This is a genomic window from Kosakonia sp. SMBL-WEM22 (assembly GCF_014490785.1).
GTDB lineage: Bacteria > Pseudomonadota > Gammaproteobacteria > Enterobacterales > Enterobacteriaceae > Kosakonia.
Genome location: NZ_CP051488.1, coordinates 2,124,914 through 2,182,584, shown reverse-complemented (window position 1 = coordinate 2,182,584; position 57,671 = coordinate 2,124,914). Strand labels below are relative to the sequence as shown.

Here is a 57,671-nt window from a genome sequence, read left to right as displayed (position 1 = left end):
TACCGTTTGGCGAAAAGGGCAGCACCACCGGGCGGAAGCCTAACCGTTCGACCAGGCGGACAAAATCCGCCACCACCTGCGCGTCGTAGTAGCTGGTGAAGGGATCCTGCACCACCAGCACCGTTTTCGCCCGCTGCTCTTCATCAAGTGCTTCGAGCTGCTCCAGCGTCATATTGGCGGAGTGATGACCAACCATCTGCCGCTGTAACGACGGCACAGAGAGTAACGGCAGATCGACCATGCCGATATGCTTCGCCGACAGGTTTCGCACCCACGACTGGCTCATAAAGAAGTTGAAGGTTTTCGGCGCGCGCGCCATCAGCGGCGCATAGCTTTCGACGGTCGCCACCAGATGATCGCGCAATGGGCGCAGATAGCGACCGTGATAGATTTGCAGGAAACGGGAGCGGAACTCCGGGACATCAATCTTGATCGGGCACTGGGTTGAACAGGCTTTACAGGCCAGGCAGCCGGACATCGCCTCCTTCACCTCGTGGGAGAAGTCATACTCGCCGCGGCTGGCGTGCCAGCTATTGCGGGTGCGCTCAATCAGGGTGCGCAGCGAGGCACGTTTTTCCGGCAGCTCTCTTTCAAGCTTCAGCGGATCGATACCCCGGTCAGCCAGCAGGCGCAGCCATTCGCGCACCAGCGTGGCGCGCCCTTTCGGCGAGTGTATGCGGTTGCCGGTGATTTTCATCGACGGGCACATCGGGCTTTTGACATCAAAGTTAAAGCACAACCCGTTACCGTTACACTCCATCGCCCCGCGCCAGGCGGTGCGCGAGGTGGTTGGGATTTGGCGGTCAAAGGTCCCGCGCTTAACCGCATCAACCTGCTTCATCGGCGCATCCAGCCCCTCCGGCGGACAGATTTTCCCCGGATTGAGGCGGTTCTCAGGATCAAACGCCGCTTTGATCTTCCGCAGCTCGCCATACAACGCTTCGCCAAAGAAGGCCGGGCTGTACTCGGCACGGAAACCTTTCCCGTGCTCGCCCCACAGCAAGCCGCCATACTTCGCCGTCAGCGCCACTACCTCATCCGAAATGGTCTTCATCAGCACTTCCTGCTGCGGATCGCACATATCCAGCGCCGGGCGCACGTGCAGCACACCGGCATCGACATGACCAAACATGCCGTAGCTCAGCCCGTGCCCGTCGAGCAGTGCGCGAAACTCGACAATGTAATCGGCCAGGTGCTCCGGTGGCACGCAGGTGTCCTCCGCAAAGGGGATGGGCTTAGCTGCGCCTTTGGCATTGCCCAGCAGGCCGACCGCTTTTTTGCGCATCGCATAGATACGCTCAATCGCCGCCAGCTCATCGCAGCGCTGCCAGCCAATGACGCCGCCTTCACCGCGCGCCATCAGCTCATCCAGCCGCTGACAGAGCGAGGCCACCTGCGCATCGATCAACGCTTCATCATCCCCGGCAAACTCGACGATATTGAGGCCGAGCAGGGTTTTATCCGGCACATCGGTGATCAGCTCTTTAACCGAATGCCAGACGATATCTTCCCGCGCCAGGTTGAGCACTTTCGAGTCGACGGTCTCTACCGACAGGGCGCGCGCCTCGACCATAAAGGGGGCGTTACGCAGCGCAGAATCGAAGGAGTCATATTTGATGTTCACCAGCCGCCGCACTTTCGGCAGGCGGGTGATATCAAGCCGTGCTTCGGTAATAAAGGCCAGCGTGCCTTCCGAGCCGGTCAACACGCGCGTCAGATCGAACTCGGTCATCTCATCATTAAAGACGTGGCGCAAGTCGTAGCCGGTGAGAAAGCGATTGAGCTTTGGAAAGTTATCGACAATCAGCTGGCGGTTATCGCGACAGCGCTCGAACACCGTTTTATAGATACGCCCGATGGCGGTGCTGGCCTTGCCGAGAGTTTCGGCCAGCGCAACCGGCATCGACTGGGTATCGAGGATATCGCCGCCCAGCAGCACCGCGCGCAGACCGAGTACGTGATCGGAAGTTTTACCGTAGACCAGCGAACCCTGACCGGAGGCATCGGTGTTGATCATGCCGCCAAGGGTCGCGCGGTTGCTGGTAGAGAGCTCTGGCGCGAAGAAGAACCCGTAGGGTTTCAGAAACTGGTTAAGCTGATCTTTGATAACGCCTGCTTCAACTCGCACCCACCCCTCTTCAGGGTTGATCTCAATGATGCGGTTCATATAGCGGGACATATCAACGATGATGCCCTGGTTCAGCGCCTGGCCGTTGGTACCGGTACCGCCACCGCGCGGGGTAAAGACCAGCGCTTTAAAACGCGCTTCGGCGGCGAGGCGTGTGATCAGGGCAACGTCTGACGTTGAACGGGGGAAGAGAACGGCGTCGGGAAGTAGCTGGTAAATACTGTTGTCTGTCGCCATCGTTAGCCGGTCGGCATAGCTGGTGGCGGTATCACCTGTAAAACCTTGCTGCTCCAGTGCTTGCAAAAAATTGAGCACCAGTTGAACGACACCTGGCGCCTGGGAAATCTGTGGGATCATTATGCTTGACCCTGCCTGACAGTTAATGTTGTTAAAAGTTAATCGTTTGCTTTAAGCCTTCATCGTTGTATCACATTTTTTTCTTAGGCGCTCAGCAGAATTGCAGGCAGAATCAGGCAGTGCAAATTAGCGGATAGCGCTGTGCATGATAATAGGTGCCCACCTGCCGCACCGCCCCTTCAGCACTGGAAAGGTGAATAATGGATAAAGTTGAAAATCGTCACTCCAGGGATGTGCCGCAATTAATGCTGTCGGTACTGTTTTTAGCCCTTATGATCATCGCCTGTTTATGGGTTGTTCAGCCGTTTATTCTCGGTTTTGCCTGGGCAGGAACCGTGGTGATCGCCACCTGGCCGCTGCTGCTGCGTCTGCAGCGGTTACTCTTCGGCCGCCGCTCGCTGGCGGTGCTGGCGATGATGCTGCTGCTGATCCTGCTGTTTATTATCCCGGTCGCGCTGTTGGTCAATAGTCTTGTCGACTCCAGCGGCACGGTGATTCATGCCGTCACCAGCGGCGTCTCCTCGCCACCGGATCTGGCATGGCTCAACAGCATTCCGCTGGTAGGTGCCAAGCTCTATGCGGGCTGGCACAGCCTGCTCGATATGGGCGGCAGCGCAATTATGGCAAAACTGCGACCCTACGTCGGCACAACGACCACCTGGTTTGTTGGCCAGGCCGCGCACATTGGTCGCCTGATGCTGCACTGCGGGCTGATGCTGTTATTCAGCGCCCTGCTTTACTGGCGTGGTGAGCAGGTGGCGCAGGGGATTCGCCACTTTGCCTATCGGCTGGCAGCTGAGCGCGGCGACGCCGCGGTCCTACTGGCAGGCCAGGCGATTCGCGCCGTTGCGCTCGGCGTGGTGGTGACGGCGCTGGTACAGGCGGTGCTGGGTGGCATCGGGCTGGCTCTCTCTGGCGTGCCTTACGCTACCCTCTTTACCGTGCTGATGTTAATGACCTGCCTGATTCAGATTGGCCCGCTGCTGGTGCTGGTCCCGGCGATTATTTGGCTCTACTGGAGCGGCGACTCGACGTGGGGAACGGTACTGCTGGTGTGGAGTGCGGTGGTGGCAACGCTGGATAACTTTATCCGCCCGGTGCTCATTCGCCTCGGTGCCGATCTGCCGCTGATCCTCATCCTCTCCGGGGTTATCGGCGGCCTGGTCGCCTTTGGTATGATTGGGCTCTTTATCGGCCCGGTACTGCTGGCGGTCTCCTGGCGCCTCTTCTCCGCCTGGGTGAATGAAGTGCCCGCGCCGCAGACGCCCGCAGAGGATGCGCTGGCAACAGTCGACGATTTAGATCCCCCCGCCTGATCGATAAAGGCGGGGTAGCCCGCCTTAACAATCATTAAGCGTTACTTATCATTTTGCCACAACTTAACCGCTTGCCCTGTATAATGTCCGGTATATCACCTCTTTTGCAGCATATATTCTTTACCTGCGTTTAACTAATGAGACGAATCTGATCGACGCAAAAATTCTGCATGCCTACTATAAGAGCACGGTTATAAATCAACACCTTGATTTATAAGCATGGAAATCCCCTGAGTGAAACAACGAATTGCTGTGTGTAGTCTTTGCCCATCTCCCACGATGGGCTTTTTTTTATCCTTTTTTTGGTGGTATCGCTGACAAAAAAGAAACCCGCTTTGCATAGCGGGTTTCATCTGAAATTAGCGACTTACTTCACAATTACTCATCATTCGCCATCGTTGCGGCAATACTTTTGTCTGCCCTGTTACCGTCACGGTTGCGCGCCCGCGAATATCCGCAGATGAGGCACCGATCTGCAGTTCAAACTCTCCTGGCTCGACAATACGTTGCCCATCCCGACGAGTGAAGTTGAGCATATCGACCGGCAGCGTAAAGGTGAGCGTCGCCGTCTCGCCAGGGCTTAACGCCACGCGTTGAAACGCTTTCAGCTCCTGTACCGGCCGCACCATCGAAGCCACCCTATCGCGGACATAGAGCTGTACGACATCGCTGCCGCTGCGCGCTCCGGTGTTGCTTACCTTCACGCGCAGCGTAATCTCACCCTCAATGGGAACCTGTGTCGTTGCCAGCTCTGGCTCGCCGTAGGTAAACTGCGTCCAGCTCTGACCATAGCCAAAGGGATAACGTGAGCCAAAGTGGAAGGCAAAAGGCGTCCCGCCGCTCTTCAGCTTGTGGTTGTAGTAATAGGGCATTGCGCCCGCGCTTTTCGGCACGCTCACCACCAGCCTGCCCTGCGGCTCCGCGCGCCCGGTGAGCACATCGGCAATTGCCCAACCGCCCTCCTGTCCCGGAGCCCACGCCATCAGCAGGGCAGCGACGCGCGTTTCCAGCCCCTGGAGGTTATATGGACGCCCGCCGGTCATTACCACCACCACCGGTTTGCCGGTTTCAACCAGCGCTTCCAGCAGTTGCTGTTGGACACCCGGTAGCGTCAGGCTGTCGGTATCGGAACCCTCGCCGACCGTGCCACTCTGGAACAGCCCGGCAAGATCGCCCACGCAGGCAATCACCACCTCACTCTCTTGCGCTGCGCGTACCGCGTCAGGGATCAGGCTCGTATCGTGTGATACCGGCGACGCCTGCATCGGTTTTCCCGAGGCATCACCCGGAAAGACTGGCGCACCCGCCATCCGTTTTTCAATGATATGGCACCCTTTAGCGTAACGGATCTGCCCCTCGCCGAGCGTCTGGCGCAGCGCGGCAAGGGGTGTGGTGACCTGCGACGTCTCCTCCAGCATATCGCTGATAATCAGATGTACCGGGAAGCTGTAGCCGCTTAATAAGGCCAGCGGATCGTCGGCGGTCGGGCCGACTACCGCCACCGACGGCGAGCCGCTCAGCGGAAGCACGCCGTTATTTTCCAGCAGCGTTAGCGAACGGGTCGCAACTTCACGCGTCACCTGCCGCGTCTCCTCAGACTGCAGCACAATCTTCTGCTCGTCGCTGTAGGGGTGTTCAAACAGGCCGAGGCGGAACTTCACCGCCAGCAGCCGTGCGACTATCTCATCCACTTTATCCATGGTGATCAAACCGCGTTCTACTGCCTGCGCCAGATGGCGCGCGCAGTCATCTTTTGGCAGCTCAACATCCAGCCCGGCGTTAAAGGCCAGCGCCGCCGACTCGGCAGCATCATGAGTGACACCGTGATGCTGATGCAGCAGGCTGACGCCGCCGTAATCAGCAACAATAATCCCCTCAAAGCCCCACTGCTCGCGCAGCACGGTGGTCAGCAGGAAGCTATCGCTATGGCCTGGCTGGTTATCGATATCGTGATAGGCGGGCATCACCGATCCGGCATTGGCACACTTGACCGCCATCTCAAAGGGCAGCAGGAAGGTGTCATTAAGCTCGCAAAAGCCGAGGTGTACCGGCGCATGGTTGCGCGCCCCTTCGCTGAACGAGTGGCCGACATAGTGCTTGAGCGTTGCCAGCATATCGCCCTTCTCGCCCTGCAACCCTTCGACATAGGCGCAGGCCATTACGCCGACCAGCCATGGATCTTCGCCAAACGTCTCCTCCGTGCGCCCCCAACGGACGTCGCGCGAGACATCCAGCACGGGCGCCAGGCCCTGTTTACAGCCGGTTGAGCGCGCTTCATCACCAATATGCTGCGCAGCGCGCTTTATCAGCGCCGGATCCCACGTCGAACCGTAGTTGAGTGAGGAGGGAAAGAGTGTGGCATCTTTACACAGCAGCCCCACCAGACACTCCTCATGAAACAGCGCAGGGATGCCGAGGCGCGTCTCCTCCATCAGCGTTTTTTGCAGCCGGTTAGCGGCGCGCACGCCCTGCTTCGCTTCAACAATATGCGTACCCAGCGGACGAGTGATTTGCCCAACGCCCAGCTTCAATCGTTCCGCCAGCGCCTCCTGCGCACTAACACCGGCAAATTCATCGCTTAAATCGGTCCGCTCGCGGTGGTCGCCCTCCTCAGAGAGCACCAGCCAAAGCCCGTGCATTTGGGCGAACTTCTCCTCTGGCGTCATGCGGGCAAGGAGATCGGCCACGCGCTCGGCGACGGGGCGGTTTGCATCTTTATAAATTGCGGTCATCGGGTCACTCCTGTGTTGCTGAGATCCGGGGTGGTTTGCGCATCGGCGGCTTCGCTGCTGCCACCGCGCTTGCGCAGAAGATCTTGTGCGATGCTGTCGGCGACGCTGCTGTTGAGTTTGTAACGGGTGAGCAGCAGCACCATGCAGATAAATAACAGGCAGGGAATCAGGGTAAACAGCGCGTTAATGGTGGTCAGCACGGTCGCGCTCTGCTGGGCCTGGTTCGGAATGTAGTCGACCGCACCGAGCACCCAGCCGACCACGGCGCCACCGAGGGCGAGACCAAATTTAATGGCAAACAGCGCGGTGGAGAAGACCAGCCCGTCGAGGCGGCGTCCGCTGCGGTGCTCTTCATAATCCACCACGTCGGAGAACATCGTCCACTGCAGCGGCGTGGTCAGGTTCTGAATAAAGCTGAAGACAATATTGAGGGTAAAAATAAGCCACACCTGCGATGGCGGAATGATAAAGATCAGCGCGGCAAAGATAACGAAAGTAATAATCGTCCACTGGTAAGCGCGCACGCGATCAAATTTACCGAGTAGACGCGCCGATAATAGCGCCCCGGTGAGTGAAGCGATCATGCCGGAGACAATAAAGGTGAAGACCATCTCCGGGCGCATTAAGACATATTTGACGTAATACATGGTGGCTGAACCGCGGGTGACGACAGCGGTCAACAGCAAAATATTAAACAGGAAAACAATACGCCACTGGCTATTTGCCGCCAGCAGTTTGAGATCGCCTATCATCGAGCCGGAGGTGTCATTGCGCGGCGTAAAGCGTTCGCGGGTCATAAAGAAACAGCTAAAGAAGAGCACAATCCCCAATGCGCCCATCATGCTCATGGCGTAGAAGTAGCCCTTCTGCACGTTGCCGTCGCCGAGGTGCGCCACCAGCGGCAGGGCGATTACGGTGACAATCAGGCCGCCGATAAACGACAGGCCAAAGCGCCAGGATTGCAGCGAGTGCCGCTCGTGCGGATCCATGGTCAGCGCGCCGGGCATAGCGCAGTAAGGCACGTTAATCGCAGAGTAGATAAAACTCAGAATGGCATAAGTGACGCAGGCATAGATGATTTTCGCCGTGGCACCCGCTTCCGGCACGTAGAAGGTGATGACGCAGCTGACGCCGAAGGGAATGGCAAACCAGAGCAGCCAGGGGCGAAAACGGCCATGCCGGGTTTGCGTGCGATCCACCAGCGCGCCGATACAGGGATCGACAAACGCATCAATTACGCGAACGACTAAAAACATGGTGCCCATAATGGCGGCGGGTAAACCAAAAACATCGGTATAGAAATAGGCGAGAAATAGCGTGGCTGTTTGCCACACCAGGGCGCTTGCCATATCGCCGAGGCCATAGCCTATTTTATCTTTCGTGCGCAGGACAGAGGAAATTGTCATTTTTATTAGCCTTGTGAGGTGAAAAATTATTTCATCCTGGTGCGTTATTTCTTATCGCACCGCTCACTACAGGCTCAAGTATTAGAAGAAGGCAGCATCGGAACAATTGCAATAATTGCCAGGCTTTTTACGTTTTTTAGTTATTGTGATCGGCAACATATTCGCGTCTGGAATAAAAAAATCCCCGACATTATGTCGGGGATTTTGTTTTCGCCGTTATTTTTTCAATTCGGCGAGGCTGAGCCAGGTTTGCACCACCGTATCCGGGTTGAGTGAGAGGCTGTCAATTCCTTCATCCATTAACCATGCGGCAAAGTCCTCATGGTCGGATGGCCCCTGACCGCAGATGCCGACATATTTACCCTGCTTTTTCGCCGCGCGGATCGCCATCGACAGCAGCGCTTTCACAGCCTCGTTACGCTCATCAAACAGCTCCGACACCACGCCGGAGTCGCGATCGAGACCGAGCGCCAGCTGGGTCATGTCGTTCGAGCCGATGGAGAAGCCGTCGAAGTGTTCGAGGAACTGCTCCGCCAGCAGGGCGTTCGACGGGATTTCGCACATCATAATAATTTTCAGCCCGTTCTCGCCGCGCTTCAGCCCCTGACGCGCCAGCTCGTCCACCACCGCTTTTGCCTGCTCAACGGTACGCACAAACGGAATCATGATCTCAACGTTGGTCAGCCCCATCTCGTTGCGCACGCGTTTTACCGCTTCACACTCCAGCGCAAAGCAGTCGCGGAAACTCTCTGCCACATAGCGGCCCGCGCCACGGAAGCCGAGCATCGGGTTCTCCTCTTCCGGCTCATAGCGCTCGCCGCCCACCAGATTGGCGTATTCGTTGGATTTAAAATCGGAGAGGCGCACGATAACGCGCTTCGGCCAGAAGGCCGCACCGAGCGTTGCGATCCCTTCCGTCAGGCGACCGATATAGAACTCAACCGGCGAATCGAAGCCCTTCATCATTTCGCGGATTTCGCTCTGCAGTTTAGGCTCCTGATCGTCGAACTCCAGCAGCGCGCGCGGATGCACGCCAATCATGCGGTTAATAATAAATTCGAGACGCGCCAGCCCTACCCCCTCGTTAGGCAAGCAGGCAAAGTCAAAGGCGCGATCGGGGTTGCCGACGTTCATCATGATCTTCAGCGGCAGATCCGGCATGGTATCTACACTCGAGCTTTTAACGCTGAAATCGAGCAGTTCGGCATAGACATAGCCGGTGTCGCCTTCGGCGCAGGAGACCGTCACTTTTTCGCCGGTTTTGATGCGATCGGTCGCATCACCGCAGCCGACGACCGCCGGAATGCCCAACTCGCGGGCGATAATCGCCGCATGGCAGGTGCGCCCGCCGCGGTTCGTGACAATCGCTGCCGCTTTTTTCATGATCGGCTCCCAGTCCGGGTCGGTCATGTCGGTAACCAGTACGTCGCCAGGCTCAATCAGGTTCATCTCGCTGATATCGTGGATCACTTTCACCGTGCCCGCGCCGATGCGGTGACCGATGGCGCGCCCTTCGGCGATGATTTTGCCCTGCGCATGCAGGGTGTAGCGTTCCATAACCTGGCCGCGCGAACGTACGGTCTCCGGACGCGCCTGCACGATAAAGAGCTTACCGGTATGACCATCTTTCGCCCATTCGATATCCATCGGGCGGCCATAATGTTTCTCAATTTGCACCGCCTGTTTTGCCAGCGCCTGCACCTCCTCATCGGTCAGGGAGAAGCGATCGCGCTCGGCCTGCGGCACATCCTCGATTTGCACCTGCTTGCCATGCTCCTGGTTCGGTGCGTAAACCATGCGGATTTTTTTCGAGCCCATTGTACGGCGCACAATCGCCGGGCGATCGTTGGCCAGTGTTGGCTTATGCACATAGAACTCATCCGGGTTGACCGCGCCCTGCACCACCATTTCGCCCAGCCCAAACGCAGAGGTGATAAATACCACCTGGTCAAAACCGGATTCGGTATCAATGGAGAACATCACGCCCGAGGAGGCGAGATCGGAACGCACCATGCGCTGAACGCCCGCAGAGAGTGCCACCCCGCGGTGATCGTAGCCCTGATGCACGCGATAGGAGATGGCGCGGTCATTAAAGAGCGAGGCGAAGACATGCTTGATCGCCACCAGCACGGCGTCGTAGCCCTGCACGTTAAGAAAGGTCTCTTGCTGACCGGCAAACGAGGCGTCCGGCATATCTTCTGCGGTGGCTGAGGAGCGCACGGCAAAGGAGGCCTCGGCGTCATCCGCGGAGAGTTGGGCGTAAGCTTCATGTACCGCCTGCTCCAGCGCCGGCGGGAACGGGGTCTCCACAATCCACTGGCGAATCTGCGTCCCGGCTTTCGCCAGTTCGGAGACGTCGTCGATGTCGGTTTTATCAAGCAGTTCATAAATACGCTGATTTAAACCGCTCTGTTCGAGGAACTGATTAAACGCGTCGGCGGTGGTCGCAAATCCGTTCGGTACGGAGACGCCCATACCGGAAAGATTAGTAATCATTTCACCCAGGGAGGCATTTTTGCCTCCAACTCTGTCTACATCATTCATGCCGAGTTGGTCATACCAAAGCACCAGCGGTGACGAGCCATTGTTGGACATCGAGACAATCCTTTTGTGATATATGAAGGGGTACATAACGTCTTACAGCGTTTTTTTATCCTGGCATAATAAATTGCGTTGAAAAAACGGTGAATCGTGTAAGCAATTAGCCTTTCTGGTTTTTCGGACAGATACCCATCAATAAATGGTGGCCAGGTTAATTCTCATTACCCTGCCTCTTCCGGGTGCTTAAAATGAACCATACAGTTCATTAAAAATAAAAACCGTATTTCATTTTAAAATGAGATAAAGGTTATACGCAGTGGCAGGCTTTTTAATTTAAGCTTTCAGATAATTGCGCATCACATTCAGGATGGGATTAATGGACAACGCAGTCGATCGTCACGTGTTTTATATTTCTGATGGAACCGCTATCACCGCTGAAGTATTAGGCCATGCGGTGATGTCGCAATTTCCGGTTGCCGTCAGCAGCATCACACTCCCCTTTGTTGAAAACGAGAGCCGCGCCCGCGCAGTCAAGGAGCAGATAGATGCGCTCTATCAGCAAACCGGCAATCGCCCGCTGGTCTTCTACTCGATTGTGTTACCGGAAATACGCGCCATTATTTTGCAAAGCGAGGGGTTTTGTCAGGATATCGTGCAGGCACTGGTGGCCCCGTTGCAGCAAGAATTAAAACTCGACCCAACACCGATTGCCCATCGTACTCATGGCCTGACGCCGGGAAATTTGACCAAGTATGACGCGCGTATTGCCGCCATTGATTACACGCTGGCGCATGATGATGGTATTTCGTTGCGCAATCTTGATCAGGCGCAGGTGATTCTGCTCGGCGTCTCCCGCTGCGGTAAAACACCCACCAGCCTCTACCTGGCGATGCAGTTTGGTATTCGCGCCGCCAACTACCCCTTTATTGCGGATGATATGGATAATCTTGGTTTGCCTGCGGCGCTTAAGCCGTTGCAGCACAAACTCTTTGGTCTGACCATTAATCCTGAACGCCTTGCTGCCATCCGCGAAGAGCGCCGTGAAAACAGCCGCTATGCGTCATTACGTCAGTGCCGTATGGAAGTAGCAGAAGTGGAAGCGCTTTACCGCCGCCACCAGATCCCTTGCCTTAACAGCACCAACTACTCTGTTGAGGAGATTGCCACCAAAATGCTCGATATTATGGGATTAAGCCGCCGCATGTACTAACATACTAGTACATGAATGCATTATGGGTTATCATGCGTTTTACTGATGTGTTGCGCCCTGTGCCAGGCTTGTTTTCAGCCGCGATTGGTTTATGGTGAGCGCATCACTTCCGGCACCTTTGCCGCTGAAGCCCCTAATTTTGAGACGCTTAATGAACAAAACAGATGAACTTCGCACCGCGCGTATTGATAGCCTGGTGACGCCGGCCGAGCTGGCGCAGCGCTACCCTGTCAGCCCGGAGGTCGCCGCCCATGTGACCGCTTCGCGGCGACGTATTGAAAAAATCCTTAACGGCGAAGATCGCCGCCTGCTGGTGGTTATCGGCCCCTGCTCGATTCACGACCTGGATGCGGCAATGGAGTATGCCCGCCGCCTGCAAGCTCTGCGCACGCAGCATCAGGCGCAGTTAGAGATTGTGATGCGCACCTATTTTGAAAAACCGCGCACGGTGGTCGGCTGGAAGGGGCTGATCTCCGATCCCGATCTCAACGGCAGCTATCGCGTCAATCACGGTATTGAACTGGCGCGCGGGCTGCTGTTGCAGGTTAACGAGCTGGGTGTACCGACCGCCACCGAGTTTCTTGATATGGTGACCGGACAATTTATTGCCGACCTGATTAGCTGGGGTGCTATCGGCGCACGCACCACCGAAAGCCAGATCCACCGTGAGATGGCCTCTGCGCTCTCCTGCCCGGTGGGCTTTAAAAACGGCACCGATGGCAACATCCGTATCGCTGTAGATGCGATCCGCGCTGCGCGTGCCAGCCACATGTTCCTGTCACCGGATAAAAACGGTTTGATGACCGTCTACCAGACCAGCGGAAATCCGTGGGGCCATATCATTATGCGCGGCGGCAAGCAGCCCAATTTTTACGCGCAGGATATCGCCAACGCTGGCGACACGCTGCGGGAGTTTGATCTGCCTGAGCAGTTAGTGGTCGACTTCAGCCACGGTAACTGTCAGAAGCAGCATCGTCGCCAGCTTGAGGTGTGTGATGACGTCTGCGCGCAAATTCGCAATGGTTCAACCGCCATTGCCGGTGTGATGGCGGAGAGTTTTCTTAAGGAGGGGACGCAAAAGATCGTTGCCGGGCAACCGCTGACCTACGGTCAATCGATCACCGACCCGTGCCTCGGCTGGGATGACAGCCTGCTGCTGCTGGAGAAACTGGCCGCCGCCGTCGCCACGCGCGGTTAAGCCAGATCACCTGCGATCAGGCAGGTGTTACCTACAGATTTTGGGGGGATCGGCACGTTCCCCCTGAAACACGCTTGCTTCATGGTGCAGTTTATTGATAATGATTCTCATTGTTGATTTACCGTTAAGCGCGATTTTGCCTATGGATAGCCCCGCCACACCTGCCAGCCCGCCCGAAAAACCTGATCACATTCGCGCCAGCGATCGGCACATCACCAGCCAGGCGCTGCTCGGTGAACAGCGCCGTGTTGTGATTGAGCATAACGGGCAGCGCTATTTGCTGCGCGAAACCCATGCCGGCAAGCTGATCCTTACCAAATAAGCTAGCTGGAGCAGCTTACTTCCAGCCGTTTACCCCAATCCGGCGGGCGGCGGGCATAGTCGTCGCTACGATCGTTAAAGGGCTGACGCAGGATCTCATGCAGCCTTTCCAGCTCTGCCATGTCGCCCTGCTCTGCGGCTTCGATGGCGCGCTGCGCCAGCCAGTTGCGCAAGACTACCGCCGGGTTAACGCTCTGCATCTGCTGCTGTCTTTGCGCATCGTCAATCCCTTCTTGCTGGAGACGCTGACGATAAGTGGCGAACCAGCTATCAAACGCGCCGCGATCGATAAACTCATCGCGCAGCGGCGAGTCTGCACTCTGCTGCTCGGTATGGCTTAACATGCGGAAGGTGCGCGTATAGTCACTCCCTTCCCGCGCCATCAGCGCAAACAGCGTGTTAAGGATCTCGTTATCCCCCTCCTGCGGCACAAACAGGCCGAGTTTGCTGCGCATCAGGCTGCCATACTCGGTTAACAACTGTGACTGATACCCATCCAGCGCCGCATTTAAGGCATCGACGGCAATAAACGGGGACAGTGACTGCGCCAGGCGCTGCAGGTTCCACTGCGCGACCACTGGCTGATTCTCAAAACTGTAGCGCCCCTGGTAATCAGAGTGGTTACAGATAAAGGCCGGATTGTAGTCGTCGAGAAAACCATACGGCCCATAATCCATCGTCAAACCGAGGATCGACATATTGTCGGTGTTCATCACACCGTGGGCAAAACCAACCGCCTGCCAGCGGGCAATCATCACGGCGGTACGCCGTACTACATCGCGGAACCAGGCGACGTAGCGGTCAGGCTCCTCCTGCAAATGCGGCCAGTGATGGCGAATGACGAAATCGGCCAGCTCGCGCACTTTCTCAGGCTGACGACGATAGTAGAAGTGTTCGAAATGGCCGAAACGGACATGGCTTTCCGCAATGCGCATCAGCATCGCACCCTGTTCGCGCGTTTCGCGCATCACCGGCGTATCGCTGGTAACAATGCTTAACGCCCGGGTGGTGGAGATGCCGAGATAGTGCATCGCCTCTGAAGCAAGGCTTTCGCGAATGGTCGAGCGCAGCACCGCGCGCCCGTCGCCCATACGGGAGTATGGCGTCAACCCCGCCCCTTTCAGGTGCCAGTCGCGAGTCGAGCCATCCGCCAGTTGCTGTTCACCGAGCAGAATGCCGCGTCCGTCGCCCAGTTGCCCGGCCCAGACACCGAATTGATGGCCGCTATAGACTTGCGCCAGCGGCGACATGCCGGGCAGCAACGTTTCGCCCCCCCAGACGCCAGCGCCAGTTTCCGGGTGAAATAGCGCCTCGGGCACGCCGAGGGTTTCTGCCAGCGGGCCATTGTGCCAGATAAGTCGCGCATTGCTTAACGGGGTAGGTTTTAACGCAGTGTAATAATCTGGCAGTTCATCACGCCAGCGAGTGGTAAAAGTCAGGGTCATAGATCCTCCAGCCTTTTAGTGTAGTACCTAACGCGGTGTTTAAACACCGGGCAACACAGGGGCTATGGGTGGATCAGTGACGTCAACTCGGCGGCGGTAACCGCTGGCCAGAGTGCGCCTTGCATGGCGCTAAATTGAAACGCGCTCGCGCGTTTTAGCGTCGGCTCGTCATCAATGCCGGCAATCATCACCGTCTCGCAGTAAGGTTCGACCTGGGAAATGATGGCGCGCATAAAGGGTTCGAAAGCAAGCGTAGAAATACTTTGGTGAATGAAGTTTTTATCCAGCATGACGCGTTTAAACAACCCATCAAATACTGCTTTGGTTGATGCTGCGCCAACGCCAAAATTCCACAGCACCAGCGGATATTGTTTCGCCAATAGAGACAAAAGTTTGTTCTCTTTTCCACTATTGAGATCTGGGTAATTCTCATTGATGGCCAGTTCGAGGCATGGGAATTTTCTGACCTGCGCCGCCAAAGTCTCATCCGTCAGTAATTGCTCGGTTATTTCTGATGAAATATTAATCCAGGCGGTAAGGTGATGCTGAATTAAAAAGAGCTGGCAGGCTTCAATAAGGGCGAGTTGTTCAGTAAAAAGCGTTACTTTTTCAGCTGCCGTCAGGCGTGGCAAAACCAGCTCTGTCGGGGCGCGGACTGTGCTGTCCTTTCCAACAAAGTTAACGATAATTTCGATACCCTGAAGCATTCCGTTACCATCTCTTGCCGGTAGCAATAAAAGCTCAGAGTGATAGCTGTAATCGAGTGAAACTATCATTTTGCCAGCCCCGCATTATGGGATAAATCCGGCGTTAACAAACCTGTCTGACGATATTCCATGTTTACTGATTTTAATGAGATTGGCTTCATTTTTTTCCCGTTCTATTTTTATACCCTCCCCTCCGTTGTTATTCGTTTGCTCACGCATTCTCCTGCCCCTGGCGGTGAGTCGCGAACAATCATAATTAATTTAAAAATTGCGATTTAGTAGAAACGTCCTGGTTTATATGAAAATGTTCAGCGTCCGGAAACAAAAAAGGGAGGCCTGCATGACGCGCGCTCCCTTTTTTGCTCTATCTGTCGACACCGCGTCAGATACGTCGCGCCTGCCAAAAATTTTTACGCCAGTAGACATTGTCGAGCGAAGAGCGCATCACCCCCCGGCTGGTTGAGGCGTGAATAAAGGCGTTATCGGTGTCGTAGATGCCGACATGCAGCCCGCTATCACCGGAGCCGGTTTTGAAAAACACCAGATCGCCTGGCAACAGATCCTCTTTATCGATCTCGGTGCCGAGCTTCGCCTGCTGACGCGTCTCACGCGGTAGTTGCAGCGCAAATTTATCGCGGAAGGTCATCATCACAAAGCCCGAGCAATCGACGCCTGAACGCGCCATGCCACCATAGCGATAGGGCGTGCCGCGCCATTCGCTGAGCTGATCGTTCAGATTGGCGATGACCGTAATAGAGTCCGACAATCTTGGGTTCGGCGGAGGGGCGCGATGGGAGCTACATCCTGCAAGGAAAAGCGCCGCCGCCAGTAAAAACCAGATACGCATTCTGCAATACGCCTCGTTGTCTCTTTTTATCGGATTAATCTACAGTGGGAGCGCGAGCTATGGCAAGTCACCATTGCGTCACACCGTCGGGATCAGCATTCGGTGGCCCTCCACCTCAACCTGCTGAAAAACCATGCCGTAGGCATCAGCCAGATGCGCAGGTGTCATCACCTGCGCATTTTCACCGCTCGCCACTAACCTTCCAGCCTGCAATAGCCAGACGTGATGCGCCTGGCGCAGCGTATGGTTCAGATCGTGGCTACTCATCACCACCGTGATGCCTGCGCTGACCAGTTCGCTAATCACCCTATCCAGCGCCGCCTGCTGCGCTACATCAAGGCTGCTCATTGGCTCATCCAGTAACAGCAGCTGCCCGTGAGCGTTGCCCCGCGGATGGATCTGCAAAATTACTGCCGCCAGGCGTACCCGTTGCCACTCGCCGCCGGAGAGCTGGTTGGTTGCCCGTGCCAGTTTATCCTCAAGGCCGAGCTGACCGGCAATGTCTGCCAACAGGGCGTGCTGGCTTTTATCAGGCTGATGCAACGACAGGTAGTGCCAGACTGGCATAGCAAACGGCGCACTCTGCTGTTGTGCCAGGTAGGCGCGATGCCGGGCCAGCGCCGTTGCCGGCCACTGCTCAAGCGGTTGTCCGTTAAACGTAATCTTACCCGGCCCGCCGGAAAGCCCGGCGATACGCGCGAGCAGCGTGCTCTTGCCTGCCCCGTTCGGCCCGACAAGATGCACGATCTGCCCGCAAGGCAGCGATACGCTTATCGGCGCCAGCCTGCCCCGCTCAGCGACGTCCTGCAGCTGCATCAGCGTCGACATTACTTCGAGACGGCCTGCTTAATGGCGTTGACCAGTAACGGGTCGTCCGGCGTCATATCGGGTGAAAAACGCTGAATCACCTGGCCGTCGCGGCCAATCAGGAATTTTTCGAAGTTCCACAAAATATCGCCCGGTGCCTGTGGCGCACGCCCTTTACTCACCATACGCTCGTAGAATTCACTGTCCGCTGGTGCGAGCGCTGTTGGCGCGGCGGCGATCAGTTTCTCATAGAGAGGATGGCGGGCGTCGCCATTGACATCAATTTTGCTGAACAGCGGAAAAGTCACGCCATAGGTGGTGCTGCAGAAGGTTTTGATCTCCTCTTCCGAGCCCGGCTCCTGGCCGAGGAACTGGTTGCACGGGAAGCCCAGCACGCTAAAACCCTCCCCCTCCCACGCTTTCTGCAGGTTTTCCAGCTGTTCGTACTGCGGCGTCAGGCCACATTTTGACGCAACGTTAACCACTAACAGCACTTTGCCGCGCCAGGCGCTGAGTGAGCTCTTTTCGCCATCAATGGTGGTAACTTCGGTATCCAGAATATTCTGTTGCATAACATCCCCTTAATGAATGTGATGATTGACGGACTTAGCGCCCGGCCCTCAATAATAGCCAGATAAATACCGGCGCACCTAGTGTTGAGGTCACGACGCCTATCGGCAGTTCTGCCGCGCTGAGCGCAAGGCGCGCAACAATATCGGCAGTCAGTAGTGCGACCGCACCCGCCAGCGCGCAGCCAGGCAGCAATACACGATGATCGCTTAAGCCACATAAGCGCAAAATATGCGGGATAACCAGCCCGATAAAGCCGATGGCTCCGGCTATCGCCACGCTGACACCCACCATCCAGCCAGTGGCAGCCACCAGCAGGTTACGCCATAACCAGAGCGGCAGCCCCAGCTGTCGGGCGGGGATTTCACCCAGCGCTAATACATTCAGCGCAGTGGATTGCAGGCAGATCCACACCATCACCGGCAGAAGCGCTGCCATCAGCCAGCCCTGCTGCCAGTCGATGCCGCTAAAGCCCCCCATCATCCAGTACATCAACTGACGTAAATCAAGCGAGGTGGAGAAGTAGACCGCCCAGGTCATCAATGCGGTACATATGATACCAAGCGCCACGCCAGCCAACAGTAACTGGCTGGTGGAGAGATGACGGCGTGCAAAGCGCAGCAGAATAAGGGTTACCGTCAGCGCGCCGGCAATCGCACACAGCCCGAGTGCCCAGCCGGGCATCATCTCACCGCCGAGAAAGATCGCCGCAATAAGCCCGACACCTGCCCCGCTCGACACACCTAGCAGACCAGGCTCTGCCAGCGGATTTTCAAACAAGGCCTGCATCGTGGCACCACAAAGTGCCAGCGCGGCACCGACCAGTAGCACAGCAAGGGTGCGCGGGAAGCGTATCTGCCAGACAAAAAGCTCAGCCTCAGGAGTGAACCAGCGATTAGGAGCAATCCACTCCTCTCCTGCGCAAAGGCTTAAGGTGAGCGCAAGCAGTAGAAGCAGCGCCAGCGCGCCGAGCCAGCGGCGGTTGCGTTGCTGTTGAAGATGGGCATATGCCAGCATGGTTTCACGTTTACTCATCAGCCAGGTGACTGATTCTAAGAGGGATAGCGAATGCTGAAAAGAAAAAAGGCCGCGAGGCGGCCTTTTTGGTTAGTGCAAAATCATTCAGCTTTGGGCGAAGCGTTTTCAACTCGGCTCTTTAACTTCTGACCGGGTCTGAAGGTCACCACGCGCCGTGCTGTAATGGGAATATCTTCGCCGGTTTTTGGGTTACGGCCCGGACGTTGATTCTTGTCACGCAAATCAAAGTTGCCGAAGCCGGAGAGTTTAACCTGCTCACCATTTTCCAGAGCACGACGGATCTCTTCGAAAAACAGCTCTACCAGCTCTTTTGCATCCCGTTTGCTAAGCCCAAGCTTATCAAACAGATATTCTGACATTTCAGCTTTTGTAAGCGCCATAGGTTCAATCCCTCAATGATGCCTGGAATCGCTCTTTTAATGCCTCTACACATCTGGCAACGGTAGCGGCAATCTCCTCTTCTTCGAGTGTACGGCCGGTATCCTGAAGGATCAGACTGATGGCAAGGCTTTTCGACCCTTCCACGACGCCCTTACCGCGGTACACGTCAAACAAGTTTACGCCAACTACCTGATTTGCGCCAACTTTCTTACATTCTGCCAAAACATCTGCTGCAGGGACATTTTCATTGACCACAACAGCGATATCACGGCGGTTCGCCGGGAAGCGAGAAATATCCTGAGCCTGAGGTACGGCGCGGTCTGCGAGGGCATTCCACTCCAGCTCAAACACCAACGTGCGACCGTTCAGATCAAGCTTACGCTCCAGCTCCGGATGCACCACACCGATAAAGCCAATGCGCTTATCTTTCAGATAAATCGCGGCAGATTGACCCGGGTGCAGCGCCGGATTGGTCTCAGCGCGGAACTCAATCGCTTCTAACTTACCTGTCAGATCCAGCACAGATTCCAGATCGCCTTTCAGATCGAAGAAATCAACGCCGTTTTTTGCCAGGTCCCAGTGCTCCTCATAACGGTTACCGCAGATAGCACCCGCCAGCATCACATCCTGACGGATGCCGAGGTTCGCCTGAGTATCCGGTACGAAACGCAGACCGGTCTCAAAGATGCGTACGCGGCTCTGCTGACGGTTCTGGTTATAGACAATCGTGCCAAGCAGACCCGTCCACAGAGAGAGACGCATCACCGACATTTCGCTGGAGATCGGGCTTGGCAGCACCAGCGCCTCTTCGCCCGGGTGGATCAACTGCTGCAGTTTCGGGTCAACGAAGCTGTAGGTGATCACTTCCTGGTAGCCTTTGTCGTTAAGCATAGTTTTCACTCGCTTAAGGGACAAGTTGGCTTCGCGATGTTCACCCATCACCAACCCGGCCTGCACCGGCTCATCAGGAATATTGTTGTAACCGTAAACACGGGCAACTTCTTCTACCAGGTCCTCTTCAATCTCCATATCGAATCGCCAGCTCGGCGCGACGGCCAGCCACTCATCCTGGCCTGCGGTCACTTCGCAGCCAAGGCGGGTCAGAATATCGCTCACCTGCTCATCGGCAATGTGATGGCCAATCAGGCGGTCCAGCTTACTGCGACGTAAACGAATGGTAGCGCGTTTCGGCAGCGATGCTTCATCAGTCACGTCAATGACCGGGCCCGCTTCACCGCCGCAGATATCGAGCAGCAGGCGCGTAGCACGCTCCATCGCTTTGTATTGCAGCTGCGGATCGACGCCGCGCTCGTAGCGGTGGGAAGCATCGGTATGCAGACCGTGACGACGTGCGCGACCGGTAATAGAGAGCGGGTTGAAGAAGGCGCACTCCAGCAGGACGTTTTGCGTTTCGCTGTTCACACCGGAGTGCTCACCGCCAAAGATACCGCCCATCGCCAGCGCATTATTTTGATCAGCAATCACCAGCGTGTCGGCACTCAGTTTCGCTTCGTTGCCGTCGAGCAGCACCAGCGTTTCACCCTCTTTCGCCATACGCACCACGATGCCGCCTTCAAGGCGATCGCTGTCGAAAGCGTGCATCGGCTGGCCGAGCTCAAGCAGAACATAGTTGGTGACATCGACTACCGCATCGATTGAGCGAATGCCGCAGCGACGCAGCTTCTCTTTCATCCACAGCGGCGTTGGGGCGCTGACGTTGATGCCTTTGACCAGGCGGCCCAGGTAGCGCGGACAGGCCTCTTTCGCTTCCACAACGATCGGCAGCGTATCGTTAATGGTCGCAGCCACCGGCGCGATTTCCGGCTCGTTCAGCGGGGATTTATTCAGCACCGCCACGTCGCGGGCAACGCCGACAATACCCAGGCAATCGGCACGGTTTGGCGTAACGCTGATTTCGATGGTGTTGTCATCAAGCTTCAGGTATTCACGAATATCGGTGCCAATCGGCGCATCCGCCGGCAGCTCAATGATGCCGTTATGATCGTCGGAAATACCAAGTTCGGAGAAGGAGCAGAGCATTCCTTCAGAAGGTTCACCGCGCAGTTTCGCCGCTTTAATTTTGAAATCGCCCGGCAGTACCGCGCCGACGGTCGCGACGGCCACTTTCAGCCCCAGACGGCAGTTTGGCGCGCCGCAGACGATATCAAGCAGGCGATCGCCGCCCACGTTTACTTTTGTTACGCGCAGTTTGTCGGCATTCGGGTGCTGAGCACACGCCATCACTTCGCCAACTACCACGCCATGAAACGCACCGGCGACCGGTTCAACGCCGTCCACTTCCAGGCCGGCCATGGTGATCTGCCCGGAGAGCGCTTCGCTACCAACCGCCGGGTTCACCCATTCGCGTAACCACAGTTCACTGAATTTCATTGTTTCGCCTGCCCTTATTTAAACTGTTTGAGGAAACGCAAATCGTTTTCGAAGAATGCGCGCAGATCTGTCACACCGTAGCGCAGCATGGTGAGACGCTCCATCCCCATGCCAAACGCGAAGCCAGAGTAAATTTCCGGGTCGATGCCAACGTTACGCAGCACATTCGGGTGGACCATGCCGCAGCCCAGCACTTCCAGCCATTTACCGTTTTTACCCATCACATCCACTTCGGCAGAGGGTTCGGTGAACGGGAAGTAGGAGGGACGGAAGCGGATTTGCAGATCCTCCTCAAAGAAGTTACGCAGGAAATCATGCAACGTTCCTTTCAGATTGGTAAAGCTGATGTTTTTATCGACGATCAACCCTTCCATCTGATGGAACATCGGGGTGTGGGTCTGATCGTAGTCGTTACGGTAGACGCGGCCCGGGGCAATAATGCGGATCGGCGGCTGCTGGTGCTCCATGGTGCGGATCTGCACGCCAGAGGTCTGGGTGCGCAACAGACGCGTGGCGTCGAACCAGAAGGTGTCGTGATCGGCACGCGCCGGGTGGTGACCCGGAATGTTCAGCGCGTCGAAGTTGTGATAATCGTCTTCAATTTCCGGCCCGGTGGCGACGGTAAAGCCCAACTCGCCAAAGAAGCTCTCGATACGATCGATGGTACGGGTCACCGGATGGAGACCGCCATTTTCGATACGACGACCTGGTAGAGAGACATCGATGGTCTCTGCGGCGAGGCGGGCATTCAGCGCGGCGCTTTCGAGATCGTTTTTGCGCGCGTTCAGCGCTTGCTGAACCTGCTCTTTCGCTTCATTGATTACCGCTCCGGCGGCCGGGCGCTCTTCTGCCGGCAGCTCACGCAGGGTGGTCATCTGAAGGGTCAGATGACCTTTCTTACCCAAATATTCGACGCGTACGTTGTCCAGCGCGGCGACATCTGAGGCATCGTTAATGGCTGCCTTCGCACTGGCAACCAGCTCTGCGAGATGTGACATGGTTTTCCTCGTTATATGACGATATTTACACGCGGCAGATACAAAAAAAGCCTCCACAAGGGAGGCTTTCTGGCGCTGTTTTCCGTTTCTTCTTTCACGCGCAAGCCCCCTGAGTTCAGGTGCTAAAGTAAAAAAAGAAGCGGAAAATAGCAGCATTCATGCTTGCATTACCTTAGTCGGCTACGTGGCGACGATGGGCTATTGAAAACGCATCATGGCAAAAAGTCAATGTATTGATATGGTTAAAGCAAAAGAGGGAGCCAGGCTCCCTCTCTTAAACCGGCTTACGCCAGAGCTGCTTTCGCTTTTTCAACCAGGGCAGAGAATGCCACTTTGTCGAACACGGCGATATCAGCCAGGATCTTACGGTCAATTTCAACAGAGGCTTTTTTCAGGCCGTTGATGAATTTGCTGTAAGAAATACCGTTCTGACGTGCTGCTGCGTTGATACGTGCAATCCACAGTTGACGGAACTGACGCTTTTTCTGACGACGGTCACGATAAGCGTACTGACCAGCTTTGATAACAGCCTGGAAGGCAACACGGTAAACGCGTGAACGCGCGCCGTAGTAGCCTTTAGCTTGTTTCAAAATTTTCTTATGACGTGCACGTGCAATCACACCACGTTTTACGCGAGCCATATGCTCTCCTGTATATTCTAATTAAAAAGTTAAAAGGTTAACGACTTATGCGTACGGCAGGCACGCGATGACCAGGCCCAGATCGCCTTTAGAAACCATGGCTTTCGGACGCAGGTGACGTTTACGCTTGGTAGCTTTTTTGGTCAGAATATGACGCAGGTTAGCGTGCTTGTGCTTAAAACCACCTTTACCGGTTTTTTTGAAGCGCTTAGCAGCACCGCGTACGGTCTTGATCTTTGGCATTTTTCAATTTCCACTTCGCATTGTTAATAAACGAAACAAAGGCGAACCAAACCCGCGAGCACGAGGCCCACAGGTTTAATTACTTGATGGCCTTACTGTTTCTTCTTAGGAGCAAGCACCATAATCATCTGGCGGCCTTCGATCTTCGTAGGGAAGGATTCGACAACTGCCAGTTCATTCAGATCTTCTTTCACGCGGTTAAGCACTTCCATACCGATCTGTTGGTGGGCCATCTCACGACCGCGGAAACGCAGCGTGATCTTGGCCTTATCGCCCTCTTCAAGAAAGCGAATCAGGCTGCGGAGTTTTACCTGATAGTCGCCTTCATCTGTACCAGGTCGGAACTTGATTTCCTTGACCTGAATAACTTTTTGCTTCTTCTTCTGTTCCTTAGAAGATTTACTCTTTTCATAGAGGAACTTGCCGTAATCCATTATACGGCAAACGGGCGGCTCGGCGTTAGGGCTAATTTCGACTAAATCAACCCCGGCTTCTTCAGCTTTTTCCAGAGCTTCTCGCAGACTCACAATACCAAGCTGCTCGCCTTCCAGACCAGTTAAGCGAACTTCCAGGGCGCGGATCTCGCCATTAATACGATTGGGACGCGCCGTTTGAACTCGTTTTCCGCCTTTAATACCTTATTCCTCCAGTTGTTTAAGACTGCGGCTGCGAATCTCTTGTTGCAGCTTCTCGATAACTTCATTTACGTCAAGGCTACCCAGGTCTTTACCGCGACGGGTACGCACAGCAACTTTGCCGGCTTCAACCTCTTTGTCACCACAAACAAGCATATAAGGGACACGACGTAAAGTGTGCTCGCGGATTTTAAAGCCTATCTTCTCGTTTCTCAAGTCTGCTTTTACACGAATGCCTGCATTTTGCAGTTTCTCGGTCAATTCGTTGACATATTCAGACTGTGAATCAGTAATGTTCATGACTACAACCTGCACCGGCGCAAGCCAGGTTGGGAAGAAGCCAGCGAACTCTTCAGTCAGGATGCCGATAAAGCGCTCCAGTGACCCAAGAATTGCGCGGTGAATCATAACTGGAACCTGACGCTCGTTGCTTTCGCCCACATAAGAGGCGTTCAGACGAGCCGGCAGGGAGAAGTCCAGCTGTACCGTTCCGCACTGCCATGCACGATCGAGGCAGTCATAAAGGGTAAATTCAATTTTCGGACCGTAGAATGCGCCTTCACCCAGCTGATATTCAAATGGGATATTGTTCTCTTCCAGCGCAACTGCCAGATCCGCCTCAGCACGATCCCACATCTCGTCGCTACCGATACGTTTCTCAGGACGGGTGGAGAGTTTGACGACGATCTTTTCGAAGCCAAACGTGCTGTACATATCGTAGACCATACGGATGCAGGCGTTCACTTCATCGCGAACCTGCTCTTCCGTACAGAAAATGTGCGCGTCGTCTTGCGTAAAGCCGCGCACGCGCATCAGACCGTGTAACGCGCCCGATGGTTCATTACGGTGGCAGCTACCGAACTCCGCCATACGCAGCGGCAGGTCGCGGTAGGATTTCAACCCCTGGTTGAAAATCTGCACATGTCCCGGGCAGTTCATCGGCTTGATGCAGTACTCACGATTCTCCGAAGAGGTCGTAAACATAGCATCTTTGTAGTTGTCCCAGTGGCCGGTTTTTTCCCACAGCACACGGTCCATCATGAACGGGCCTTTCACTTCCTGGTACTGATACGCTTTTAGCTTAGAGCGTACAAACGTTTCCAGTTCGCGGAAAATGGTCCAGCCGTCGTTATGCCAGAAGACCATGCCCGGCGCTTCTTCCTGCATATGGTAGAGGTCAAGCTGCTTGCCAATTTTACGGTGATCGCGTTTCGCCGCCTCTTCCAGACGCAGCAGATAAGCGTTAAGCGCTTTTTTATCGGCCCATGCGGTGCCGTAAATACGCTGCAACATCTTATTGTTGCTGTCGCCGCGCCAGTACGCGCCCGCCGTTTTCATCAATTTGAAATGATGGCAGAAACGCATATTCGGTACGTGCGGCCCACGGCACATATCGATGTATTCTTCATGATGATATAAGCCAGGCTTGTCATCATGGGCAATGTTCTCATCAAGAATGGAGACTTTATAATTTTCGCCGCGTGCGACAAACGTTTCACGCGCTTCCTGCCAGCTCACTTTCTTCTTGATTACGTCGTAGTTGGACTCGGCGAGCTCGTGCATACGTTTTTCGAGCGCGTCGATATCTTCCTGAGTCAGGGTATGGTCAAGATCAACGTCATAATAGAAGCCGTTGTCGATAACCGGGCCAATCGCCATTTTGGTGTGCGGCCACAGCTGCTTAATCGCATGGCCTAACAGGTGCGCACAAGAGTGACGGATAATCTCCAGGCCCTCTTCATCTTTTGCAGTGATGATAGCAAGGTTTGCATCACTTTCGATGATGTCCAAAGCATCAACCAGTTCACCATTAACGCGCCCGGCGATGCAGGCTTTTGCCAGGCCAGGGCCAATATCAAGTGCGACATCCAGGGGGCTTACGGCGTGGTCATAATGGCGTTGGCTGCCATCAGGAAGCGTAATTACAGGCATTTCATTTCCTTAATTTGCAGTGGTGCGCCACACGAAAGAGCACATGCAAAATGAGATTTCAAAAAATATAACAGCCGCTTAGGTAAGTTTTCTCGCTTCACTCTGCGGAATATGTATCGGGCGATGATCGCCGCGCTTTACTCTTACTCGCTGCCGTTAAGTACCCGACAATAGTACACATTTGCACTGAGTGTTAAAAGGGCTAGTGTGACGGGGATCATTTTTGCGCCCTTTTCCGTCTCTGTAAGTGGTGGTCAACTCACTACGGTAAGGAAGGTATTGTCTGATTTTGCTTTGCCATCTTGACACAACAGGGGTGGAAGCATTCTAGTTGGCTCCCCATTAACTCCCTAAGCCACTGATAAATCATGGTAATAGTACACTTCTTAGTCATTATTTTGTTGATTGCTATTGTTATTTTTGCCTTCTATAAACACAGCAAAGTGAAAAACTCACAAACTCTTCCACTTTCCCCAAGAAAACGACGCTAAGTCTTTTGCTTCTCCCGGGGCGCAGCCAGGCGTACCGGGAGCCGCCAGGCTCAGGCATTAAATCCAAGCGCTCGAATCACCTCTTCCATCGCCGTTTCTGTCAGCGCAGTACGTTTAATTCTCTGATTAGCCAGCATAGTTCTTACCACGCCCGCAATAACAATATGCTTTGGTTCCTGGCCAAGGTCGCGCATCTCAAGCACAACTTTTCCTACTACCCGGCACATTTCATCGTATAACGCCTGATCATTAAGCTTACCCATATCGCTCTTTTACCCCCTTTTTTCATTAGCAAGCCTTGAGTGAAACGCAACCATCATGCCTGCCCGTTGTCGCTAAGTGTGCCACAACTCTGCCAATGGGAAGTGAAATTGTAAAAGAACTTGTTTTTTATACAGTTGCGTAAAGTTAAATTTCCTTATCGATTTACCTTAAAGAAACTGAGTAGGGTTGCCGATAAATAGAGCATTCGTGGTTTGAATGATATAGCGACGGTAATGCAAGCAATCAATTACAATCAGCTGACGGGACTGAACCTGACGGTTCGAAAAGCAACCTCCTCGACTCTGCAGGAGTCGATCGAGCGTTTATCGTCAGGCTTGCGCATTAATGGTGCCAAAGATGACGCGGCAGGCCAGGCTATCTCCAATCGTATGCGTTCAAACAGTAATGCTGACACCGTGGTTTCCCGCGGGCTTGATGACGCCATCAGCATGGCGCAGACCGCTGAAGGCGGCCTGAATACCATTAGTGAACGGCTAATTCGAGCCAAAAGCCTGGCCATCCAGGCCGGCAACAGCACGCTTTCCGAAAGTGACAGACAAAGCATACAGAATGAGTATCAAAGCATTCTGGATACCATCCAGTCGGTTTCCGAAGGCACAGAGATTTTTGGCTCTTACCCGCTGGCAACGGACTCGCCTGAACTTCCGCCCGTGCTTATTGGCGATGTTCCGCCGCTGAATACGAAATTTCCCGTAAGCGGTACGGACTATTCGTTTAGCTCAGGAATCGTCTCGCTGGCTTATATCCCGGCAGGCGCGAAGAATATCGCCATCACCATTGATTCACTAGGTCTGGATGATGACATCCAGCTCTTTACGCGTGACGGTAAACATCTCTCTGGCACGCCAATTAACGGTAGTGACCCGGATTATACCTGGAAAAGCCGCGGTATCACGGATTCTGCTAAGGCAACCAGCCGCGTATTGACCACAGCGAACGGCTTCGAGAGTGGTGCAACCTACGATGACTCTAAGCTGATAGAGGGAGGATCATCGTGGGCATTAAACGGAAGCGCGACGCTCTCCTATAACGGTATGACCATCAAATATAGCGGTGATGGCGATCGCTACGAGTCCGCCGCGGCCTACAATGACGGCAGTAATGGCTCGAACCGTCTTGAGCGATTAACGATCGATAATGTCACCGAAGATCTCGTCGTCATGGTCGTAGGTAGCGGCTCCTTTACCAGCAACCTGACGTGGGGCGAGCTGCCCAAACCGACCATTACGCCGCAGGTACCGCCCAAGCAGAGCAGGCCATGGGAAGTGGTCACCAGCGCCACTGTCGGGGGTGAGATAGAATCAACGACCATTCCGACTACGCCTGCGGATATTAAATCCCTTGGATTAACCGGTACTGACCTGCTGTCAGAGAGAACCGCAGGCCTGGCGATGGGCAAACTCGATCAAGCGCTGGAGAAAGTGAGCGGTTATCGTGCGCAATATGGCGCATATATTAATCGTTTTGAATCGAACAAGTCTGTCCTTGCCCAGCAGAATATCGCCACACAGGCGGCGAGAAGCCGAATAGAAGATGCGGATTACGCGCAGGAGGCCAGCAAAATGGCTAAAGCGCAGCTCTTACAGCAGGGCCAGGATGCCGTACTGAAAGTGGCTAACCAGACGGCGGAGAATATTCTTTCGCTTCTGCGCAGTTGAGGTAGTGGAATTTAACGCAAGAAGGTAAGCGTTATTAGCGCACCTTTTGCAAATAACCTGACAGAATTAACTTATTATCACTATTTCTCTTACCAAATTTAAAAACCGGTACCACGTTATCCGGTTTTTAAATTAAGCAGATGAAACAACAGGGAAAGTCTTTATTCCCATTCACCGGCCACCAGCGTATGCGCATTAAATGCAGCATCGTTAGACCCTTTTACACCATGCGTCCCGGGAATCATGTTTGAGCCCGCTTCGATGGTCGTAATACGATTGGTGGATTGTACAGACTGAGCCGCGAAAGCGCTGAAAGAGAGCGCAGAAATAACCAGCGCGGCGGCGGTTGTTGTGATTGTTTTCATGATCGAATTCTCTTGCTTAACTAGATTTAACTGGCCGGGCAGCAGCCTGCCCACAGCAAGAATTGTAGATCTGGATCACATTTTTTCCCAGTCAATTTATTTAGCCGTTCGTGTCAAATAAACTGAATATGTTTCCTGGCGGAGAATTGTGGAGAGAAAGTGCAGGAGATAATGTAAATAGAAATGGCCAGCGAAGAGTGCACTTAAGGTAAATAAAAACGGGCCGGATAATCCGGCCCGTCCAATTAAATTGAATACCCTAAGGTAATCGACGTTCTGCGATCGGTGTGCTCCGGTGCCGATGATGGCGGCTCAGAGTTCCAGGTCACGTTATAGGCAACCTTCAACGCGAAGTGGGAGTTGATCGCCACATTCAGCGCGGTTTCGGAGTTGACGGTGGTATCATCCGCACCAAACACCGAAACGCCCTGAGTGAACTTCGCATTGTCTGAGAACTGCCATGCGTAAGTGCCAGAGGCATAGCCCAGCGCCGTCGTTTTAGTGTCGCCGTTAGTGTACTTGTCATAACGTACACCCGGACCGAATTCCAGACGGAAGCTGTGAACCGGACCATTCAGGAATTGACGACCGTAACCAGCAGTAACAATGTCACGGTCACGATAACCGTTGTAGCGATCGGTCAACCAGCTCGCCTGACCGAACAGATAGTCGTAGTCAGTCATGTTATAACGGCTACGACCGCCAACAGCATACTTCTCGGAAGAACGTTCGTCGTTAGACGAGGTATTACTGGCGTTGCCCCACAGGGACCAGGCCGTAGAATCGCCATACCATGTCAGGGTTGAGTCAGCCGTCAAAGAGGAACTCTTTGTGTTACCAGACTGACCGAGATAGCCACCGTTAATATTACCTTCAAACGGTTTTTTCGCGGAGGCGGGGTCATCCATGACAGTAAAAACGGTATCATCTGCGACAGCATTCATCGACGCAAGCACGCCCGCGGCCATAACCAGCGCGGGTACTGTCTTAAAAAGCTTCATTTTTTTTAAATCCGTACAGTAAATGAGACCAACACGGTCCCGGAAACTTTCTTATGGATCAATGACCAACGGTCCGCAGAAAGGTAACAAATTATAAAAAGACCGCTTAAACATATCAATGAAATCTTATTTGATTTTTTGAATAAGAGAGATCTCAGAATAATTGTTATGGATTCCGAAATATCACCATAAAAATAATATCGTATTTAAAATCATACTGTTATTTACTTTCCCTTCCCCGTAAATGGTGCCAGGCTTACTGCACGCTACGTAACAGGAGGTCAATATGGTATCGATTTATACGCTGACGCTCGCACCATCTCTCGACAGTGCGACAATAACGCCGCAAATGTATCCGGAAGGAAAACTCCGTTGCACCTCACCGGTATTTGAACCGGGCGGCGGCGGCATTAATGTTGCCCGCGCCATTGCCCACCTCGGCGGAAAAGCCACCGCGATTTTTCCTGCGGGCGGTGCGACCGGCGAACACCTCACTGCTCTGCTCGCTGATGAGCATGTCCCGACCCTCAGCGTGCAGACTGCCGACTGGACGCGACAGAACCTGCATGTCCACGTTGAAGCGAGCGGCGAGCAGTATCGCTTTGTAATGCCCGGTGCAACATTGAGTGAAGATGAGTTCCGCCAGATTGAAGAGCGAGTGCTGACAATCGAGAGTGGCGCGATTCTGGTCATCAGCGGCAGCCTGCCACCGGGTGTTCAGCTCGAGAAACTGACGCAATTGATTACTGTCGCACAAAAACAGGGGATCCGCTGCATCATCGACAGTTCAGGCGACGCGCTGGCCGCTGCGCTGGAGATTGGCAATATCGAACTGGTCAAACCCAACCAGAAAGAGCTGAGCGCGCTGGTGGGCCGACCGCTCAACCAACCTCATGATGTGCTGCGCGCGGCGCAGGAGATCATTACCAGTGGCAAAGCGCGTCGCGTGGTGGTCTCGCTTGGGCCGCAAGGGGCTTTGGGGGTAGACCAGCAGGGCCATGTACAGGTTGTGCCGCCGCCGATGAAAAGCCAGAGCACCGTTGGCGCGGGCGACAGCATGGTCGGCGCCATGACCCTTAAGCTTGCCGAGGATGCTCCGCTCGATGATATGGTGCGCTTCGGTGTCGCAGCAGGTAGCGCGGCCACCATCAATCAGGGCACCCGTCTGTGCGCCCGCGAGGATACGCAGAAGATCTACGACTATCTACGCGGTGCTTAAGCGCTTTAATGCAGCAAGAGCCTCCGGCAATGGTCGACAAATGTTCGTCGCCGACTATGCTAAAAAAATTTGCAATTACAATGAGGTGAGATATGAGCAACGATGGCATTACCCGCTACGTCGTCACGGTGAAATTTCACGATGAGACGCTAACAGATATCAACGAGTTGAATAACCACTTTACACGCGCGGGCTTTCTTATCACCATGGCGGACGAAGATGGCAAGGTCCACGATCTCGGCACTAACACTTTCGGCCTGGTTAGCGCTTTAAACGAGCAGGAAGTTCATGAGCTTGCCAGCGGCCTGGCAGAGAGTGCCGTTGGTCAAAAAACCGATGTTAAGATTTCCACCTGGGAAAACTGGCAGCACCAAGAGCAATAAGTGCCATCCTGCGCCGCGCGTGCGTCTGGTGTGCGTTAAGTCGAATTTTTTCATAGCTTTAGTGCGCTAACCTAATGATCTGGCTGATTACATGGGAGAAATATCATGTGGCAAGCGATAAGTGGTCTGTTAAGCGAGCAACTGGGTGAAGGCGAAATTGAACAACGCGATGAGCTACCGGGCGGCGAAATTCACGCTGCATGGCGCATACGTTACGCAGGACGCGACTGTTTCGTTAAGTGCGATGAACGCGCCCTGCTTCCCATTTTCACAGCCGAAGCCGATCAGCTGGCCCTGCTGGCGCGCAGCAATACGGTAAAAGTTCCTGAGGTGTGGGCGGTTGGTAGCGACCGCGACTACAGCTTTCTGGTGATGGAATATCTTCCCGCACGCCCGCTCGATGTGCATAGCGCTTTTTTATTGGGCCAGCAGCTTGCGCATCTGCACCAGTGGAGCGATCAGCCGCAGTTTGGTCTCGACTTCGATAACGATCTCTCCACGACTCCCCAACCCAACGCCTGGCAGCGCCGTTGGTCCACCTTTTTTGCCGAGCAGCGTATTGGCTGGCAGCTTGAACTGGCGGCGGAAAAAGGGCTGCAGTTTGGCAATATCGATGCGATTGTTGAGCATGTTCAGCAGCGGTTAGCGGGCCACCAGCCGCAGGCCTCTTTACTGCATGGCGATCTCTGGTCCGCCAACTGCGCGCTCGGCCCGGATGGCCCCTATATTTACGATCCCGCCTGCTACTGGGGCGACAGAGAGTGCGATCTGGCGATGCTGCCGCTGCATCCGGATCAGCCGCCGCAGATCTACGACGGTTATCAGTCCATCTCCCCGCTCCCGCCCGATTTCCTCGACCGCCAACCGATTTACCAGCTTTATACGCTCTTCAACCGCGCCATTCTCTTCGGCGGTGAACATCTGATGAATGCACAGAAAGCGCTGGATCGGGTATTGGCTGCGTAAAAGCGAAAGGCTAAGAAGCCCGATCGCGAATGCTATCGGGCGCTGTTGTCTTAAAGGAAACCGAGCAGCTTAAAGAAGAAGTACCCTGCCACAATGATAATAGTTGGCAGCACATAGAGCGGGAAAATTTGCAGGAAAATGGTGTGGTTTGGCACGTTGATGCGCGCTTCGATCTGCTCGCGGGTAAGCCCCTCTTCGCCTTTGGCTTTTTCGAGGATTAGCTGATTTTCCACCCCTTCGCGCACAAAGCGTGCTTGGCGGCTCATGCGCGCACCGGAGGCCTGTAAGGCCAGGCCAACAAAGATTAACGCGAAGATAATCCAGAAAAGAACGTTTAGGCCCTGCTGAAAATGGGGCGTCGGCGAGTTGTACCAGAAGAGATTGAGGAATGGTGTATTAAACCGCATCATCTCAATCATCACATGGGCGAAATCGAGCATCACGGCGTTAATACCGGGCTGTTTATCACTATGCTCATACATAAACTTCAGGATCGAAATAACGGTCGAAATAACGGCCGGAATAAAAATCACCCAACCCAGAACGCGTTTTAGTACGGCGATGCGTCCAGCTTGTTGATACGTCATGGATTCCCCTTGTTGTTGACGCACTGTTTGTGCCTTAGTCTACCTGCTGATAACTATTTTCGCCTGATTTTTAAAGACGCCAGGGTGAACGCATTGCCATACTCACTACCTTCACCCTGTTTATTTCACTAACCGGAGAGGTGTTATGTCTGCCCCGCGCCAAACAGTTGCAGCAATTTTTGATATGGATGGTTTATTAATTGACTCAGAACCGCTGTGGGATCGCGCCGAACTTGACGTGATCTCAAGCCTTGGCGTCGATACTTCACGCCGGGGTGAACTGCCTGACACGCTGGGCCTGCGCATCGATATGGTGGTTGATTTATGGTATGCGCAACAGCCGTGGAGCGGCCCTTCCCGCCAGCAGGTCACCGCTCACATCATTGAGCGCGCTATTGCGCTGGTGGAAGCAGAGCGTCCGCTGCTGCCGGGCGTTCGCGAAGCGCTGGCGCTTTGCAAAGCGAACGGCCTGCGTGTCGGGCTGGCCTCTGCATCGCCGCTGCATATGCTAGAGAAAGTGCTGGCGATGTTCGATCTGCGCGACAGCTTTGATGCACTGGCCTCCGCCGAGAGCCTGCCTTACAGCAAACCGCATCCGCAGGTTTATCTTGATTGCGCGGCGAAACTCGGTGTCGATCCTTTAGCCTGCGTGGCGCTGGAGGATTCCGTTAACGGCATGATTGCCAGTAAAGCAGCGCGCATGCGTTCTATTGTGGTACCCGATGATGAGCATCGCAGCGATCCACGTTATGTGCTGGCGAATGTCAAACTCGACAGCTTGCAGCAGCTCACTGCCGCTCACCTGCTGGGTTAATTACACGCAGGAGCAGCGCAAAGCTGCTCCTGTGTCACAGAAATATTGAAACAACATTTCATTTGTTTGTATTTTGCGCTCCCGCCTTCTATTCTAATCCGCAGGCATTGACGCCCGTCACGACATGACATTACGCCGGAGTAGATATGATACTGGATGCTTTTAAGCTAACGGGTAAGGTGGCTCTTGTAACCGGATGCGATACCGGGCTGGGCCAGGGAATGACAGTGGGTCTGGCGGAAGCAGGCTGCGATATTGTCGGCGTTAACCGCAAAATCCCCCATGAAACGGCGGAACGCGTTGAGGCGCTCGGTCGCCGTTTTCATGCGATTCAGGCCGACCTGCGCGACCAGCAGCAGTTAACGTCGATTGTCGACGAAGCGGTGGAAAAGATGGGGCACCTTGATATTCTCATCAATAACGCCGGAACGATCCGCCGTTGTGACGCCATCAATTTCAGTGAAAAGGATTGGGATGAGGTAATGGATCTCAACCTGAAGTCACTCTTCTTCCTCTCGCAGGCCGTCGCCCGACAATTTATCGCTCAGGGCAGCGGCGGCAAAATTATCAATATCGCCTCGATGCTCTCATGGCAGGGCGGTATCCGCGTTCCTTCCTACACAGCCTCGAAAAGTGGCGTGATGGGGCTGACCCGCCTGCTGGCAAATGAGTGGGCGAAGCACAATATCAACGTCAACGCGATTGCCCCCGGCTATATGGCAACTAACAATACCCGGCAGCTGCGAGAAGATGCTGAACGCAACAAGGAGATCCTCGATCGTATTCCCGCTGGCCGCTGGGGCACGCCGGAGGATTTACAGGGCGCGGCGGTTTTTCTCGCCTCACCGGCTGCCGACTACGTGAATGGTTACACCCTGGCGGTCGATGGCGGCTGGCTGGCGCGTTAAATAACGAGTTTGTGACAAAGAGTTACACCGTCACCTCTTCCGCCTACTGTACAAACATCCTATACTGTATGCATCGACAGTTTAGCGAGTTTGATCATGACGGCGGAAGGACACCTGCTTTTCTCCATAGCCTGCGCGGTGTTTACCAAGAATGCCGAATTGACGCCCGTGCTTGCGCAGGGCGACTGGTGGCATATTGTGCCTTCAGCGATTCTCACCTGCCTGCTGCCGGATATCGATCACCCAAAGTCCTTCCTCGGCCAGCGGCTAAAGTGGATCTCTAAACCCGTCGCGCGCGCCTTTGGTCATCGCGGATTTACCCATAGCCTGCTGGCAGTTTTCCTCGCGCTTACCCTTTTTGCCTTAAAGGTGCCAGACAGCTGGATCCTGCCGGCAGACGCGTTGCAGGGTATGGTTGTTGGCTACCTCAGCCATATTGTTGCAGATATGCTCACGCCCGCCGGCGTGCCGCTACTGTGGCCCTGCCGCTGGCGCTTTCGCCTGCCGATTCTGGCTTCCCAAAAAGGCAACCAGCTGGAGCGCGTGCTCTGTATGGCGTTACTCACCTATGCGGTATGGATGCCGCAAACCCTGCCCGAAAATGGTGCAATCCGCTGGTCATCTGAAGCGATAAATATTCTGCAAAACGAGTTCAATCGCTTTATTGATCGCCAGTCTGCGCGATAAATGATCGATTTCGAACACTTCGCTATAAAGCATTCCATTTGGATATAAGGCTCGTTCGACACTTCTGCTAACCTTGCGCCACAGGATGACCTCGATGTCATCAATATAATGAAATCAGGAGAACGGGGATGAATTTTCCATTAATCGCGAACGTTGTCGTGTTCGCCGCACTGCTGCTTTTGCTGGCGCAGGCGCGCCACAAACAGTGGAGCCTGGCAAAAAAAGTACTGGTTGGTCTCGGGCTTGGCGTGGCGTTCGGCCTCGCACTGCAGGCCATTTACGGTGCCGATAACCCGGTGCTGAAAGAGTCAATCCAGTGGTTTAGCGTCGTCGGTAACGGCTACGTACAGCTGCTGCAAATGATCGTTATGCCGCTGGTTTTCGCCTCAATCCTCAGCGCCGTTGCGCGTCTGCACAATGCGTCTCAGTTGGGCAAAATCAGTTTCTTAACCATCGGTACGCTGCTCTTCACCACGCTTATCGCCGCGCTGGTGGGTGTACTGGTGACCAATCTGTTTGGTCTTACCGCTGAAGGGCTGGTACAGGGCAGCGCGGAAACTGCGCGTCTGAACGCCATTCAGAGCAACTACGTGGGCAAACTGGCCGATCTGACCGTGCCGCAGCTGCTGCTGTCGTTCGTGCCGAAAAACCCGTTTGCCGATCTGACTGGGGCAAGTCCGACCTCGATCATCAGCATCGTTATCTTTGCCGCATTCCTCGGCGTGGCCGCGCTGAAGCTGCTGAAAGATGATGCGCCGAAGGGCCAGCGTGTGCTGACCGCTATCGATACGTTGCAGAGCTGGGTGATGAAGCTGGTACGCCTGGTGATGCAGCTGACGCCTTACGGCGTGCTGGCGCTGATGACCAAAGTGGTCGCTGGCTCCAATATCCACGACATTATCAAGCTGGGCAGCTTCGTTATCGCCTCTTACCTCGGCCTCGCCATTATGTTCGTGGTACATGGCGTTCTGCTGGGCGTGAATGGCGTAAGCCCACTGAAGTTCTTCCGTAAAGTGTGGCCGGTGCTGACCTTTGCCTTTACCAGCCGCTCCAGCGCCGCTTCTATTCCGCTGAATGTGGAAGCGCAGACCCGTCGCCTTGGCGTACCGGAATCGATCGCCAGCTTCTCTGCCTCCTTTGGCGCGACCATTGGGCAGAATGGCTGTGCGGGTCTGTATCCGGCGATGCTGGCGGTAATGGTTGCGCCGACGGTCGGCATCAATCCGCTGGATCCCATGTGGATCGCAACACTGGTCGGTATTGTTACCATCAGTTCCGCCGGTGTGGCAGGCGTGGGCGGCGGTGCCACTTTCGCAGCGCTGATTGTGCTGCCGGCGCTCGGCCTTCCCGTTACGCTGGTTGCGCTGCTGATCTCCGTTGAACCGCTGATCGATATGGGGCGTACCGCGCTGAACGTTAGCGGTTCGATGACCGCCGGGACGCTGACCAGCCAGTGGCTGAAGCAGACGGATAAAACCATTCTGGATAGCGAAGAGCACGCCGAACTGGCGCATCGCTAAGCTAACCTTCTGAAACATAAACGCCTGCACACTGCAGGCGTTTTTTTACTCCTCGATCTCGTCTTCCTGACGCATCTGCGTCGCCCAGCGCTGTGCCGCATCCGGGGTGGTGAAGGTTGGCGAGCGGCGAAAATGCTCGCCCATCAACACAAACGCGACATACTTCCCACGCAGCCTCCAGACATCACGATAACCGTCGACCTTAGACGCGTGGTCGGGTGGCGCCGGTTCGACGCGCGGAACATAGCTGATAATGACTCGGTTCTGTTGACGAAGCGTTTTCATAAGCGATGCATTCACTAAAGACAAATTTCACACACACGAAAGCCAATGATAGCCGATTGTCACCCCGCGCGTCGCGCCCGGCGTGAGCTTCCGTGCGCCTTTTCAAGGTCAGGCCGGTAAACGGGCGTGACCGGGACATTGTTCTATAGTTAGAAGGGTTAATGGCAATAACCTGCCTTTTTAGTCATGGATAACAGGAGACGAGTTCAATGTCGCAGCATGAGAAAGAGACACAACCTTCCCGCGCCCCGGTTGATGATGAAAACGAAGCCCGCCCGGGACTGGATTCCCTCGCACCATCCGATAACTCCCACCGCCCTTCGCCAAAACCGACCGCACCCGGCGAAGAGCCTACCGCACCTGGCAGCCTGAAATCACCCGACACTGCCAATGAGAAATTGAATGCGCTGGAGACCTTCCGCAAGGGCGGCGAGAACGCGGCGCTGACCACCAACCAGGGCGTACGTATCAGCGACGATCAGAACTCGTTGCGCGCAGGCTCGCGCGGCCCGACGCTGCTGGAAGATTTTATTCTGCGCGAGAAGATCACCCATTTTGACCATGAGCGCATTCCGGAGCGTATCGTGCATGCGCGCGGCTCGGCAGCACACGGCTACTTCCAGCCCTACCGCAGCCTGCAAGATGTCACCAAAGCTGACTTCCTCTCCGACCCGGAGAAGATCACCCCGGTGTTTGTGCGCTTCTCCACCGTGCAGGGCGGTGCCGGTTCAGCCGATACCGTGCGTGACATTCGCGGTTTCGCCACCAAGTTCTACACCGAAGAGGGTATCTTCGACCTGGTCGGCAACAACACGCCCATCTTCTTTTTACAGGATGCACATAAATTTCCCGATTTTGTCCATGCGGTAAAACCGGAGCCGCACTGGGCGATCCCACAGGGACAGAGCGCGCACGACACTTTTTGGGACTATGTCTCTCTGCAGCCGGAAACCCTGCATAACGTGATGTGGGCGATGTCCGATCGCGGTATTCCGCGCAGCTATCGCACCATGGAAGGTTTTGGTATTCACACCTTCCGACTAATTAACGCTGAAGGGAAAGCGACCTTTGTGCGTTTCCACTGGAAACCGCTGGCGGGTAAAGCCTCGCTGGTGTGGGACGAGTCGCAGAAGCTGACCGGGCGCGATCCCGACTTCCACCGACGTGAGCTGTGGGAAGCGATTGAAGCGGGCGACTACCCGGAATATGAACTGGGGCTGCAGCTGATCCCGGAAGAGGATGAGTTCAAGTTTGATTTCGATCTGCTCGACCCGACCAAACTGATCCCGGAGGCGCTGGTGCCGGTGCAGCGGGTCGGCAAAATGGTGCTCAACCGCAACCCGGATAACTTCTTTGCCGAAAACGAACAGGTGGCCTTCCATCCGGGCCATATTGTGCCGGGGCTGGATTTCACCAACGACCCGCTGTTGCAGGGGCGCCTCTTCTCCTATACCGATACACAGATCAGCCGTCTCGGCGGGCCAAACTTCCACGAAATTCCGATTAACCGCCCAACCTGCCCGTATCACAACTTCCAGCGTGACGGCATGCACCGGATGGATATTGACACCAATCCGGCCAACTATGAGCCAAACTCCATCAACGACAACTGGCCGCGCGAAACGCCGCCGGGGCCGAAACGTGGTGGATTTGAGAGCTATCAGGAGCGCGTTGAAGGGCATAAAGTGCGCGAGCGCAGCCCCTCATTTGGCGAGTATTACGCCCATCCGCGTCTCTTCTGGCTGAGCCAGACGCCGTTTGAACAACGCCATATCGTTGATGCCTTTAGCTTTGAGCTAAGCAAAGTGGCGCGCCCCTACATTCGTGAGCGCGTGGTCGACCTGCTGGCGCATATTGATCTCAACCTGGCGCGGTCTGTCGCGGAAAATCTGGGCATCACCCTGACGGAAGAGCAGTGCAACATCACGCCGCCGCCGGCGGTTAACGGCGTGGAGAAAGATCCCTCCCTTAGCCTGTATGCCATTCCGGATGGCGACGTGAAAGGTCGTGTGGTGGCGGTGTTGCTGCATGATAATGTACGCGCGCAGGATGTGCTGACACTGTTACAGGGGCTGAAGAATAAAGGCGTGCATGCCAAACTGCTCTACTCGCGTATGGGTGAAGTGGTGGCCGATGACGGCTCCCGTTTGCCCGTGGCGGCAACCTTTGCCGGCTCGCCTTCTCTGACGGTAGATGGCGTTTTTGTTCCGGGTGGCGATGTCACTACGCTGTTACAAAATGGGGACGCGAAATATTACCTGCTGGAGGCCTATAAGCACCTTAAGACCATTGCGCTTGCCGGTGACGCCCGCCAGTTTAAAGGGGTGATACATGTCAACCCGCAGGGTGAAGAGGGCATTATCGAAGGTGATATCGCCTCAAGCGAGCTGGTGGAGGATTTTATCGAACAGCTCGCAGCGCACCGCGTCTGGTCACGTATCAGCAAGATCGATAACGTGCCGGCGTAAAGCATAAAAAAACCGGCCAGTTGGCCGGTTTTTTATGTGCTCAGGCAAAGGCAAAAAAATTACTGCAGAGGTTTTTTCTGCTGTGACTGCTGCTGCGGTGCCTGCGGATCGGTGTCGTATTCGGCACAGGTCTGGTAACCCGAGTTCAGCACGTGACCGGTGTCATCCAGTGCGACGAAGTAGGTTTCAGTTTTGCCGTTACGCTGACCCAGGATATAGGTCTGGCAGGTACCACGAGCGTGAACCATGCTCACTTCTGAAGAAGGACGGCCTGCGATCTGCATTACCTGCTGGCGGCTCATCCCTTTTTTCACATCTTTAACGACCGGCTGACTAACCTGATCTTTCGCGCGATCGTAAGCGGTACAACCTGCCAGCATAGTCAGTACTGCTGCGGCGCCCAGAATTCCTGCGATATTCTTATTCATATTCCATCCTCTTTAGTATCCGCTTCTGTATCAGCGTGTTAACTAAGCCTGGAATATAATATTAGTTTTTTCAACTTGAGACAGAAAATGATATATCTTTCAGAAAAATCTAATAAAAGTGCGTAAACGGCCTGAATCGGCGTAAATATCCGCACGCAAAACTGTGAACCTTGTCGTTTTCTCACTAAGGGGTTAGCTTTAATGAATAACTATTTGCAACCTGCACAGCAGGATTCAACAACGGAGGGGTTAATGGCTCTGCAACAAGAGATTATTCAGGCACTGGGCGTCAAGCCAACTATCAATGCCGAAGAAGAAGTTCGCCGCAGCGTGGATTTTCTGAAAACGTATCTGAAAACCTATCCCTTTATTAAGTCGCTGGTGCTTGGCATTAGCGGTGGTCAGGACTCGACGCTGGCGGGAAAAATCTCCCAGTTAGCCATCTCCGAGCTGCGTGAAGAGAGCGGCGACAGCGAGTTACAGTTTATCGCCGTGCGTCTGCCCTATGGCGCGCAGGCAGATGAACAGGATTGCCAGGACGCGATTGCCTTTATCAAACCTGACCGCGTTCTGACCGTGAATATCAAAGCGTCGGTGCTGGCAAGCGAGCAGGCACTGCGCGATACCGGCATTGAGCTGAGCGACTTTGTGCGTGGGAATGAGAAAGCGCGCGAGCGTATGAAAGCGCAGTACAGCATCGCCGGGATGTGCAAAGGGATCGTTGTCGGAACCGATCATGCCGCCGAAGCGGTCACCGGGTTCTACACCAAGTATGGCGATGGCGGCACCGATATTAACCCGCTCTTCCGCCTCAATAAGCGTCAGGGCAAACAGCTGCTGGCACACCTGGGCTGCCCCGAGCATCTCTATAAGAAAGCGCCGACTGCCGATCTGGAAGATGATCGCCCTTCTCTGCCGGATGAAGCGGCGCTCGGCGTCACCTACGAGAATATCGACGACTATCTGGAAGGCAAAAAGCTGGATGAAGCGACCGCCCGCATTATTGAGGGCTGGTATGTGAAGACCGAGCACAAGCGCCGTCCGCCCATCACTATTTTCGATGATTTCTGGAAAAAGCAGTAAACCGTGACGCCCACTCAGGCCTACAGATACGCTGTAGGCCTGATAAGCGAAGCGGTGACATCTCCCGCCTTCCCTCCGCACTTACCAGTTCTTTCCAAATGTTTCTTTTTTAACCTGAAGCACCCTGCTACACTGTACAAGTAACCAGTATCAGGAGTTCCGTGTGGCAAGGCGTCAATCGGCCCCGCGTCTTTCATTTGAGGCGGCGGCAATCTATGAATATCCAGAGCATTTGCGTCAGTGGCTTGAGGCGATGCCTAAGCACCCTGGCGTCTATATTTTTCATGGCGACAGCGAGGCGATGCCGCTCTACATCGGCAAAAGCGTCAATATTCGCAGCCGGGTAATGTCCCATTTCCGTACCCCGGATGAAGCCTCGATGCTGCGCCAGTCCCGGCGCGTCAGCTGGATCTGCACCGCCGGTGAGATTGGCGCGCTGCTGCTGGAAGCCAGGCTGATTAAAGAGCAGCAGCCGCTGTTTAATAAACGCCTGCGCCGTAATCGCCAGCTCTGCTCGCTGCGCGTGGAGGATGGGAAACCGCAGGTGGTCTACGCCCGCGAAGTAGACTTCTCCTCATCGCCGCATCTTTTTGGCCTGTTTGCCAACCGGCGCACAGCGCTGCAGGCGCTGCAATCTATCGCCGATGAAGAGAAGCTCTGTTACGGCCTGCTGGGTCTTGAACCGCTCAGCCGCGGCCGCCCCTGCTTTCGCTCGGCGTTAAAACGCTGCGCTGGTGCCTGCTGCGGAAAAGAGAGCGTGGAAGAGCACAACAGCCGTTTTCTCGCCGCGATGGCGCGCATGCAGCTGGTGTGCTGGCCGTGGCAGGGGCCGATCGGCTTAAAAGAGAGCTTTGGCGAGATGACGCAGTACCACATCATCCATAACTGGCTCTGGCTGGGTTCGGTCAACACGCCAGGCGAGGCGGCAGCCTTGCTACGCACACCCGCCGGGTTCGATCACGATGGCTATAAAATTCTCTGTAAACCGCTGCTGTCGGGCGAGCACGAGATCGTTGAGCTGGCTTAATGCCCGGCCAGCCACGTGATCTCGCTAAAGAGTAATTGCCCTTCGGCGCGCAGCAGCCGCAGGGTCTGCCTCCCCTCCTGCCAGCAGGCGCCCTGATCGGCGGTGAGCAGTTTATCGCCCAACTGCCATGCGCCGCTCAGCACAAAGACCACACCGCCGCGCGAACCGAAGGTGGTGAAGGTACGATCGGCAATTCGCACGTTCGCCTGGCAGCGATCGCGACGGGTCATAATATTAAAATCCATCGACATACGGCCTTCGCAAAGTTCAGCCTTGACCGGCTGATCCCCTGCGAAGGTAAAAGGCTGGTGGCGTTTTAAGGTATGCCGCACACTGCCACCGTTGAGCGTCACTTCCCCGCCTTCAATCAGCGTTATGACGCGATCAACGCCCGGAAAAGGTGAAAATTCGCCATTCCCAGCCAGCGAGGCAATGCTGGCGCGCCAGTTAAATTCGCGGGTTGCGGGGGGAAAGCAGCATATTTCCCGCGTTTCGCCTGCACCATTTCGCCAGAGATTGACTGGCATTTTGCGAATATCAAAGAATTCCATCATCACTCCTGAATAGCACAGCGATAGGCTGCGCCGCTGCTTCTGCGAGCAGCGTGCATTCTTGTTTTCGTTCACATTGCTATAAACAGGTTATCGGCAGCCTGGCAGCGATGCCTTAGGCTACGACGTAACCAGAGATGTAAAAAAGTATAAACTTCAGATAAGTAGCAACTTCGGGCACACAGGAACAACGAGGATACCGCGCCGGTGGCGGCTGACAAGAGGCAGGCGAGAAAAAACCGCCGGTTCTGCCCATCATGTGCTACTGGCGATGGGCAAAACCGGCGGTCTTAAGAAGGGTCGACTAAATTATTCAGCCGGTGCAGGAGGCATTTTATCGCCTGCGGCAGGACGTTCTGTCAGACGCTTCTCAAAATTAGCATTGAACTGTTTTTTCTGTTCCGGCGTCAGAATGTTGTAAATCTTGTTCTGGGTTTCCATATGTCTGAGCATGTCGGCTTTGCGCTGCTCATCCATCTTATTGATTTGCGCCTCGGCTTTGGTTTTATCGAAGCTGTCGCTGGCGACGATCTCATGCATCGCGCGCAGCTCTTCTACTGGCGGACGTTTCATCTCTTCACGCTGGCTCTTCATGATGTCGCGGATCTGCGCTTTCTGCGCATCGGTAAGATTCAGGCCCTGGAACATCATCTCATGCGGCCCTTTTCCTTTGTGATGATGCATCATCGGTTTGGCATCAGCCGGTGCAGCCGGCGCATCATCAGCGTGCGCAAGGCTTGCAGCACCAAAGGCCAGGGTAGAGGCAACAAACAGGGCAGTCAATTTACGCATAATATCTTCCTTACTTCAGTTTTATATACGGCGGTTGCCGTGTTGACGCTAATCACTTTAGCGCTTCAAGCGTCAATTAATCAGAGCGATGGTAAAACAGTGAAAGTATAAAAGTGAGGATTTAATCAAATATGAAGGAAATAAGGATAAACGGTGAAGAGTGGAAAAATAAATAGACAAGCCGCTGAAATGTAAGTTTTTTATGGAGACAGGTAAAAACTGAGTATGCTATTTTTTTCAGCACTCAACAAGATAATTCCGTAATAGATTTAAAGAGTAAAAATAAGCCCTGCATTTGCAGGGCTTACGTTACGCTATTTTTTCCAGCATCAATCCGGCGCGTAATCCAATCTCGACATTGGGGTTGGGAAACAGCACATACTCCTGCGGGTGCGTCACTACATAGCGCTCGCCGCGATCCTCTGCCAGCAGCGTACCTTCACTGAACGGGGTAAAGTTCAGCGTCTCATTGTCCATATAGAGGGTAAACGCCTCGCTGCGCCGGGTGAGTTGCTGCACCACCCGGTAACGCAGCGGAGCAAGCTCAGTCTCAGGTGCGGGCTCGCCGGCAAGCAGCGCCGCCAAAGCCCAGGCGGTGCGCTGAAACTGGCTTAAGTCGTTGGCACCAAACGGCAGCGCTTTACCCAGCTCCAGCGTGCAGGCGAGCGCATCGAAGCTTTCACAACTGAAGTGGGTAAAGGTTCCGCCTGGCGCCTGGTGGAACACCAGCGCTTCAAGCCCGGCTGCGCCGAGCCACGTGAGGAAAGACTCATCCCACAGCGTGGCGCGCTGCGGCAGAACGCCAAAGCGCACATGGTGCGAGCCGCGAATGGCCGTATGCAGATCGAGATGCCAGCGCGTCTCGTTACCCTCAGAGAAAAAGTGCGTCACTGCCCGCTCAAGCTGCGCCGCGCGGATGGTTTCATCACTCGGCGGAAGCTGCTGCCAGCGCCCGCCGAACATGCGGTTGAGATCGCTTTTGATATAGCGCTTACCCTGCGCCAACGCCTGCGGATTGCCGAGAATAATCAGCAGTCGCCAGCTCAACGGCTGCTCTCCGGAAAAGAGGTTGTGCAGCAGTTGATCGATAAGCTCTACCGGTGCCGTCTCATTGCCGTGAATGGCGCAGGAGATCACCAGCGAACGTCCTGTCGCCTGCGGCGGTACCAGCTCAAGTATCCCCTGCTCATGCCACAACCAGTGAATGCCGCCCGCTTCGCCGGACATCTTGCGTGGAATATCGCCGGCAATGGTTGCTGCCAGAAAGTTCTCCATACCGCCTCCGCTTAACGCTGAAAAGGATAAACCGACCCGAGATCCAACAGTTGCGTGAGGCGATCCAGTGCTTCACGCCCTTCGCGCAGCAGCTGCGGATCGGCTAAATCGGCCTGCGTGAGACGGTCGCGATAGTATTTGTCCACCCACGCATTGAGCGCGGCAAACAGCGTATCGTTCATCATCACCGCCGGGTTTACTGCCCGCTGCTCCGTCTCGCTCAACACCACCCGCAAACGCAGGCAGGCTGGCCCGCCACCGTTTGCCATACTTTCGCGCAGATCGAAGACCTTAAGAGCGCTGATCGGGTTATCCTGCGCCAGCAGGTCATTGAGATAACGCCAGACGCCTGCATGTTCCTGCGACTCCTGCGGCAGGACCAGGGTCATGCGGCCATCGTCATGGCTCAGTAATTGACTATTAAACAGATAAGTCGCCACTGCGTCTGTGACCGATACCGCCTGTTGCGGCACTTCGATCGCCATAAAGCCCGGCACTTTTGCCGCAAGCTCTGCCAGCAGCTGAGACTGCCCGGCAAACGCCTGCTCGTGGCAGAAGAGCAACTGGCGGTTGGAGACCGCAATCACATCATTATGAAATACACCCAGATCGATCACCGCCGGGTTTTGCTGAGCATAGACCACCTGATGTGCGCGCACCCGGTTTGTGCGGGCAACCGCCTGGCTCGCCTCCAGCGTCTGGCGCGCCGGATAACGCCCGGGAGCCAGTTGGTTGCCCTCTTCACGGCCATAAACAAAGAGCTGTACGCCCGCATCGCCATACTCGCCGCCGAAGCGGTTATGGTTAGCGGCCCCCTCATCGCCAAAACGCGCCACCTGCGGCAGCGCACCATGCACGCTGAAGGTCTGCGGATCGCGGAAAATCGCCCGCAGCAGCGCTTCGGTGGTTGGCGCTTCGATTGAGCGGTGGAACTTGTTATTGAGGTTCGCCACCGTCAGGTGAACTTTGCCATCCTCGGCATCCGCCGACGGGCAGACGGTGGCAGCATTGGCTACCCACATCGCCGAGGCGGAGCTGGCAGCAGAGAGCAGCTCCGGTGCCTGCGTCGCGGCTTTTTCAACGACTTGTTCATCGCTGCCGCGAAAGCCTAACTGGCGTAACGCAGCAACATTCGGACGCTCGTGAGGCGGGATGACCGCCTGCGGAAATCCGGCGTCCGCCAGCGCTTTCATCTTCAGAAGCCCCTGTTTCGCCGCCAGCTTCGGGTTGGAGCGCTGAAAACGGTGTTTAGTCGAGGCTTCATTACCGAAGGATAAACCCGCGTAGTGGTGCGTCAGCCCAACCAGGCCATCAAAGTTCACTTCACGCGCGCTCATGGCTGCTCCTCACGCAAATGGCCAAGCCCCGGGCTGAGGCTCTGCGGCAGGGTCAGATCCGCCGTCTCAAGACTCGCCATCGGCCAGGCGCAGTAATCCGCCGCATACCAGGCGCTGGCGCGATGGTTGCCGGAGGCGCCTACGCCGCCAAACGGCGCGGTGCTCGCCGCACCGGTTAGCGGCTTGTTCCAGTTAACGATCCCGGCGCGCGCCTCCAGCAGCAGGCGTTCGAACTTCTCCCGCTGCGGTGAAATCAGACCGCAGGCGAGGCCATAGCGGGTGTTGTTAGCAAGCGTAATCGCATCGTCGAAGTTGTCATAGCGCCAGACGCAGAGCAGCGGGCCAAACACCTCTTCATCCGGCACGTTGCCGACTGCGGTCATCTCAATAATGCCCGGCGTTAGCAGAGAGGTGCCCGCCGCCAGCAGGCGCGGAGCCAGTAACGTTTTGCCACCGCGAGCTTCATGCTCCTGCCAGGCGTGATAGACCTGCTCTGCCGCCTGGGGTGAGATCAGCCCGCCGAAAAAGGGCTGCGGCTCCGCGTCCCAGGCAGCCGGTATCAGCTTGCTGGCAACCTCCACCAGCCTTTTCAGGAAGGCATCGCCCGCCGTCGAGCGTTTCACCAGCAGCCGCCGCGCGCAGGTGCAGCGCTGGCCGGCGGTGATAAAGGCGGACTGGATCGCCAGATGCACTGACGCATCAATATCGTCCGGATCTTCAACAATCAGCGGGTTATTGCCGCCCATCTCCAGCGCGAGGATCTTCTCGGGCTGGCCCGCCAGCTGGCGATGCAGCTGATAACCGGTATTGGCACTGCCGGTAAAAAGCAGCCCATCCAGCCCTGGCAGCGCGCTCAGCGCCTGACCGGTTTCGCGCCCGCCCTGCAATAAGTTGAGCACACCAGCGGGTAAGCCAGCCTGCTGCCACAGTTTCACCACCGCTTCACCGATCCACGGCGTCAGCTCGCTCGGTTTAAACAGCAGCGTATTGCCCGCCAGCAGAGCCGGGATGATATGCCCGTTCGGCAGGTGGCCGGGGAAGTTGTAAGGGCCAAACACTGCCAGCACGCCGTGCGGGCGATGACGCAGGGTAGCCGCGCCGTCTGCCATCTCCGTCTGCTGTTCGCCGGTGCGCGAGTGGTATGACTTCACCGAGATCGCCGCTTTATTGATCATGGCGGTAATTTCGGTCGCCGCTTCCCAGCGCGGTTTGCCGGTTTCGCGGGCAATGATCGTTGTCAGCTCCTCTTTATTGCTCTCCAGCAGCGCGGCAAATTTCTCCACGATCGCCTGGCGGGCACTGAAGGGCTGGCGCGCCCAGGCGGGAAAAGCCACGCGCGCGGCCTGGTAAGCCGCCTCAACCTGGGCGCTATCCGCATCAAAACCCTGCCACAGCACCTCATGGTTCACCGGGTTGGTTTTCTCCCGCCGTGCGCCCTGGCCCTTTATCCACTCACCGTCGATCCATAAACTCATTGTGCTCTCTCCTCACCACTCTTCTCTTCCGCACACAGGCGCACTAACCGGACGCTATCGCCGGGCTGACACTTCAGCGCATCCAGTTCGCCCGCCGACAGCAGCAGCCGTTCGGTCTGCGGGTCGACGTTGATCAGCATGGCGCGAAAATCGTCATAGCGCTCATTCGACACCATGCAGGCTGGCCACTCGCCCGGCGCGCGCTGCCCTTCGCCAATCGCCACCAGCCGGCTTTTGCGGATCGCACGCACGCGATCGATATCGCACTCCAGCGTCGGCCCGCCATCAAAGATGTCGACATAGTTGCGGTAGCGGAACCCCTCTTTCTCCAGCACCGCGCGCGCAGGCGCGGTCTGCGGATGGACGTGACCAATCACCGACTGCGCCTCTTCCGAGAGGAAGTGGGTATAGATGGGGTGTTTCGGCATCAGCTCGGCAATAAAGGCTTTCTGCCCGGTGCCACACAGGTAATCCGCGCGGCTGAATTCCATCGAGAAGAAGCGTTTGCCGAGGCTCTCCCAGAAGGGGGAGTAACCATGCTCATCAATCACCCCGCGCATCTCGGCGACCACTTTCTCATTGAAGCGATCGCGAAACGCCGCCATAAACATAAAGCGCGATTTCGACAGCAGGTAGCCGTTGCCCGCTTTGCGCCAGGCGGGATCGAGAAACAGCGTGCAGAGTTCACTGCTGCCGGTGTGATCGTTACTGAGAAACAGCGTCGGCAGCGCGTTGTAGACATTCAGCTCTTTCGAAGCGTGCACCTGAGTGCCGACGCGGTAGTTGTACCACGGGTCATTTAGCCCGACGGCGACCTCAATGGCGCAGATGCCGCCCACTTCGCCGCTCTGGGTATCTTCCAGCACAAAAACATAGCCCTGCTCCCCCTTCGGCAGCGTGCCTTGCCAGGTCTGGCGGGCGCGCTCAATACGCGCCGCCAGGGTTGCCTCATCGGCGGGCAGCGAGGTTAAACCGCCACCGGTTTTGCCGGCGAGTTTCATCAGGGCTGGGAGATCGCTTGCCGCGACCGGACGAATCACCATCATGTTGTGCTCTCCGAGAGGAATTTTTCACAGGCGCGGGCAAAGCGCTCAAGACCGATGCGCACCTCCTCTTCACTGATGTTCAGCGCCGGGGCGAAGCGCAGCACGTTGCCACCGGCGATCAGCACCATCACCCCTTCCGCTGCCGCCAGCTGGGAGATCTGCTTCGCTTTACCGCTAAAGGCGGGTACCAGCTGGCAGCCGATTAACAGCCCAAGGCCGCGAATATCGCTAAACAGCAGATGGCGGGCGTTGATGGCGGTAAGCTGCTCGGTGAACCACTCATGGCGCTGTTTGACGCCGTTGAGCATTTGTGGGGTGTTGACGGTATCAAGCAGCGCGCCTGCCACTGCGCCCGCCAGCGGGTTACCGCCATAGGTGGTGCCGTGGGTGCCGACATTCATTACCTTGCCAAAGGTCTCAGTGGTGAGCATCGCGCCAATCGGAAAGCCGCCGCCCAGCGCTTTTGCGGTGGTTAACACATCCGGCGTCACGCCATAGTGCATGTAGGCATAGAGTTCGCCGGTGCGGCCAACGCCGGTCTGTACCTCATCAAAAATCAGCAGCGCATTGTGGCGGGAGCAGATCTCGCGCAGCCCCTGTAAAAAAGCTGGATCGGCCGGTACTACGCCGCCCTCGCCCTGCATCGGCTCAACAATCACCGCGCAGGTATCGTCGTTAATCAGGGCGCTGGCAGAGGCGAGATCGTTAAAAGTAGCATGCTGGATCTGCGGCGGCAGCGGCGCGAAATCCTGCGAATAGGCGGGCTGACCACCGGCGCTGACGGTAAAGAGCGTGCGGCCATGGAAGGCATTTTTGAAGGCGACAATGCCGCTCTTCTGCGCGCCGAATGTGTCGTGGGCATATTTACGCGCCAGCTTCAGCGCCGCTTCGTTGGCTTCCGCCCCGGAGTTACAAAAGAAGACGCGATCGGCGAAGGTGGCATCAATCAGCCGTTTTGCCAGCCGCAGCGCCGGCTCGTTGGTGTAGCCATTGCCGGTATGCCAGAACTTCGCCGCCTGCTCGCTTAATGCGTTGCACAGCACCGGGTTAGCGTGGCCCAGGGCGTTAACTGCAATGCCGCCGGCGAAGTCGATGTACTCCGTGCCCTGCTGATCCCACAGGCGTGAGCCTTCGCCGCGAACCGGTATAAACGGCGCAGGCGCGTAGACCGGCAGCATCCATTGATCGAAATTTTCACGCGTAACAGACAGAGACATAGCGACCTCACCGGTAAATAAATAGTTGAAAAAATGTTAATAAAAATGACGTTTTCGCCCTTAATGTAGATTGCACGCTTCGTGCCAGCCAGAGGCAAAAATGCATAAACGGCGTGCATCAACGTTATTTCAATAACTTACAACCAGCCGCTATGCACATATCATGCATAAAAAGTGAATAATTTTAGATATTGCGGCGAACCAGGGCGGGATTTAGCGATAGTTTATGCATTTATGAAATTTAATTCTGGAACTGTGATCGTCCACGAAATTAATTCTGACAACATGCCCCATTTTGGCGCATCGCGCCCTGAAAAGAGGCAGCTGGCCTGATTTTTGCGCAGACGCGATGAGCTTCGGAATAAGTGGCAGTGATTGAAAGTAAACTCTGATAACATTCCTGCATCTTTCACCCCATTAAGTGGCTGCGACTATGAAATTTGTCTCGTTCAATATCAACGGCCTGCGCGCCAGACCCCACCAGCTTCAGGCAATCGTCGAACAACACCAGCCCGATGTGATTGGTCTGCAGGAGACGAAAGTGCATGACGATATGTTCCCCCTCGAAGAGGTGGCGCGTCTCGGTTACAACGTCTTTTATCACGGGCAGAAGGGTCACTACGGCGTGGCGCTGCTGACCAAAGAGACGCCTGTACTGGTGCGTCGCGGCTTTCCGGAAGATGGCGAAGAGGCACAGCGTCGTATCATCATGGCGGAGATCCCCTCCCCGCTTGGCAACATCACGGTAATTAACGGCTACTTCCCGCAGGGCGAAAGCCGCGACCATCCGATCAAGTTCCCGGCAAAAGAGAAGTTCTACCAGGATCTGCAACACTTCCTCGAGAATGAGCTGAAGCGCGAGAACCCGGTGCTGATCATGGGTGATATGAATATCAGCCCGACGGATCTCGATATCGGTATCGGGGAAGAGAACCGCAAGCGCTGGCTGCGTACCGGTAAATGCTCCTTCCTGCCGGAAGAGCGTGAGTGGATGGAACGTCTGAAAAACTGGGGGCTGGTGGATACCTACCGCGCCGCCAACCCGGAGACCACGGATCGCTTCTCGTGGTTTGATTACCGCTCCAGAGGCTTTGATGACAACCGCGGGCTGCGTATCGATCTGCTGATGGCAAGCCAGCCGCTGGCGGAGCGCTGCATCGAGACCGGTATCGATTACGACATCCGCGGTATGGAAAAACCCTCTGACCATGCGCCGGTCTGGGCGACGTTTAAACTCTGATGACGCAGACGCCAAAAAGCATCGACGTGGTCGCCGCCATTATTGAGCGCGACGGCCATATTCTGCTCGCCCGGCGTCCGCCGCACGCGGATCAACCCGGTCTATGGGAATTCGCGGGCGGCAAGGTGGAAGCGGGCGAAACGCAGCCGCAGGCGCTAGTGCGCGAGCTGCGTGAAGAGTTGGGTATCGAAGCGGTGCCGGCCTGTTTTGTTGCCAGCCATCAGCGCGAAGTCTCAGAGCGGCTGATTACGCTTCACGCCTGGCACGTGTGCACCTTTGCAGGCGAGCCAACGCGCCATTATCACAGCGAGCTTGCGTGGGTGACACCCGCCGATGCGGGCAACTATGCGCTGGCTCCGGCGGATCTCCCCCTGCTGGAGGCGTTTAAGGTTTTACGCGACGCCACACCAGCGGATTAGTGGAAATCGTGCGTTCATCGCGCTGGCACTGCAGCAGCACCCCTTCCATTTTGATCACCGACCCTTCGCTGTAATTTTGATTGCCGTAGACGCAGCACTGCATGCAAGGCTGCGTCGTTTGCGTCTGCCCGCCGCTGCTGAACACTTCGGCCGGCACATTCACTTCCACACCCGGCGACGGGTAGCGATCCGCCAGCGCGCTGCCCGATGCGATCAGCAACAGCGCGGCGGCAACGCCTGTAAATCGGCTCATAGCCTCTCCTTTCTGATTGACTGCACTAATTACTATAACGGATCTATTTTCCGGGACTTTAGTTTCCCGCTTCATCGTTTTTTATTATGACCGTAAACAGGTTCTTAATTTCTCTGATGAGGGCGATTTTCCCTTGCGGCGTGACATATCGCCGATGTTATAGTCGAAAAGCGCCCGTTTTTTGCGCATTGCAAACACAATGACACTCATCAACATAATAAGAGACGCTTATATCTATGGATCAGACCCCCTCCCTTGCAACATTCCTCGACACCGTTCATCAGCGTGACCCGCACCAGCCGGAGTTCTCCCAGGCCGTTCGCGAAGTGATGAGCACCCTCTGGCCCTTTCTCGAAGCCAACCCGCGCTACCGTCAGCTCTCACTGCTTGAACGCCTTGTTGAGCCAGAGCGCGTGATTCAGTTCCGCGTCGCCTGGGTAGACGATCGCAACCAGGTGCAGGTTAACCGCGCGTGGCGTGTGCAGTTCAGCTCTGCCATCGGCCCCTATAAAGGCGGCATGCGTTTTCACCCTTCGGTGAACTTATCGATTCTTAAGTTCCTCGGCTTCGAACAGACTTTCAAAAATGCTCTTACCACGCTCCCGATGGGCGGCGGTAAAGGGGGCAGCGATTTCAATCCTAAAGGTAAAAGCGATGGCGAAGTGATGCGCTTCTGCCAGGCGCTAATCACCGAGCTTTATCGCCACCTTGGCGCGGATACCGATGTGCCTGCGGGCGATATCGGCGTCGGCGGGCGCGAAGTGGGCTTTATGGCCGGGATGATGAAAAAGCTCTCTAATAACACCGCCTGCGTCTTTACCGGAAAAGGGCTCTCGTTTGGCGGCAGCCTGATCCGCCCGGAAGCGACCGGTTATGGCCTGGTCTACTTCACCGAGGCGATGCTCAAGCGCCACGGCCTTGGCTTTGAAGGGATGCGCGTGGCGGTTTCCGGCTCCGGCAATGTTGCGCAGTATGCGATTGAAAAAGCGATGTCCCTCGGCGCGCGTGTGATCACCGCCTCTGACTCGGCGGGAACGGTGGTGGATGAAGCGGGCTTCACGGCGGAAAAACTGGCGCGCCTGTGCGAGATCAAGGCGAGCCGCGACGGTCGGGTAGCCGATTACGCGCGGGAGTTTGGCCTGACCTATCTGGAAGGGAAACAGCCATGGTCGGTGCCGGTCGATATTGCGCTGCCCTGCGCCACGCAGAATGAGCTTGACGTTGAGGCCGCGCAGACGCTTATCGCCAACGGCGTCAAAGCGGTGGCCGAAGGGGCCAATATGCCAACCACCATCGAAGCGACGGACCTCTTCCTCGACGCGGGCGTGCTCTTTGCCCCCGGCAAAGCGGCGAATGCCGGTGGTGTCGCCACCTCTGGGCTTGAAATGGCGCAGAACGCGGGCCGCATAAGCTGGAAAGCTGAAGAGGTGGATGCCCGCTTGCAGCATATCATGCTGGATATTCACCAGGCCTGCGTGGAGTACGGCGGCGAAGAGAAGCAGACCCATTACGTGCGCGGCGCGAACATCGCGGGCTTTGTCAAAGTCGCCGACGCGATGATCGCCCAGGGGGTGATTTAACAGCAGCACACTGCCGGATGGCGGCGTAAACGCCTTATCCGGCCTACAGATGGGCACACTTTTGTAGGCCTGATATGCGCAGCGCCCTCGGGCAGGTTTTCAGGCATAGCGCTGATTGCCGGATGGCGGCATAAACGCCTTATCCGGCCTACAGATGGGCACACTTTTGTAGGCCTGATATGCGCAGCGCCCTCGGGCAGGTTTTCAGGCACAGCGCTGATTGCCGGATGGCGGCATAAATGCCTTATCCGGCCTACAGATGGGCACACTTTTGTAGGCCTGATAAGCGTAGCGCCATCGGGCAGGTTTTCAGGCACAGCGCTGATTGCCGGATGGCGGCGTAAACGCCTTATCCGGCCTACAGATGGGCACATTTTTGTAGGCCCGATAAGCGCAGCGCCATCGGGCATTGTTAACCGAATTACGAGGCGGGTGCTTCCGCTGCGGGCGGGCGTTTCTTACTGCGTCCTTTGGCGAAGGATTTTTTCTTATCGCTGCCCGGAGCCACCAGCCCGCGGAACTGCCGCACCGGGGTGCTGCGCGCCTGGTGGATCAACTCATGCAGCGTGCCAACCAGCGGCTGCATAAAGTCCTGGTAGCGACACTCTTTTTCGCTGATCTGCGTCAGTACCGACTCCCAGTGCGCGGTCATATCCGGTCGCGCCGCCATCGCTGGTAAGGAGTGGATCAACGCCCGGCCTGCGTCGGAGGAGTGAATATAGCGCCCCTTCTTCACCAGAAAGCCGCGCTTAAACAGCAGTTCGATAATGCCCGCGCGCGTCGCTTCCGTGCCTAATCCATCGGTGGCGCGCAGGATCTTTTTCAGATCCTTATCCTGCACAAAGCGCGCAATGCCGGTCATCGCGGAGAGCAGCGTCGCATCCGTGAAGTGGCGCGGCGGCTGCGTCTGGCGCGCCACCACTTCGCCCTTTTCACACAACAGCTCATCGCCTTTTGCTACTACCGGCAGCGGCGTGCCGTCATCATCTTCATCGCGCTCTTTCGCGCCGAGCAACGTACGCCAACCCGCTTCCGCAAGGAAACGCGCTTTGGCGATAAACTTGCCGTTGGCGATATCCAGATCGATCTGACATTTGCGGAACACCGCATCCGGGCAGAACTGCATCAGATATTGCCGCGCAATCAGGTTGTAGACTTTGGCCTCGTTATCACTGAGGCTCACCTTCGAGCTGCGCGCGGTCGGAATGATGGCGTGGTGAGCATCCACCTTTTTGTCATCCCAGCAGCGGTTGCGCGTATCGGGGTTAACCACCGGCTGCGGCAGCAGATCGGCAGCGTGCACGCCAATCGCGTTCATTACCGCATGGCGACCAGCAAAATGCTCCTCCGGCAAATAGCGGCTGTCAGAGCGCGGATAGGTAATCAGTTTGTGGGTTTCATACAGCTTCTGGCAGATATCGAGTACGTTCTGCGCGCTCAGGCCAAAACGCTTCGCCGCCTCAATCTGTAGGGATGAAAGGGAGAACGGCAGCGGTGCCAGTTCTGATTCCCGTTTATCGTTATAGGCAGTAACCATCGCCGGCTGACCGCTGATGCGATTAACCACGTGCTCTGCGAGCGCGCGATGGAGCAAACGCCCCTCTTCATCCTGGTAAGGCTCACAGGCATCGCTTGGCTGCCAGAGGGCGGTAAACCGCTCCCCGGCGGGCGTCACAATATGCGCTTTCACTTCAAAGAAATCTTTCGAGACGAAGTTCTCAATCTCTTCATCGCGTCGCACCACCAGCCCCAGCACCGGAGTCTGGACGCGCCCAACGGAGAGCACGCCCTGATACCCGGCGTTGCGGCCTAAAAGCGTATAGGCGCGGGTCATATTAATGCCGTACAGCCAGTCAGCGCGGGCGCGGGCCAGCGCTGATACGCAGAGCGGAATAAACTCGCTGTTGGCGCGCAGCCGCCCAATCGCTCTCTCCACCGCCTGCGGGTTGAGATCGTTAATCAGGCAGCGCTGCACATGCTGGCGCTTTTCCGCGGGCAGTTGCAGGTAGTCAATCACCTCATCCACCAGCAGTTGCCCTTCGCGATCCGGGTCACCGGCATGCACCACTTCGTCGGCATCGGCAAGCAGACGCTTAATAACGTTGATCTGCTTGAGCACCGACGGCCGCGGCTGCAGCTGCCACTTCTCCGGCACAATGGGCAAATCCGCCAGGTTCCAGCGAGCATAGCGGCTGTCATAGGCATCCGGCTGCGCCTGCTCCAGCAGGTGACCGATACACCAGGTCACCACCTGGCCATTACCGCACTCAATGTAGCCGTCGCCTTTGCGATGCGGCTTGGGCAACACATCGGCAATGGCGCGCGCCAGACTGGGCTTTTCGGCAATAAATAACCGCATCGACTTATCGGATCTCAATCATCGGGCGACCGCCGCGGGCGGTGACCAGTTCGCCAATGGCGCTCAGTTCAATGCCATACTCCGCCGCCGTGGCTTTTACCTGCGCTTCGGCATCCGGCGTCACTGCCAGCAGCAGGCCGCCGGAGGTTTGCGGATCGCACAGCAGATTACGCACCGCGTCAGGCATCTCGCCCATCAGGTGCCCGTAGCTGGTAAAGTTACGCTGCGTCCCCCCCGGCACCGCACCCTGGGCAATGTACTCCTCGACGCCAGGCAGCTTCGGCACATCGGCATAGGTGAGCTGCGCCTGCACCCCCGCGCCCTGGCACATCTCGCTCAGGTGACCGAGCAGACCAAAGCCGGTGACGTCGGTCATCGCTTTGACTCCTTCAATATCGGCAAACGCTGCACCGGCGAGGTTCATCCGGCACATCACCTCCGTCGCCAGCCCGACATGCTCGGGTTTGAGCAGGGATCTCTTCTCAGCGGTAGTGAGCACGCCAATGCCCAGCGGTTTGGTGAGGAAGAGTTTGCAGCCCGCCTGCGCGGTGCTGTTCTTCTTCACGCGCTCGGTCGGCACCACGCCGGTGACGGCGAGGCCAAAAATCGGCTCCGGGGCGTCAATCGAGTGGCCACCGGCCAGCGCAATGCCCGCCTGCTGGCAGGCAAAGCGCCCGCCTTCGATCACCTCGCGGGCAACCTCCGGCGGCAGCTTATCAAGCGGCCAGCCGAGGATAGCGATCGCCATAATCGGCTTACCGCCCATCGCGAAGATGTCGCTGATGGCGTTTGTCGCAGCGATGCGGCCAAAATCGAAGGGGTTATCGACAATTGGCATGAAAAAGTCAGTGGTGCTGATCACGCAGGTGCCATTGCCAAGATCGTAAACCGCGGCGTCGTCACGCGTCTCGTTGCCGACCAGAAGGTTAGGATCGAGGAACTTCGCCTGCTCGCTGTGCAGAATGGTATCCAGCACTTTGGGGGAAATTTTACATCCGCAACCGGCTCCGTGGCTGTATTGCGTTAAACGAATAGCTTGCTCGCTCATGGACATCTCCTGTCATTGCAATGGGGCTATGGTAGCGCCCAAACCGTAAGGTGGTAAGTGTGACAATCCGATTTCGCACACCGTTGCTCATTAAGCGAGCGAAAGAGAGATAATCCCTGGTTATCTTTTAAGCGCCCGTACCCGCTCAAAACGCTACAGCAAGCGTTTTGCGATTCACCGCAATGTTATTTCGCGCAAATTATGACAGAAATATGACAACAGCCACCTATGGCTGTTGCAGTCAAAAATTTAAGGAATCTCTAATGAAAAAAAGCTTTATTACGCTTTGCCTTGCGAGTTTACTTTCTGCCAATGCCTTTGCTCTTGTACCAGCGGGAAATGATGCCACCACCAAGCCCGATCTCTACTACCTGAAAAATGACCAGGCGATAGATAGTCTGGCGCTGCTGCCACCGCCGCCAGAAGTGGGTAGCATCGCCTTTTTGAACGATCAGGCGATGTATGAGCAGGGTCGTTTGCTGCGCAATACCGAGCGCGGCAAGCTTGCCGCCGAAGACGCCAACCTGAGCAGCGGCGGCGTTGCTAATGCCTTCTCCGGTGCGTTTGGTTCACCCATCACACAAAAAGATGCGCCGCAGCTGCACAAGCTGCTGACCAACATGATTGAAGATGCGGGCGATCTGGCGACGCGCGGCGCAAAACAGAAGTATATGCGCATCCGGCCTTTCGCCTTCTATAACGTGCCGACCTGCAACACCAAAGATCAGGATGAGCTGTCGAAGAATGGATCCTACCCGTCAGGCCATACGGCGATTGGTTGGGCCACGGCACTGGTGCTGGCGGAAGTTAATCCTCAGCGACAGAATGAGATCCTTAAGCGCGGCTTCGACCTGGGTCAAAGCCGTGTGATTTGCGGTTATCACTGGCAGAGCGACGTTGACGCGGCGCGCGTTGTCGGCTCGGCGGTCGTCGCCACGCTGCACACCAATCCGGCTTTCCAGCAGCAGTTGCAGAGAGCCAAAGAGGAGTTTGCCGCGAGTCATAAGTAACCCTGCTGCCGGATAACGGCAGCGTTTAATCCGGCCTGCAAAACCTGCGT

General features: G+C 55.8%; 53 protein-coding genes, 1 other RNA gene and 1 other annotated feature (1 of these 55 cut by a window edge). Of the genes, 20 read left to right on the top strand and 34 right to left on the bottom strand.

Annotated elements, in window-relative coordinates; all coding sequences use genetic code 11:
• A protein-coding gene (locus tag HF650_RS10360; protein WP_187802282.1) for an FAD-binding and (Fe-S)-binding domain-containing protein crosses the window boundary here: on the bottom strand, positions 1-2,485 show its 5' portion. It extends 569 nt beyond the left edge of the window; 2,485 of the gene's 3,054 nt are visible here — the first part of the coding sequence; the start codon lies at positions 2,483-2,485; the stop codon falls past the left edge of the window.
• Positions 2,486-2,685: 200 nt separating this feature from the next.
• On the opposite strand from HF650_RS10360, the gene ydiK reads away from it, so the two are divergent.
• Entirely contained in the window at positions 2,686-3,801 is a 1,116-nt protein-coding gene (ydiK, locus tag HF650_RS10355) for an AI-2E family transporter YdiK (RefSeq protein ID WP_187802281.1), read from the top strand.
• Positions 3,802-3,988: 187 nt separating this feature from the next.
• Positions 3,989-4,096: antisense sRNA RprA (gene rprA / locus HF650_RS10350), an RNA gene on the top strand.
• A 64-nt stretch (positions 4,097-4,160) separates the two neighbouring features.
• On the opposite strand, the gene HF650_RS10345 is transcribed toward rprA, so the two are convergent.
• The 3 genes from HF650_RS10345 to ppsA form a co-directional block, all read right to left on the bottom strand.
• Positions 4,161-6,533, bottom strand: coding sequence for a glycoside hydrolase family 3 N-terminal domain-containing protein (locus HF650_RS10345; RefSeq protein WP_187802280.1), 2,373 nt, complete (start codon positions 6,531-6,533; stop codon positions 4,161-4,163).
• The gene (locus HF650_RS10340) at positions 6,530-7,939 is read right to left on the bottom strand and encodes an MFS transporter (RefSeq protein ID WP_187802279.1); all 1,410 of its coding nucleotides are present in this window, start codon (positions 7,937-7,939) and stop codon (positions 6,530-6,532) included. The genes HF650_RS10345 and HF650_RS10340 overlap by 4 nt, the downstream gene beginning before the upstream one ends.
• Positions 7,940-8,155: 216 nt before the next feature.
• Positions 8,156-10,534 (bottom strand): phosphoenolpyruvate synthase, encoded by a 2,379-nt coding sequence (ppsA, locus tag HF650_RS10335; RefSeq protein WP_187802278.1) that lies wholly within the window; start codon positions 10,532-10,534, stop codon positions 8,156-8,158.
• Between the two features lie 322 nt (positions 10,535-10,856).
• Here ppsA and HF650_RS10330 point away from each other — a divergent pair, with 322 nt between their 5' ends.
• The 3 genes from HF650_RS10330 (at position 10,857) to hemP (ending at position 13,210) form a co-directional block, all read left to right on the top strand.
• A complete protein-coding gene (locus HF650_RS10330; RefSeq protein ID WP_187802277.1) occupies positions 10,857-11,690 on the top strand; it encodes a pyruvate, water dikinase regulatory protein in 834 nt (277 codons plus the stop codon).
• Between the two features lie 151 nt (positions 11,691-11,841).
• Positions 11,842-12,888, top strand: coding sequence for a 3-deoxy-7-phosphoheptulonate synthase AroH (gene aroH, locus HF650_RS10325; RefSeq protein WP_187802276.1), 1,047 nt, complete (start codon positions 11,842-11,844; stop codon positions 12,886-12,888).
• Between the two features lie 94 nt (positions 12,889-12,982).
• A complete protein-coding gene (hemP, locus tag HF650_RS10320; RefSeq protein WP_187802275.1) occupies positions 12,983-13,210 on the top strand; it encodes a hemin uptake protein HemP in 228 nt (75 codons plus the stop codon).
• Position 13,211: 1 nt separating this feature from the next.
• On the opposite strand, the gene selO is transcribed toward hemP, so the two are convergent.
• From selO to fumD, 15 genes are all read right to left on the bottom strand, one after another.
• Positions 13,212-14,654, bottom strand: a complete 1,443-nt coding sequence (gene selO, locus HF650_RS10315; protein ID WP_187802274.1) for a protein adenylyltransferase SelO — start codon at positions 14,652-14,654, stop codon at positions 13,212-13,214.
• Positions 14,655-14,716: 62 nt separating this feature from the next.
• Positions 14,717-15,430, bottom strand: coding sequence for an EAL domain-containing protein (locus tag HF650_RS10310; RefSeq protein ID WP_187802273.1), 714 nt, complete (start codon positions 15,428-15,430; stop codon positions 14,717-14,719).
• A gap of 313 nt (positions 15,431-15,743) precedes the next feature.
• On the bottom strand, positions 15,744-16,208 hold the full coding sequence (locus tag HF650_RS10305; protein ID WP_187802272.1) for an NlpC/P60 family protein: 465 nt from the start codon (positions 16,206-16,208) through the stop codon (positions 15,744-15,746).
• Positions 16,209-16,286: 78 nt separating this feature from the next.
• On the bottom strand, positions 16,287-17,036 hold the full coding sequence (gene btuD / locus HF650_RS10300) for a vitamin B12 ABC transporter ATP-binding protein BtuD (protein ID WP_187802271.1): 750 nt from the start codon (positions 17,034-17,036) through the stop codon (positions 16,287-16,289).
• Positions 17,036-17,587: a glutathione peroxidase gene (locus HF650_RS10295; protein ID WP_023481448.1), complete on the bottom strand. Its 552-nt coding sequence runs from the start codon at positions 17,585-17,587 to the stop codon at positions 17,036-17,038. The genes btuD and HF650_RS10295 overlap by 1 nt, the downstream gene beginning before the upstream one ends.
• Before the next feature lie 34 nt (positions 17,588-17,621).
• Positions 17,622-18,602: a vitamin B12 ABC transporter permease BtuC gene (gene btuC / locus HF650_RS10290; protein ID WP_187802655.1), complete on the bottom strand. Its 981-nt coding sequence runs from the start codon at positions 18,600-18,602 to the stop codon at positions 17,622-17,624.
• A 101-nt stretch (positions 18,603-18,703) separates the two neighbouring features.
• A complete protein-coding gene (gene ihfA, locus HF650_RS10285; protein WP_006820203.1) occupies positions 18,704-19,003 on the bottom strand; it encodes an integration host factor subunit alpha in 300 nt (99 codons plus the stop codon).
• Between the two features lie 4 nt (positions 19,004-19,007).
• Complete coding sequence (pheT, locus tag HF650_RS10280; protein WP_187802270.1) at positions 19,008-21,395, bottom strand: phenylalanine--tRNA ligase subunit beta; 2,388 nt, start codon at positions 21,393-21,395, stop codon at positions 19,008-19,010.
• Positions 21,396-21,409: 14 nt separating this feature from the next.
• Positions 21,410-22,393, bottom strand: a complete 984-nt coding sequence (pheS, locus tag HF650_RS10275; protein WP_187802269.1) for a phenylalanine--tRNA ligase subunit alpha — start codon at positions 22,391-22,393, stop codon at positions 21,410-21,412.
• A 40-nt stretch (positions 22,394-22,433) separates the two neighbouring features.
• Positions 22,434-22,558, bottom strand: a sequence feature (Phe leader region).
• Positions 22,509-22,553, bottom strand: a complete 45-nt coding sequence (gene pheM / locus HF650_RS10270; protein ID WP_001386830.1) for a pheST operon leader peptide PheM — start codon at positions 22,551-22,553, stop codon at positions 22,509-22,511. Its footprint overlaps the feature before it by 45 nt.
• Positions 22,559-22,677: 119 nt before the next feature.
• Positions 22,678-23,034: a 50S ribosomal protein L20 gene (rplT, locus tag HF650_RS10265; RefSeq protein WP_007374646.1), complete on the bottom strand. Its 357-nt coding sequence runs from the start codon at positions 23,032-23,034 to the stop codon at positions 22,678-22,680.
• Positions 23,035-23,079: 45 nt separating this feature from the next.
• Complete coding sequence (gene rpmI / locus HF650_RS10260; RefSeq protein ID WP_001124225.1) at positions 23,080-23,277, bottom strand: 50S ribosomal protein L35; 198 nt, start codon at positions 23,275-23,277, stop codon at positions 23,080-23,082.
• 92 nt (positions 23,278-23,369) lie between these two features.
• On the bottom strand, positions 23,370-23,912 hold the full coding sequence (gene infC, locus HF650_RS10255; protein ID WP_187802654.1) for a translation initiation factor IF-3: 543 nt from the start codon (positions 23,910-23,912) through the stop codon (positions 23,370-23,372).
• 3 nt (positions 23,913-23,915) lie between these two features.
• Positions 23,916-25,844 carry a threonine--tRNA ligase gene (gene thrS / locus HF650_RS10250; protein WP_187802268.1) on the bottom strand — a complete coding sequence of 643 codons (1,929 nt, stop codon included), beginning with the start codon at positions 25,842-25,844 and terminating at the stop codon, positions 23,916-23,918.
• Positions 25,845-26,385: 541 nt separating this feature from the next.
• Complete coding sequence (gene fumD, locus HF650_RS10245) at positions 26,386-26,598, bottom strand: fumarate hydratase FumD (RefSeq protein WP_187802267.1); 213 nt, start codon at positions 26,596-26,598, stop codon at positions 26,386-26,388.
• A gap of 234 nt (positions 26,599-26,832) precedes the next feature.
• Between fumD and HF650_RS10240 the strand changes: the two genes are divergently transcribed.
• The gene (locus tag HF650_RS10240) at positions 26,833-28,278 is read left to right on the top strand and encodes a flagellin (protein ID WP_187802266.1); all 1,446 of its coding nucleotides are present in this window, start codon (positions 26,833-26,835) and stop codon (positions 28,276-28,278) included.
• A gap of 161 nt (positions 28,279-28,439) precedes the next feature.
• On the opposite strand, the gene HF650_RS10235 is transcribed toward HF650_RS10240, so the two are convergent.
• Entirely contained in the window at positions 28,440-28,643 is a 204-nt protein-coding gene (locus HF650_RS10235) for a hypothetical protein (protein WP_187802265.1), read from the bottom strand.
• A 245-nt stretch (positions 28,644-28,888) separates the two neighbouring features.
• The gene (locus tag HF650_RS10230; protein ID WP_187802264.1) at positions 28,889-29,644 is read right to left on the bottom strand and encodes a YdiY family protein; all 756 of its coding nucleotides are present in this window, start codon (positions 29,642-29,644) and stop codon (positions 28,889-28,891) included.
• A 286-nt stretch (positions 29,645-29,930) separates the two neighbouring features.
• Here HF650_RS10230 and pfkB point away from each other — a divergent pair, with 286 nt between their 5' ends.
• The 3 genes from pfkB (at position 29,931) to HF650_RS10215 (ending at position 32,212) form a co-directional block, all read left to right on the top strand.
• The gene (gene pfkB / locus HF650_RS10225) at positions 29,931-30,863 is read left to right on the top strand and encodes a 6-phosphofructokinase II (protein ID WP_187802263.1); all 933 of its coding nucleotides are present in this window, start codon (positions 29,931-29,933) and stop codon (positions 30,861-30,863) included.
• Positions 30,864-30,955: 92 nt separating this feature from the next.
• A complete protein-coding gene (gene ghoS / locus HF650_RS10220; protein WP_187802262.1) occupies positions 30,956-31,246 on the top strand; it encodes a type V toxin-antitoxin system endoribonuclease antitoxin GhoS in 291 nt (96 codons plus the stop codon).
• A 105-nt stretch (positions 31,247-31,351) separates the two neighbouring features.
• Positions 31,352-32,212 carry a fructosamine kinase family protein gene (locus HF650_RS10215; RefSeq protein WP_187802261.1) on the top strand — a complete coding sequence of 287 codons (861 nt, stop codon included), beginning with the start codon at positions 31,352-31,354 and terminating at the stop codon, positions 32,210-32,212.
• A gap of 50 nt (positions 32,213-32,262) precedes the next feature.
• On the opposite strand, the gene HF650_RS10210 is transcribed toward HF650_RS10215, so the two are convergent.
• A complete protein-coding gene (locus HF650_RS10210; protein ID WP_187802260.1) occupies positions 32,263-32,799 on the bottom strand; it encodes a YniB family protein in 537 nt (178 codons plus the stop codon).
• A gap of 145 nt (positions 32,800-32,944) precedes the next feature.
• On the opposite strand from HF650_RS10210, the gene hxpB reads away from it, so the two are divergent.
• From hxpB to HF650_RS10190, 4 genes are all read left to right on the top strand, one after another.
• Complete coding sequence (gene hxpB / locus HF650_RS10205; RefSeq protein WP_187802259.1) at positions 32,945-33,613, top strand: hexitol phosphatase HxpB; 669 nt, start codon at positions 32,945-32,947, stop codon at positions 33,611-33,613.
• A 146-nt stretch (positions 33,614-33,759) separates the two neighbouring features.
• Positions 33,760-34,521 carry a 2-dehydro-3-deoxy-D-gluconate 5-dehydrogenase KduD gene (gene kduD / locus HF650_RS10200; RefSeq protein ID WP_187802258.1) on the top strand — a complete coding sequence of 254 codons (762 nt, stop codon included), beginning with the start codon at positions 33,760-33,762 and terminating at the stop codon, positions 34,519-34,521.
• 96 nt (positions 34,522-34,617) lie between these two features.
• Positions 34,618-35,208 (top strand): metal-dependent hydrolase, encoded by a 591-nt coding sequence (locus HF650_RS10195; protein WP_187802257.1) that lies wholly within the window; start codon positions 34,618-34,620, stop codon positions 35,206-35,208.
• A gap of 128 nt (positions 35,209-35,336) precedes the next feature.
• A complete protein-coding gene (locus tag HF650_RS10190; RefSeq protein WP_187802256.1) occupies positions 35,337-36,728 on the top strand; it encodes an L-cystine transporter in 1,392 nt (463 codons plus the stop codon).
• A 45-nt stretch (positions 36,729-36,773) separates the two neighbouring features.
• On the opposite strand, the gene cedA is transcribed toward HF650_RS10190, so the two are convergent.
• Positions 36,774-37,013: a cell division activator CedA gene (cedA, locus tag HF650_RS10185; RefSeq protein WP_187802653.1), complete on the bottom strand. Its 240-nt coding sequence runs from the start codon at positions 37,011-37,013 to the stop codon at positions 36,774-36,776.
• A gap of 209 nt (positions 37,014-37,222) precedes the next feature.
• Between cedA and katE the strand changes: the two genes are divergently transcribed.
• Entirely contained in the window at positions 37,223-39,481 is a 2,259-nt protein-coding gene (gene katE, locus HF650_RS10180; protein WP_187802255.1) for a catalase HPII, read from the top strand.
• A 59-nt stretch (positions 39,482-39,540) separates the two neighbouring features.
• Here katE and osmE read toward each other — a convergent pair whose 3' ends face one another.
• Complete coding sequence (gene osmE, locus HF650_RS10175; protein ID WP_187802254.1) at positions 39,541-39,909, bottom strand: osmotically-inducible lipoprotein OsmE; 369 nt, start codon at positions 39,907-39,909, stop codon at positions 39,541-39,543.
• 252 nt (positions 39,910-40,161) lie between these two features.
• Here osmE and nadE point away from each other — a divergent pair, with 252 nt between their 5' ends.
• Complete coding sequence (nadE, locus tag HF650_RS10170; protein ID WP_187802652.1) at positions 40,162-40,992, top strand: ammonia-dependent NAD(+) synthetase; 831 nt, start codon at positions 40,162-40,164, stop codon at positions 40,990-40,992.
• Between the two features lie 163 nt (positions 40,993-41,155).
• Positions 41,156-42,019 (top strand): excinuclease Cho, encoded by an 864-nt coding sequence (cho, locus tag HF650_RS10165; RefSeq protein WP_187802253.1) that lies wholly within the window; start codon positions 41,156-41,158, stop codon positions 42,017-42,019.
• On the opposite strand, the gene ves is transcribed toward cho, so the two are convergent.
• From ves to HF650_RS10130, 7 genes are all read right to left on the bottom strand, one after another.
• Positions 42,016-42,570: an environmental stress-induced protein Ves gene (ves, locus tag HF650_RS10160; protein ID WP_187802651.1), complete on the bottom strand. Its 555-nt coding sequence runs from the start codon at positions 42,568-42,570 to the stop codon at positions 42,016-42,018. The two genes, cho and ves, sit on opposite strands and share 4 nt — an antisense overlap.
• Positions 42,571-42,879: 309 nt before the next feature.
• Positions 42,880-43,362: an ATP-independent periplasmic protein-refolding chaperone Spy gene (gene spy, locus HF650_RS10155; protein WP_187802252.1), complete on the bottom strand. Its 483-nt coding sequence runs from the start codon at positions 43,360-43,362 to the stop codon at positions 42,880-42,882.
• A gap of 309 nt (positions 43,363-43,671) precedes the next feature.
• Positions 43,672-44,637 carry a succinylglutamate desuccinylase gene (gene astE, locus HF650_RS10150; RefSeq protein ID WP_187802251.1) on the bottom strand — a complete coding sequence of 322 codons (966 nt, stop codon included), beginning with the start codon at positions 44,635-44,637 and terminating at the stop codon, positions 43,672-43,674.
• A gap of 11 nt (positions 44,638-44,648) precedes the next feature.
• Positions 44,649-45,974 (bottom strand): N-succinylarginine dihydrolase, encoded by a 1,326-nt coding sequence (gene astB, locus HF650_RS10145; RefSeq protein WP_187802250.1) that lies wholly within the window; start codon positions 45,972-45,974, stop codon positions 44,649-44,651.
• Positions 45,971-47,449 carry a succinylglutamate-semialdehyde dehydrogenase gene (gene astD / locus HF650_RS10140; protein WP_187802249.1) on the bottom strand — a complete coding sequence of 493 codons (1,479 nt, stop codon included), beginning with the start codon at positions 47,447-47,449 and terminating at the stop codon, positions 45,971-45,973. The genes astB and astD overlap by 4 nt, the downstream gene beginning before the upstream one ends.
• Complete coding sequence (gene astA, locus HF650_RS10135) at positions 47,446-48,495, bottom strand: arginine N-succinyltransferase (protein ID WP_187802248.1); 1,050 nt, start codon at positions 48,493-48,495, stop codon at positions 47,446-47,448. Before astA ends, astD begins: the two co-directional genes overlap by 4 nt.
• Positions 48,492-49,712, bottom strand: coding sequence for an aspartate aminotransferase family protein (locus HF650_RS10130; RefSeq protein WP_187802247.1), 1,221 nt, complete (start codon positions 49,710-49,712; stop codon positions 48,492-48,494). Before HF650_RS10130 ends, astA begins: the two co-directional genes overlap by 4 nt.
• Positions 49,713-50,145: 433 nt before the next feature.
• Between HF650_RS10130 and xthA the strand changes: the two genes are divergently transcribed.
• Together xthA and HF650_RS10120 are read left to right on the top strand one after the other, a co-directional pair.
• Positions 50,146-50,952, top strand: a complete 807-nt coding sequence (gene xthA, locus HF650_RS10125) for an exodeoxyribonuclease III (protein ID WP_187802246.1) — start codon at positions 50,146-50,148, stop codon at positions 50,950-50,952.
• A complete protein-coding gene (locus HF650_RS10120; RefSeq protein WP_187802245.1) occupies positions 50,952-51,371 on the top strand; it encodes a pyrimidine (deoxy)nucleoside triphosphate diphosphatase in 420 nt (139 codons plus the stop codon). Before xthA ends, HF650_RS10120 begins: the two co-directional genes overlap by 1 nt.
• Here the strand turns inward: HF650_RS10120 and HF650_RS10115 are convergent.
• Positions 51,337-51,624, bottom strand: coding sequence for a DUF1496 domain-containing protein (locus tag HF650_RS10115; protein WP_042713116.1), 288 nt, complete (start codon positions 51,622-51,624; stop codon positions 51,337-51,339). The genes HF650_RS10120 and HF650_RS10115 overlap by 35 nt on opposite strands.
• Before the next feature lie 236 nt (positions 51,625-51,860).
• On the opposite strand from HF650_RS10115, the gene gdhA reads away from it, so the two are divergent.
• On the top strand, positions 51,861-53,204 hold the full coding sequence (gdhA, locus tag HF650_RS10110) for an NADP-specific glutamate dehydrogenase (RefSeq protein ID WP_187802244.1): 1,344 nt from the start codon (positions 51,861-51,863) through the stop codon (positions 53,202-53,204).
• A gap of 421 nt (positions 53,205-53,625) precedes the next feature.
• Here the strand turns inward: gdhA and HF650_RS10105 are convergent, their stop codons facing one another.
• Both HF650_RS10105 and selD read right to left on the bottom strand, forming a co-directional pair.
• A complete protein-coding gene (locus tag HF650_RS10105; protein WP_187802243.1) occupies positions 53,626-55,563 on the bottom strand; it encodes a DNA topoisomerase III in 1,938 nt (645 codons plus the stop codon).
• A gap of 4 nt (positions 55,564-55,567) precedes the next feature.
• On the bottom strand, positions 55,568-56,611 hold the full coding sequence (selD, locus tag HF650_RS10100; RefSeq protein WP_187802242.1) for a selenide, water dikinase SelD: 1,044 nt from the start codon (positions 56,609-56,611) through the stop codon (positions 55,568-55,570).
• A gap of 263 nt (positions 56,612-56,874) precedes the next feature.
• On the opposite strand from selD, the gene phoC reads away from it, so the two are divergent.
• Positions 56,875-57,621, top strand: a complete 747-nt coding sequence (gene phoC, locus HF650_RS10095) for an acid phosphatase PhoC (RefSeq protein WP_187802241.1) — start codon at positions 56,875-56,877, stop codon at positions 57,619-57,621.
• Positions 57,622-57,671 lie beyond the last annotated feature (50 nt).

Coding starts and splice junctions, on each gene's coding strand:
- ydiK (WP_187802281.1), top strand. CDS start 2,686: ATGGATAAAGTTGAAAATCGTCACTCCAGGGATGTGCCGCAATTAATG.
- HF650_RS10345 (WP_187802280.1), bottom strand. CDS start 6,533: ATGACCGCAATTTATAAAGATGCAAACCGCCCCGTCGCCGAGCGCGTG.
- HF650_RS10340 (WP_187802279.1), bottom strand. CDS start 7,939: ATGACAATTTCCTCTGTCCTGCGCACGAAAGATAAAATAGGCTATGGC.
- ppsA (WP_187802278.1), bottom strand. CDS start 10,534: ATGTCCAACAATGGCTCGTCACCGCTGGTGCTTTGGTATGACCAACTC.
- HF650_RS10330 (WP_187802277.1), top strand. CDS start 10,857: ATGGACAACGCAGTCGATCGTCACGTGTTTTATATTTCTGATGGAACC.
- aroH (WP_187802276.1), top strand. CDS start 11,842: ATGAACAAAACAGATGAACTTCGCACCGCGCGTATTGATAGCCTGGTG.
- selO (WP_187802274.1), bottom strand. CDS start 14,654: ATGACCCTGACTTTTACCACTCGCTGGCGTGATGAACTGCCAGATTAT.
- HF650_RS10310 (WP_187802273.1), bottom strand. CDS start 15,430: ATGATAGTTTCACTCGATTACAGCTATCACTCTGAGCTTTTATTGCTA.
- HF650_RS10305 (WP_187802272.1), bottom strand. CDS start 16,208: ATGCGTATCTGGTTTTTACTGGCGGCGGCGCTTTTCCTTGCAGGATGT.
- btuD (WP_187802271.1), bottom strand. CDS start 17,036: ATGTCGACGCTGATGCAGCTGCAGGACGTCGCTGAGCGGGGCAGGCTG.
- HF650_RS10295 (WP_023481448.1), bottom strand. CDS start 17,587: ATGCAACAGAATATTCTGGATACCGAAGTTACCACCATTGATGGCGAA.
- btuC (WP_187802655.1), bottom strand. CDS start 18,602: ATGCTGGCATATGCCCATCTTCAACAGCAACGCAACCGCCGCTGGCTC.
- ihfA (WP_006820203.1), bottom strand. CDS start 19,003: ATGGCGCTTACAAAAGCTGAAATGTCAGAATATCTGTTTGATAAGCTT.
- pheT (WP_187802270.1), bottom strand. CDS start 21,395: ATGAAATTCAGTGAACTGTGGTTACGCGAATGGGTGAACCCGGCGGTT.
- pheS (WP_187802269.1), bottom strand. CDS start 22,393: ATGTCACATCTCGCAGAGCTGGTTGCCAGTGCGAAGGCAGCCATTAAC.
- rplT (WP_007374646.1), bottom strand. CDS start 23,034: ATGGCTCGCGTAAAACGTGGTGTGATTGCACGTGCACGTCATAAGAAA.
- rpmI (WP_001124225.1), bottom strand. CDS start 23,277: ATGCCAAAGATCAAGACCGTACGCGGTGCTGCTAAGCGCTTCAAAAAA.
- thrS (WP_187802268.1), bottom strand. CDS start 25,844: ATGCCTGTAATTACGCTTCCTGATGGCAGCCAACGCCATTATGACCAC.
- fumD (WP_187802267.1), bottom strand. CDS start 26,598: ATGGGTAAGCTTAATGATCAGGCGTTATACGATGAAATGTGCCGGGTA.
- HF650_RS10240 (WP_187802266.1), top strand. CDS start 26,833: ATGCAAGCAATCAATTACAATCAGCTGACGGGACTGAACCTGACGGTT.
- HF650_RS10235 (WP_187802265.1), bottom strand. CDS start 28,643: ATGAAAACAATCACAACAACCGCCGCCGCGCTGGTTATTTCTGCGCTC.
- HF650_RS10230 (WP_187802264.1), bottom strand. CDS start 29,644: ATGAAGCTTTTTAAGACAGTACCCGCGCTGGTTATGGCCGCGGGCGTG.
- pfkB (WP_187802263.1), top strand. CDS start 29,931: ATGGTATCGATTTATACGCTGACGCTCGCACCATCTCTCGACAGTGCG.
- ghoS (WP_187802262.1), top strand. CDS start 30,956: ATGAGCAACGATGGCATTACCCGCTACGTCGTCACGGTGAAATTTCAC.
- HF650_RS10215 (WP_187802261.1), top strand. CDS start 31,352: ATGTGGCAAGCGATAAGTGGTCTGTTAAGCGAGCAACTGGGTGAAGGC.
- HF650_RS10210 (WP_187802260.1), bottom strand. CDS start 32,799: ATGACGTATCAACAAGCTGGACGCATCGCCGTACTAAAACGCGTTCTG.
- hxpB (WP_187802259.1), top strand. CDS start 32,945: ATGTCTGCCCCGCGCCAAACAGTTGCAGCAATTTTTGATATGGATGGT.
- kduD (WP_187802258.1), top strand. CDS start 33,760: ATGATACTGGATGCTTTTAAGCTAACGGGTAAGGTGGCTCTTGTAACC.
- HF650_RS10195 (WP_187802257.1), top strand. CDS start 34,618: ATGACGGCGGAAGGACACCTGCTTTTCTCCATAGCCTGCGCGGTGTTT.
- HF650_RS10190 (WP_187802256.1), top strand. CDS start 35,337: ATGAATTTTCCATTAATCGCGAACGTTGTCGTGTTCGCCGCACTGCTG.
- cedA (WP_187802653.1), bottom strand. CDS start 37,013: ATGAAAACGCTTCGTCAACAGAACCGAGTCATTATCAGCTATGTTCCG.
- katE (WP_187802255.1), top strand. CDS start 37,223: ATGTCGCAGCATGAGAAAGAGACACAACCTTCCCGCGCCCCGGTTGAT.
- osmE (WP_187802254.1), bottom strand. CDS start 39,909: ATGAATAAGAATATCGCAGGAATTCTGGGCGCCGCAGCAGTACTGACT.
- nadE (WP_187802652.1), top strand. CDS start 40,162: ATGGCTCTGCAACAAGAGATTATTCAGGCACTGGGCGTCAAGCCAACT.
- ves (WP_187802651.1), bottom strand. CDS start 42,570: ATGGAATTCTTTGATATTCGCAAAATGCCAGTCAATCTCTGGCGAAAT.
- spy (WP_187802252.1), bottom strand. CDS start 43,362: ATGCGTAAATTGACTGCCCTGTTTGTTGCCTCTACCCTGGCCTTTGGT.
- astE (WP_187802251.1), bottom strand. CDS start 44,637: ATGGAGAACTTTCTGGCAGCAACCATTGCCGGCGATATTCCACGCAAG.
- astB (WP_187802250.1), bottom strand. CDS start 45,974: ATGAGCGCGCGTGAAGTGAACTTTGATGGCCTGGTTGGGCTGACGCAC.
- astD (WP_187802249.1), bottom strand. CDS start 47,449: ATGAGTTTATGGATCGACGGTGAGTGGATAAAGGGCCAGGGCGCACGG.
- astA (WP_187802248.1), bottom strand. CDS start 48,495: ATGATGGTGATTCGTCCGGTCGCGGCAAGCGATCTCCCAGCCCTGATG.
- HF650_RS10130 (WP_187802247.1), bottom strand. CDS start 49,712: ATGTCTCTGTCTGTTACGCGTGAAAATTTCGATCAATGGATGCTGCCG.
- xthA (WP_187802246.1), top strand. CDS start 50,146: ATGAAATTTGTCTCGTTCAATATCAACGGCCTGCGCGCCAGACCCCAC.
- HF650_RS10120 (WP_187802245.1), top strand. CDS start 50,952: ATGACGCAGACGCCAAAAAGCATCGACGTGGTCGCCGCCATTATTGAG.
- HF650_RS10115 (WP_042713116.1), bottom strand. CDS start 51,624: ATGAGCCGATTTACAGGCGTTGCCGCCGCGCTGTTGCTGATCGCATCG.
- gdhA (WP_187802244.1), top strand. CDS start 51,861: ATGGATCAGACCCCCTCCCTTGCAACATTCCTCGACACCGTTCATCAG.
- HF650_RS10105 (WP_187802243.1), bottom strand. CDS start 55,563: ATGCGGTTATTTATTGCCGAAAAGCCCAGTCTGGCGCGCGCCATTGCC.
- selD (WP_187802242.1), bottom strand. CDS start 56,611: ATGAGCGAGCAAGCTATTCGTTTAACGCAATACAGCCACGGAGCCGGT.
- phoC (WP_187802241.1), top strand. CDS start 56,875: ATGAAAAAAAGCTTTATTACGCTTTGCCTTGCGAGTTTACTTTCTGCC.